General features: G+C 43.3%; 52 protein-coding genes and 1 tRNA gene (1 of these 53 running past the window's edge). 20 read left to right on the top strand and 33 right to left on the bottom strand.

Features of this window, described 5'->3' with window-relative positions:
- Positions 1–14 precede the first annotated feature (14 nt).
- From GO620_RS06450 to GO620_RS06400, 11 genes are all read right to left on the bottom strand, one after another.
- A complete protein-coding gene (locus GO620_RS06450) occupies positions 15–539 on the bottom strand; it encodes a lysozyme (protein ID WP_157523659.1) in 525 nt (174 codons plus the stop codon).
- Positions 540–652: 113 nt separating this feature from the next.
- Entirely contained in the window at positions 653–1006 is a 354-nt protein-coding gene (locus GO620_RS06445; protein ID WP_157523658.1) for a hypothetical protein, read from the bottom strand.
- 228 nt (positions 1007–1234) lie between these two features.
- Entirely contained in the window at positions 1235–1438 is a 204-nt protein-coding gene (locus tag GO620_RS06440; RefSeq protein ID WP_157523657.1) for a hypothetical protein, read from the bottom strand.
- A 477-nt stretch (positions 1439–1915) separates the two neighbouring features.
- The gene (locus GO620_RS06435; protein ID WP_157523656.1) at positions 1916–3166 is read right to left on the bottom strand and encodes a tetratricopeptide repeat protein; all 1251 of its coding nucleotides are present in this window, start codon (positions 3164–3166) and stop codon (positions 1916–1918) included.
- 4 nt (positions 3167–3170) lie between these two features.
- Entirely contained in the window at positions 3171–4283 is a 1113-nt protein-coding gene (locus GO620_RS06430) for a tetratricopeptide repeat protein (RefSeq protein ID WP_157523655.1), read from the bottom strand.
- A 7-nt stretch (positions 4284–4290) separates the two neighbouring features.
- Positions 4291–6924, bottom strand: coding sequence for a DNA gyrase subunit A (gene gyrA / locus GO620_RS06425; protein WP_157523654.1), 2634 nt, complete (start codon positions 6922–6924; stop codon positions 4291–4293).
- A 229-nt stretch (positions 6925–7153) separates the two neighbouring features.
- On the bottom strand, positions 7154–8455 hold the full coding sequence (locus GO620_RS06420) for a serine hydrolase domain-containing protein (protein ID WP_157523653.1): 1302 nt from the start codon (positions 8453–8455) through the stop codon (positions 7154–7156).
- 54 nt (positions 8456–8509) lie between these two features.
- A complete protein-coding gene (locus GO620_RS06415) occupies positions 8510–8908 on the bottom strand; it encodes a hypothetical protein (protein WP_157523652.1) in 399 nt (132 codons plus the stop codon).
- A gap of 10 nt (positions 8909–8918) precedes the next feature.
- Positions 8919–9827, bottom strand: a complete 909-nt coding sequence (gene hemF, locus GO620_RS06410; protein WP_157523651.1) for an oxygen-dependent coproporphyrinogen oxidase — start codon at positions 9825–9827, stop codon at positions 8919–8921.
- A gap of 43 nt (positions 9828–9870) precedes the next feature.
- On the bottom strand, positions 9871–11133 hold the full coding sequence (locus GO620_RS06405) for an MFS transporter (protein ID WP_157523650.1): 1263 nt from the start codon (positions 11131–11133) through the stop codon (positions 9871–9873).
- A gap of 113 nt (positions 11134–11246) precedes the next feature.
- Positions 11247–11444 (bottom strand): cold-shock protein, encoded by a 198-nt coding sequence (locus GO620_RS06400; protein WP_157523649.1) that lies wholly within the window; start codon positions 11442–11444, stop codon positions 11247–11249.
- Positions 11445–11756: 312 nt separating this feature from the next.
- On the opposite strand from GO620_RS06400, the gene GO620_RS06395 reads away from it, so the two are divergent.
- Positions 11757–13541, top strand: coding sequence for a glycoside hydrolase family 15 protein (locus tag GO620_RS06395; protein WP_157523648.1), 1785 nt, complete (start codon positions 11757–11759; stop codon positions 13539–13541).
- Positions 13542–13543: 2 nt separating this feature from the next.
- Here GO620_RS06395 and GO620_RS06390 read toward each other — a convergent pair whose 3' ends face one another.
- Positions 13544–13903: an iron chaperone gene (locus GO620_RS06390; protein ID WP_157523647.1), complete on the bottom strand. Its 360-nt coding sequence runs from the start codon at positions 13901–13903 to the stop codon at positions 13544–13546.
- A gap of 63 nt (positions 13904–13966) precedes the next feature.
- Here GO620_RS06390 and GO620_RS06385 point away from each other — a divergent pair, with 63 nt between their 5' ends.
- A complete protein-coding gene (locus GO620_RS06385; RefSeq protein WP_157523646.1) occupies positions 13967–14479 on the top strand; it encodes an SHOCT domain-containing protein in 513 nt (170 codons plus the stop codon).
- Here the strand turns inward: GO620_RS06385 and GO620_RS06380 are convergent, their stop codons facing one another.
- Both GO620_RS06380 and GO620_RS06375 read right to left on the bottom strand, forming a co-directional pair.
- Positions 14480–14923, bottom strand: coding sequence for a hypothetical protein (locus GO620_RS06380; RefSeq protein WP_157523645.1), 444 nt, complete (start codon positions 14921–14923; stop codon positions 14480–14482).
- A gap of 57 nt (positions 14924–14980) precedes the next feature.
- Positions 14981–16420, bottom strand: coding sequence for a TonB-dependent receptor (locus tag GO620_RS06375; protein ID WP_157523644.1), 1440 nt, complete (start codon positions 16418–16420; stop codon positions 14981–14983).
- 292 nt (positions 16421–16712) lie between these two features.
- Here GO620_RS06375 and GO620_RS06370 point away from each other — a divergent pair, with 292 nt between their 5' ends.
- Positions 16713–17852, top strand: a complete 1140-nt coding sequence (locus GO620_RS06370) for a GAF domain-containing protein (protein WP_157523643.1) — start codon at positions 16713–16715, stop codon at positions 17850–17852.
- A gap of 38 nt (positions 17853–17890) precedes the next feature.
- Here the strand turns inward: GO620_RS06370 and GO620_RS06365 are convergent, their stop codons facing one another.
- Together GO620_RS06365 and GO620_RS06360 are read right to left on the bottom strand one after the other, a co-directional pair.
- Positions 17891–18259 (bottom strand): VOC family protein, encoded by a 369-nt coding sequence (locus GO620_RS06365; RefSeq protein WP_157523642.1) that lies wholly within the window; start codon positions 18257–18259, stop codon positions 17891–17893.
- 6 nt (positions 18260–18265) lie between these two features.
- The gene (locus GO620_RS06360) at positions 18266–18538 is read right to left on the bottom strand and encodes a phosphoribosylpyrophosphate synthetase (protein WP_244139471.1); all 273 of its coding nucleotides are present in this window, start codon (positions 18536–18538) and stop codon (positions 18266–18268) included.
- Positions 18539–18731: 193 nt separating this feature from the next.
- Here GO620_RS06360 and hscB point away from each other — a divergent pair, with 193 nt between their 5' ends.
- From hscB to rseP, 9 genes are all read left to right on the top strand, one after another.
- Positions 18732–19259, top strand: coding sequence for a Fe-S protein assembly co-chaperone HscB (gene hscB / locus GO620_RS06355; RefSeq protein ID WP_157523640.1), 528 nt, complete (start codon positions 18732–18734; stop codon positions 19257–19259).
- A gap of 67 nt (positions 19260–19326) precedes the next feature.
- Positions 19327–19406, top strand: a tRNA-Leu gene (locus GO620_RS06350).
- A gap of 240 nt (positions 19407–19646) precedes the next feature.
- The gene (locus tag GO620_RS06345; protein ID WP_157523639.1) at positions 19647–20597 is read left to right on the top strand and encodes a glycosyltransferase family 2 protein; all 951 of its coding nucleotides are present in this window, start codon (positions 19647–19649) and stop codon (positions 20595–20597) included.
- 41 nt (positions 20598–20638) lie between these two features.
- The gene (locus GO620_RS06340; protein WP_198173513.1) at positions 20639–20938 is read left to right on the top strand and encodes a four helix bundle protein; all 300 of its coding nucleotides are present in this window, start codon (positions 20639–20641) and stop codon (positions 20936–20938) included.
- A 102-nt stretch (positions 20939–21040) separates the two neighbouring features.
- Positions 21041–22012, top strand: a complete 972-nt coding sequence (locus tag GO620_RS06335; RefSeq protein WP_157524318.1) for a glycosyltransferase — start codon at positions 21041–21043, stop codon at positions 22010–22012.
- Between the two features lie 6 nt (positions 22013–22018).
- The gene (locus GO620_RS06330) at positions 22019–22798 is read left to right on the top strand and encodes a glycerophosphoryl diester phosphodiesterase membrane domain-containing protein (protein WP_157523638.1); all 780 of its coding nucleotides are present in this window, start codon (positions 22019–22021) and stop codon (positions 22796–22798) included.
- A gap of 2 nt (positions 22799–22800) precedes the next feature.
- A complete protein-coding gene (locus tag GO620_RS06325; protein WP_157523637.1) occupies positions 22801–24303 on the top strand; it encodes a GH3 auxin-responsive promoter family protein in 1503 nt (500 codons plus the stop codon).
- Between the two features lie 54 nt (positions 24304–24357).
- On the top strand, positions 24358–25542 hold the full coding sequence (locus GO620_RS06320; protein WP_200230757.1) for a 1-deoxy-D-xylulose-5-phosphate reductoisomerase: 1185 nt from the start codon (positions 24358–24360) through the stop codon (positions 25540–25542).
- 11 nt (positions 25543–25553) lie between these two features.
- Complete coding sequence (gene rseP, locus GO620_RS06315; RefSeq protein ID WP_157523636.1) at positions 25554–26903, top strand: RIP metalloprotease RseP; 1350 nt, start codon at positions 25554–25556, stop codon at positions 26901–26903.
- A gap of 57 nt (positions 26904–26960) precedes the next feature.
- Here the strand turns inward: rseP and GO620_RS06310 are convergent, their stop codons facing one another.
- On the bottom strand, positions 26961–27704 hold the full coding sequence (locus GO620_RS06310) for a DUF5020 family protein (protein WP_157523635.1): 744 nt from the start codon (positions 27702–27704) through the stop codon (positions 26961–26963).
- Positions 27705–27885: 181 nt separating this feature from the next.
- Here GO620_RS06310 and GO620_RS06305 point away from each other — a divergent pair, with 181 nt between their 5' ends.
- On the top strand, positions 27886–28980 hold the full coding sequence (locus tag GO620_RS06305) for a hypothetical protein (protein ID WP_157523634.1): 1095 nt from the start codon (positions 27886–27888) through the stop codon (positions 28978–28980).
- Positions 28981–28990: 10 nt separating this feature from the next.
- On the opposite strand, the gene GO620_RS06300 is transcribed toward GO620_RS06305, so the two are convergent.
- From GO620_RS06300 to GO620_RS06270, 7 genes are all read right to left on the bottom strand, one after another.
- The gene (locus tag GO620_RS06300) at positions 28991–29584 is read right to left on the bottom strand and encodes a DUF4199 family protein (protein WP_157523633.1); all 594 of its coding nucleotides are present in this window, start codon (positions 29582–29584) and stop codon (positions 28991–28993) included.
- A complete protein-coding gene (locus tag GO620_RS06295) occupies positions 29584–30246 on the bottom strand; it encodes a hypothetical protein (RefSeq protein WP_394368556.1) in 663 nt (220 codons plus the stop codon). Before GO620_RS06295 ends, GO620_RS06300 begins: the two co-directional genes overlap by 1 nt.
- Positions 30246–31508, bottom strand: a complete 1263-nt coding sequence (locus GO620_RS06290) for a dihydroorotase (RefSeq protein ID WP_157523631.1) — start codon at positions 31506–31508, stop codon at positions 30246–30248. Before GO620_RS06290 ends, GO620_RS06295 begins: the two co-directional genes overlap by 1 nt.
- 26 nt (positions 31509–31534) lie before the next feature.
- Positions 31535–33556, bottom strand: a complete 2022-nt coding sequence (locus tag GO620_RS06285; protein WP_157523630.1) for a BatA domain-containing protein — start codon at positions 33554–33556, stop codon at positions 31535–31537.
- Positions 33557–33623: 67 nt separating this feature from the next.
- The gene (locus tag GO620_RS06280) at positions 33624–35567 is read right to left on the bottom strand and encodes a tetratricopeptide repeat-containing sensor histidine kinase (protein ID WP_157523629.1); all 1944 of its coding nucleotides are present in this window, start codon (positions 35565–35567) and stop codon (positions 33624–33626) included.
- A gap of 173 nt (positions 35568–35740) precedes the next feature.
- Entirely contained in the window at positions 35741–36496 is a 756-nt protein-coding gene (locus GO620_RS06275) for a hypothetical protein (protein WP_157523628.1), read from the bottom strand.
- Between the two features lie 5 nt (positions 36497–36501).
- The gene (locus GO620_RS06270) at positions 36502–38832 is read right to left on the bottom strand and encodes a family 20 glycosylhydrolase (RefSeq protein ID WP_157523627.1); all 2331 of its coding nucleotides are present in this window, start codon (positions 38830–38832) and stop codon (positions 36502–36504) included.
- A 109-nt stretch (positions 38833–38941) separates the two neighbouring features.
- Here GO620_RS06270 and GO620_RS06265 point away from each other — a divergent pair, with 109 nt between their 5' ends.
- On the top strand, positions 38942–39409 hold the full coding sequence (locus GO620_RS06265; RefSeq protein WP_157523626.1) for a VOC family protein: 468 nt from the start codon (positions 38942–38944) through the stop codon (positions 39407–39409).
- On the opposite strand, the gene trxB is transcribed toward GO620_RS06265, so the two are convergent.
- From trxB to GO620_RS06240, 5 genes are all read right to left on the bottom strand, one after another.
- The gene (gene trxB, locus GO620_RS06260; RefSeq protein WP_157523625.1) at positions 39327–40283 is read right to left on the bottom strand and encodes a thioredoxin-disulfide reductase; all 957 of its coding nucleotides are present in this window, start codon (positions 40281–40283) and stop codon (positions 39327–39329) included. The two genes, GO620_RS06265 and trxB, sit on opposite strands and share 83 nt — an antisense overlap.
- Positions 40284–40678: 395 nt before the next feature.
- Complete coding sequence (locus tag GO620_RS06255) at positions 40679–41206, bottom strand: hypothetical protein (RefSeq protein ID WP_157523624.1); 528 nt, start codon at positions 41204–41206, stop codon at positions 40679–40681.
- Between the two features lie 209 nt (positions 41207–41415).
- Positions 41416–42000, bottom strand: a complete 585-nt coding sequence (locus GO620_RS06250) for an LOG family protein (RefSeq protein ID WP_157523623.1) — start codon at positions 41998–42000, stop codon at positions 41416–41418.
- Positions 42001–42435: 435 nt separating this feature from the next.
- Positions 42436–44184: a glycoside hydrolase family 13 protein gene (locus tag GO620_RS06245; RefSeq protein WP_157523622.1), complete on the bottom strand. Its 1749-nt coding sequence runs from the start codon at positions 44182–44184 to the stop codon at positions 42436–42438.
- Between the two features lie 158 nt (positions 44185–44342).
- Entirely contained in the window at positions 44343–45212 is an 870-nt protein-coding gene (locus GO620_RS06240) for a creatininase family protein (protein WP_157523621.1), read from the bottom strand.
- Positions 45213–45327: 115 nt separating this feature from the next.
- Here GO620_RS06240 and GO620_RS06235 point away from each other — a divergent pair, with 115 nt between their 5' ends.
- Positions 45328–46221: an MBL fold metallo-hydrolase gene (locus GO620_RS06235; RefSeq protein ID WP_157523620.1), complete on the top strand. Its 894-nt coding sequence runs from the start codon at positions 45328–45330 to the stop codon at positions 46219–46221.
- Positions 46222–46291: 70 nt separating this feature from the next.
- Here GO620_RS06235 and GO620_RS06230 read toward each other — a convergent pair whose 3' ends face one another.
- Both GO620_RS06230 and GO620_RS06225 read right to left on the bottom strand, forming a co-directional pair.
- Positions 46292–47140, bottom strand: coding sequence for an aldo/keto reductase (locus GO620_RS06230; RefSeq protein WP_157523619.1), 849 nt, complete (start codon positions 47138–47140; stop codon positions 46292–46294).
- 73 nt (positions 47141–47213) lie between these two features.
- Positions 47214–47510 carry a YciI family protein gene (locus GO620_RS06225; RefSeq protein WP_157523618.1) on the bottom strand — a complete coding sequence of 99 codons (297 nt, stop codon included), beginning with the start codon at positions 47508–47510 and terminating at the stop codon, positions 47214–47216.
- 93 nt (positions 47511–47603) lie between these two features.
- Here GO620_RS06225 and GO620_RS06220 point away from each other — a divergent pair, with 93 nt between their 5' ends.
- From GO620_RS06220 to GO620_RS06210, 3 genes are read left to right on the top strand one after another with little or no spacing between them, the layout of a single operon-like run.
- Positions 47604–48761 carry a galactokinase gene (locus GO620_RS06220; protein ID WP_157523617.1) on the top strand — a complete coding sequence of 386 codons (1158 nt, stop codon included), beginning with the start codon at positions 47604–47606 and terminating at the stop codon, positions 48759–48761.
- Positions 48761–49294: an RNA methyltransferase gene (locus tag GO620_RS06215; protein WP_157523616.1), complete on the top strand. Its 534-nt coding sequence runs from the start codon at positions 48761–48763 to the stop codon at positions 49292–49294. Before GO620_RS06220 ends, GO620_RS06215 begins: the two co-directional genes overlap by 1 nt.
- Before the next feature lies 1 nt (position 49295).
- Positions 49296–49958 (top strand): YdeI/OmpD-associated family protein, encoded by a 663-nt coding sequence (locus GO620_RS06210; protein WP_157523615.1) that lies wholly within the window; start codon positions 49296–49298, stop codon positions 49956–49958.
- A gap of 104 nt (positions 49959–50062) precedes the next feature.
- Here the strand turns inward: GO620_RS06210 and GO620_RS06205 are convergent, their stop codons facing one another.
- The gene (locus GO620_RS06205; RefSeq protein ID WP_157523614.1) at positions 50063–51541 is read right to left on the bottom strand and encodes a glutamate synthase subunit beta; all 1479 of its coding nucleotides are present in this window, start codon (positions 51539–51541) and stop codon (positions 50063–50065) included.
- 2 nt (positions 51542–51543) lie between these two features.
- Complete coding sequence (gene gltB / locus GO620_RS06200) at positions 51544–56070, bottom strand: glutamate synthase large subunit (protein ID WP_157523613.1); 4527 nt, start codon at positions 56068–56070, stop codon at positions 51544–51546.
- Positions 56071–56258: 188 nt separating this feature from the next.
- On the opposite strand from gltB, the gene GO620_RS06195 reads away from it, so the two are divergent.
- Both GO620_RS06195 and GO620_RS06190 read left to right on the top strand, forming a co-directional pair.
- On the top strand, positions 56259–56792 hold the full coding sequence (locus GO620_RS06195) for a D-glycero-alpha-D-manno-heptose-1,7-bisphosphate 7-phosphatase (protein ID WP_244139470.1): 534 nt from the start codon (positions 56259–56261) through the stop codon (positions 56790–56792).
- 2 nt (positions 56793–56794) lie between these two features.
- Positions 56795–57671: the 5' portion of a hypothetical protein gene (locus tag GO620_RS06190; RefSeq protein WP_157523612.1), read on the top strand. It continues 635 nt past the right edge of the window; only the first 877 of its 1512 coding nucleotides appear in the window; it begins with the start codon at positions 56795–56797; its stop codon lies beyond the right edge, outside the window.

The raw sequence follows: 57671 nt of genomic DNA, 5'->3' as shown, positions 1-57671 counted from the left end.
GTGATTGTTAAATTTTAGCTGAATAAATACAGCGAAGTTGCAAACGCAATAGCAGCTATCGCAATAACAGGTACAGACGGGTTATTGAACAAAGTAACTTCTGCAGCCCTTCTTTTTTCAAGAGCAGAAGAAGCGACAAGTTCGCCCGTTTTGTTGTCATGCGTTTTAGTGTATAATGCCATTTGCGCCGTAACCTTAGAAGTGGAATGCGTGGTGTTCCAAGTGTCAATAACTTTCGCGAGTGAACCGCTACCTGTATTATAACCGAAAGACACCAACGCATCAAACTGATTTTGATTAAACGGATATTTAGCCTTATTTAGCTGACCTTCGAGCGGCGCAAGATCATTGCGCATCAATGTTTCAGCTTGTGAGGTTGTAATAGTGGCCGTTTTAAGGTTTTGTTCATTAAGGCCGATTTGGTGGCCGTAACCAATAGAATAGTTTTGAACGCCACCAGTATATCCATCCTTATATGCAGTAGCACGGAATTGTTCCGTGGCTTTAAGCTTATTAATGGCCGACTGGCTTGTTTTCATACGTTTTTGTTAAGGATAGTTGCGAGTAGGCTTGCAAGTCTGCAAGCGGTAGAAATATTTCGCTTTGTTTAGCCGTATGCACAACACCGTCAGCCCTTAACGGGTAAGTGTATTCAACTTGCCCGTTTTGATTTTGCTTTACGCATATGACGAGTAATCGTTTCCCGACTTTGAAAAACCCGATTGTCCCGGGCTGCAATTTCAAAGGTTCGTCTAATACTTGGAGGTTTGACATTTGACATAAAATCAGAACCAAGCATATAAAGTAACATCTCAATGGGTTTTATGCGAAGGCGAAACCGCCGATCATGCAAGGCTTTTTTAGTCTTTTTAACGCCCGCAAGATATGCCTCATGAGATAGATAATTTCTTTGCTCAGTAACATAAAATTTTTCAAGTTTTTCAAGCAAAATGCGTCTGTCAGTTTTGCCGAAAGAAAAGTCATTAGGTCTTAATTTAGTAGACATTGACATAAGTTTATTTAGGTTAAAAATTTGTAAGAGACTAAACGTCAGTTATAGGAACTGGTTTTAGTTTGAAGACATTACAGCCAGTACGATGGCATATGTTTGCGGCCATATCAAAATTGCCTGTCATCATCGCATGGGAAATGTTTTTTGTTCGCTGGTCATTAGACACACTACGATAACAGTAGAATTGCCCATCAGGCCAGCATAATACGTATACATCATCCATTAGCAATCAATTACATTGGTGATCAAAGCTTGTCTAATGATTTTAACCTTTTCACGTAAGAGATAAAGGTCTATTTCACATGCGTCGGTGATTAATTGGTCATGACTTGAACGACCAATAACTCCACGAATGTTTGTTTCGTCATCGGCACATTGTTGAAGTACATCCAACAACGCCTCTCTGTGGTTAGGAGATAATTCCATAAGGTTTGTTTATAAGTTAAGCTTGAATTACTAAAAGTATTAGCATATTTTGGCGAGATGCCAAAGTTTCGTTTTAGGAGAGTTTATATTTTCTGCGAGAATAAAAAAGTCATGAGCAAGGAAGTCCAGAGTACCGTAATCTATCAGTACAAGGATTACGCTGAGAAAATCTTTAAAAACGTAGATAAAATAACGTCCTATATTTGGATGGATCAGACAAAACCGCAACGCAAAAGCATTGAATGTTTTTATCTAGTCCATGAAGATTTTTTAGAAGAATTGCTAAGCGAACTTAGCAAGCGAGAAAACCCTCAATAAAAATTTTAATAAAATTTTTGCAGGGTTTCTCTATTTAATTGTTTTTGTAAGAACCTGTATGTCAAAGAACTGTGCACCCATAAATCACAGTCCTATAATTAATATTATGTTAAGTACAACATTTCAAAGAAAGCCTCCATTTATTTGGAGGCTCCTTGATTATTTTAATGCGTCTATTTGTTTTTGAATAGCAGTTGCATTAGCGTTGTCCTTTTTTCCTAAATAGTAAGTTTTAAGATTACGCAATGCATCTTCAGATTTTGGATTTAGTTCTACTGCTTTTAACAAATATGGTTTCGCCAAATCAAATTGTGCACCGGCTTTGGCTACGGCTGCATCATATTCTTTTTGCTTGTTAGCGGGCAATTTGTTAGCGGCGTTATACATTTCAATAGCCGGGTTGATAGTTACATACCCCATATTCAAGTTAGCCTCAAAATAGTTTGGATCTAACTCTAAGGCTTTCTTGTACATTTCTGCAGCTTTAGCCAAATCATCGGCTTTGCTTTTTTCCAGGGCTGGTTTATTGGCAGCGGTTGCTGTTTTAATTTGTTTCGTAGTATTATCAGCCATTGTTGAATAAACCAAACCGCTGTAATAGTACAAAGATTTGTTTTTTGGATCGTTGGTGATCGCAGTGTTGATTTTATCTAAAACCTCTTTAGTTTTACCGCTTTGCAAGTTGATTTCGATCTCTCTTTTGCGGTAATCCGGGTTGGTTGGATATTTGGCAATGGCATCGTTTAACACCTTCAAGGCATTAGCGGTATCCTTTTGCATTAAATAAATTGTAGGCAAATCTTTGTAAACGCCGGCTTTATTTGAATAATTGGTGGTAAGCAATTTATTGTAATTGCTTATAGCCGCAGGGTAATTTTCTGAAAGCGTTGCAGCTAAACCACTATAGTAGATAGCGTTAGTATCTTCGGGCAAAATGGTACGGTATGCATCAAAAGATTTGTATGCGTTTGCATAGTCTTTAGATTGGTACAGCTTTACGCCCCTGCTTAAGTTATACTGGGCCAGGTTAAGGTTAGCGTGGTCAATCAGTTTTTTATTTTCACCTTTCGTATCCAGTTCTTTTGCTTTCTTGATCGCGTCTGCTGCAGCGCTGTAAAGTGGTGCCGATGTAGCATCTACAGAATCTTGAACAGCTAACGACGAATAGATCGCACCTTTTAAAGCCCATGTTTGCGGCATTACAGATGTTTTTTCGTTGGCAGCCGCCTTGTCTATAGAAGTTTTTGCATTAGCGATACTTGTAGCCGCAAGTGTTGCTGTTACTTTCTGGCCCCGTGCGGTCTCATATTTATCATACTCAGTTTGGGCATTGCTTAACTCCCCTTTCTGGGCAAAAGCTGCCGTAACAGCAAAAGCAAAAATGCCCGTCATTAAGGTCTTCATTTTCATGGCGTTAGTTTGTTAGTTGTTTTAATTTAAAGTTTATTTTGTCTAATTGATCTACGTTTCGGTCTTTAAGATAAGCCCACTGCAACATTTGCAAACACTGCAAATTGTTTGGCAATATAGTGTTTGCTTTTTCAAACCATTGAATGGCCCGTTCTATATTTTTCTGCGCCTCACCCTGATTTAAAGTGTATAATTTAAAGTATAGCAGTGCAAGATTAAACGCTGCATCATAACTTTTTGCGTTTAAATTTAATGATTGCAGATACATAGATTCCGCCTGGTCGAATTTGTTAAGATGGTCATAGCAGTTGGCAGCCATAAATGCCACAAAGGCACTCCCACTGTTGTAATTTACCAGCTGCTCTAAAAGCGGCTGCAAAGATCTGTAGTCGCCACGATTGTGATATATGTTGGCTTCCGCGAAAAGCAGGGCACGGTCATTAACCAATACTTTTCGGCCCCGCTGCACAATTTGTAAAGCTTTTGTAGTGTCATGCAAGGCTAAATGGCTTTGGGCAGCGGCAAGCACGTCTTCTGCTTGCAAAGTATCTGTTTCTAAAAGTTTGTCATAAGTTTGCGCAGCGGCATCATATTTACTCAGCTGTGTGTTTGTATATCCAATGTAGCGATATATGGGCTTATAGGCAGGTGCGTAAAACGAGGCCTTTTCAAAAGCCTTCAATGCATCTTCGTAACTTTTTGCCTGCATGGCCTTCGCCCCAGTGCGTAGATACACATTTGATATACAGCGCTTTGCAAAGTCCATCTCAACTTTATACCTAAAGATCTTTTGACGGGCAGAAAGCTTGTCAATAAGGTCTGTGGTTTGCTGCAACGTGTTAGCAGGCTGATTTAGTTTATTTAACGAGTCTGTGTATAAAATGCTGCTGTAAACTACCGCTTTAAAAACGTTCTTCTCAACGTTGTTCGAGTCGCGCTTTGTGCGAATAAGACTGTCTACCTGCCGTTTTGCGTTACTTAAATACTTTAAGTCTTTTTGCTGGCGGTAAAAAGCAAGGTTGTTCACAACACCCTTTAACGCTTCGGACTGGCCAAAGGCAAATTGTGTTATGAACAACCCTATAAAAAGCAGTAAAATGGATTTACGCTTCTGCATAATTTACTTATTCGTTGTCGTCGTCAGGCGATGCGGCATCTTCTTCGTCAATATCTGCTACATCTTCCGGCGCTTCGGTATCATCAGGTACACCCAAGGTTTCAGCTTCAGTTGGTAACAGTGTACCTTCTGTACCTTCTAATTGCGTTAATGTATCTTCGATTTCCTCTTCTTCGCTGTGTTCAATTTTCGCGATAGAAGCAATTTCGTCATTACCCTTGAACGTGATTAACCTCACTCCTTGCGTTGCCCTGCCCATTACCCGCATTTCGCTAACAGCTATACGGATTATAATGCCCGACTTGTTTATGATCATCAGATCGTCTTGATCTGTAACATCTTTAATGGCAACAAGTTTGCCTGTTTTCTCAGTTATGCTAATGGTTTTAACGCCCTTACCACCACGGTTTGTTACCCGGTAGTCGTCGATGTCTGTTCGTTTGCCATAGCCTTTTTCAGATACAACCAAAACAGATGTGCCTGCGTCATTGATAGAGATCATGCCCACCACTTCGTCCTGCTCATTCTCTAATGAAATACCGCGAACACCAGTCGCGTTGCGGCCCATCGGACGAACGGTTGATTCATTAAAGCGGATAGCCCTACCCGACCGTAATGCCATAACAATTTCGCTGGTGCCGGTAGTAAGGTTTGCAGCGAGTAAGGTATCACCTTCGTTAATGTTGATAGCATTGATACCATTAGACCGCGGGCGAGAATAAGCCTCCAGCGAAGTCTTTTTAATGGTACCCTTAGCGGTACACATTATGATAAAGTTGTTCTGCAGATACTCCTGATCTTTTAAGTTGATCAGCTTGATAAACGCCTTTATCTTTTCTTCTTTAGGAATATTGATGATGTTCTGTATGGCGCGGCCTTTAGAGGTACGTGTACCTTCAGGTATCTCAAACACGCGTAACCAGAAACAACGGCCCGCTTCTGTAAAGAACAACATGTAATTGTGGTTCGATGCAATAAGCAGGTGCTCAATGAAGTCTTCATCGCGGCTGTTGCTGCCTATGGCGCCTTTGCCACCCCTCGCCTGTCTGCGATATTCGGTAAGCGCGGTACGTTTGATGTAGCCCTCGTGCGAGATGGTAATAACCACCGCTTCGTCTTCTATAAAGTCTTCGGTTTGCATCTCTGCAGCCGAATGAACGATCTCTGTTTTACGCTCATCGCCGTATTTTTCTTTTATTTCCAGCAACTCATCTTTGATGATCTGCATACGCAAACCTTCGTCGTCCAGTATCTTTTTCAAATAAGCGATGGTTTCCATCAAGGCGGCGTACTCATCTTTTATCTTGTCACGCTCAAGTCCGGTTAAGCGGCGAAGCGTCATGTCCAGGATGGCACGTGCCTGTATGTCTGATAAGCCGAAGCGCTCCATCAAGCCTTCGCGGGCTTCGTCAGGTGTATTTGAACTGCGAATTAGTTGTATAACTTCATCCAGATGGTCCAACGCGATCAATAAACCTTCCAGAATGTGCGCGCGTTTTTCTGCTTCAGCCAGATCATATTTAGTACGGCGTACAACAACCTCGTGCCTATGTTCCACAAAATGGTGGATCAGGTCTTTAAGATTGAGCAACATTGGACGCCCTTTAACAAGCGCGATGTTATTTACGCTGAAAGAGGTTTGCAGCGAGGTGTATTTGTAAAGATTGTTTAATACGATAGATGCGTTCGCCTCCCGTTTGATCTCATAAACTATGCGGATACCTTCGCGGTTAGACTCATCGCGGATAGCAGTAATGCCTTCGATCTTCTTTTCGTTGATCAACTCGGCGGTACGCTCTATCATTGTAGCCTTATTAACCTGATAAGGAATTTCGCTCACTACAATGCGCTCGCGCTCGCCACCATAAGTTTCAATTTCGGCACGGGCACGGATAACTACACGTCCACGGCCGGTCTCAAACGCCTCGCGGGCACCTTCAACACCATAAATGATACCACCTGTCGGAAAGTCAGGACCTTTGATGTGTTTCATCAAATCGCCAACTTCAGAATTTCTGTCGTCTATATAAGCTACAGTAGCGTTGATTACCTCGGTAAGGTTGTGTGGCGCCATGTTGGTAGCCATACCCACAGCAATACCGCTGGCACCATTCACCAATAAGTTAGGGATTTTTGCAGGCAGCACCGTTGGCTCCTCTAATGAGTCGTCAAAATTTAGCTGATAATCTATAGTATCTTTATTGATATCTGCCAGCATTTCTTCTGCAATACGCTCGAGCTTTGCTTCTGTGTAACGCATTGCCGCAGGTTGGTCGCCGTCAATTGAACCGTAGTTACCCTGGCCGTTAACAAACGGATAACGTAAGCTCCAGTCTTGCGCCATACGTACCATAGCATCATATACAGAAGTATCGCCATGCGGGTGATATTTACCCAGCACCTCGCCTACTATACGGGCCGATTTCTTATGTGGTTTATTATTATTAAGGCCCAGGTCAAGCATACCGTAAAGTACACGGCGGTGAACAGGTTTCAAGCCGTCGCGAACGTCAGGCAGGGCGCGGGAAACGATAACAGACATCGAGTAATCGATGTACGCTGATCGCATCTCTTCATCGATATTAATGGGGATTATCCGGTCTTCGTTGTGATTGTTTTGGTTCTCAGTATCTTCGGCCATTTTTTAAATAATTCTTAGCAGACATGTGCCTTTAAAGGCATTCAACAATCGGTTTTACACCGACCTGCGAAGATACGAAAATTAGCTGCCCGTAAACGGTTTTTTACTAACATTCCGGCGTTTTCCACATGCTTATCACCACCCTGGATAAAGCTAAAAATGATATCCTTCCACCGACCAAAAAAGCCATCCGTTTTTGGATGCCTTTCAGAGAATATGGTTAAACACCTTATCTTCTCACTACCAATTCTTTGATCTTATCGGATATAAAATGGCCGAATGGCGGCTCTGTATTTGAAAGGATAACAACGGTGTAACCTGCATTTTGATACATATTCAGTTCGGTACATATGCCAGGAAAGCCGCCACTATGACCGGTGATCACTTCATTACCTAACTGTTGATATTCCTGCCCTAAGCCCCAATTGGCATTATTGAAAGTTAAAAACTGCTTTGTTGTTGCAGGAGACAACAATTTATTATCACTGATCGCTTTGGAGAAACTGTAAATGTCGTTAACAGTCGACATGCCGCCACCAGCGCCGTTGGCCGGCTCGCTATACATCATTTGTGCAGGTTTAAAAATATGCTCTCGCACATAAGTTTTGAAATCCTGCCCTGACTGCTTTTCTACTATCAAGCCCAATAGTAAAAAGCCGGTGTTGCTGTAGCGGAATTCTTTACCCGGTGGAAAATGCAATTGATCTTTCTCGATAGCAGGAATAACATCCGCTTCGGTAAATTTCTTACCGTTCATAGGATCAAAAGCCGGGTCTTCGAAAAAGTCGCCCATGCCGGAAGTATGTGTTAACAGTTGCTCGACGGTTATGCCGCGCAGAGATTTGTTTTTCAGTTGTGGTATTAACTTTCCAACACTGTCAGTGAGTGATAATTTGTGTTGATCTGCTAGTTGCAAAACGCTGATAGTTGTGAACAACTTGCCCATTGATGCCAAGTCGAATTGTTGAGCCGAGGTGTTCGGCGCCCCTGCCGGATTGGTACCGAAAGATTTGTTGTATAATATCTTGCCATCTTTAGCGATCAGTAAATTGCCTGCAAATACTTTTTGGTCTGCGAGGCCTTTGATGTATGCGTCAGCTTCTGTAAGTACTTGTTGTTGCGAGAGCAGGCCTGTTTGCAGAAAATCTGAGCTTAGGCGAATCGGGCGCATGTGATGCTCTTTATAATGTTGGTTAGCATCGGTTATCCAGTAGATCTCGAACCAGCAGCCAAAGCTTTCATTACGTGCAACAATGGTAGTTTCCGTCGGTGAGGTCGGCTTCACTTTCATAAGTTTCAGCTTTCCCGAAAATGAATATTCGCTTAGCGTTTGCTTAACGCTTTTTTCTATCAGTTTGTCATTTGGGGTTTCTGACGCATAAAATCCGCAAAACTTAAGCGTATCGCCGGTATTATACGCGTTTATGAACTGCTGAAACTTATTATTTAGCGCGGGTGATGTTGGGACTGCCTGACCGTAGCATATTATGGATAAGGCAAGAATTGTGAGTGTAAGGTTTAAACGTTTCATTAGATGTTAATTTCATCTAAGACTTCGTTCAAAAAGGTAACGTTACACAGGCTGCTATTTTCCTGTTCTTACCCAATGCTCTTCAGCAGCGTTACCATTAGGTAATATCCCTTTCAAGATCAAGGTGTCCTGGTGGAAAGTGAAGCTATATTTTAACGTTTTGCCTGTTAAAACAGCCGACTGTGCGTTGAAGGTTTCCGTTTCAAAACAGGAATCATTTTTCAGTTTGTATTTGCCCGACTGGTATTTAAACGGCTGTTTACCATCCTCGAGCACAAAGGCATCAAACTTTCCATTGTCATAACGGCGTTCCATGTTAAACTCTTCAGAGTTTGGCTCATATTTACCGTTAATTGCGCTGCCCGCATATTTGTAAGTGCCCTTAAGTGTGCTGACTTTGAAGCCGTATGCTGCAGCAGTGGCTAATGTTAGCAGAGAAAATATTCTTTTCATGATTATTCAATTACGCCCAGCTGATGCCTTTTTTTAATAGAGATAATGTCTTTTCTTCGTCGCTGCCCGGTATCGGCTTAAAATCATATATCCATTTTGCCATAGGCGGCAAACTCATCAGTATAGACTCAATCCGCCCATTAGTTTCCAAGCCAAATTTCGTACCCGCATCGTAAACCAGATTAAATTCGGCATAACGGCTGCGGCGCATGTATTGCCATTCCTGGTTTTCTGTGCTGTAGGCTTTATTGCGATTTCGGTTTACCAGTTCGGGATAGATATCTATGAAGGATCGCCCTAATGACTTAGAAAATTCAAAAATATTATCCCAACTTATATTTTCATCAGCCTTTAACCGGTCATAAAATATGCCACCTACACCACGGGTCTCATCGCGATGTTTGATAAAAAAGTAATCATCTGCCCAAGTCTTGAAGCGCGGGTAAAAACCGTCATCATATTTATCACAAACAGATTTTAGTTTACTGTGGAAAAATTGCGCATCCTGTTCAATTACATAGTGAGGGGTAAGGTCTATCCCACCGCCGAACCAGCGTATAGGCTCTGCTCCTGTGTCATCAGGCATTTCAAAATACCTGATGTTCATGTGGATAATGGGCACCATCGGATGATTGGGATGCATTACGATAGAAACGCCCGTGGCAAAGAAATCGTCGTTTTCTGTCCCGAATGCTTTTTTTATTGCCGCCGGTAATTTGCCATGAACTGCAGAAAAATTCACGCCGCCTTTTTCGATGCTATCACCGTTTTGAATTATACGGGTAAGCCCCCCACCCCCGCCTTCCCGATTCCATTCTTCGCTCGCAAATTTGGCTTTTCCATCCATTGCCTCAAGCGCGGCACAGATATCGGCCTGGATTTGTTTGTAATCTTCAGCGATTTGTTCCTTATAGATCATCGCAACAAAAGTGCAGAAATTAGCGGTACCAGCAGAATATACTTCAAGATCCTACATTAAATTGACCAACAGGATCTTCGTCACTCTCCACGTAATCCAGGTCTTTGCTAAAGCTTTCTTTTAACTGGCTAAGAGCAAATAAAGAGATGATAGTTAACGCGCCCATCATGATATAACCGCTGGTGATCATACCATAATGCACAACTAATAAGTCAAATATCGCGCTGATCGGTATCAGGGCACCTCTTACAAAATTCGGTACTGTAGTAGTCACAGTAGAGCGTATGTTAGTGCCAAACTGTTCTGAAGCAATGGTGACGAACGTAGCCCAATAACCCACAGTAAAGCCCATGAAGAAACAAATGGTTATAAACTGTGAAACGGTGATATTTTTAGTGCCGAGGTAGGTGGCCACACTGACCACAGTTAGCAACAAAAATATCATCATGGTTAGCTTACGGGATTTTGTCAACTGAGCTAACAGACCTGCGGCAATATCGCCTATAGCGATACCAATGTAAGTATACATAATTCCTGTACCAGCATCTAACAACTCTTTAGCACCGAGTGCTTTGCCAAACTCAGGCGACTGTGTAACCAATATTCCTACCACGTACCAAAGAGGTGCACCTATCAAGATACAGCACAGGTATTTATAAAACCTGCTCCAATTATTGAAAAGCATTAGCATATTACCCTTTGCCACTTTGATCTTTGCCACATTCTTATACATGCCCGATTCAAAGGTGCCTAACCTTAATGCTAATAACACGATACCTAATCCCCCACCAACAAAATAAGCTGTGCGCCAATCATGCTTGCCAACCTGTGCAGCCGCGACCGCTCCAAACAGCCCTATTACCGCAACTACCATGGTGCCGTAGCCGCGTTTTTCTTTGCTAAGCGTTTCACTTACTAATGTTATCCCTGCACCCAGCTCCCCGGCCAGGCCTATACCTGCAATAACACGAATAATAGCATACCTCGTGATATCGTGAACTAAACCATTTGCAAAATTCGCTAAGGAATAAAGCAATATTGAGCCGAACAATACTTTTACTCTGCCGAATTTATCGCCGATAATTCCCCAAACAATGCCGCCAACCAGTAATCCGGCCATCTGCATGTTTAAAACAAAGGCCCCGGTTGTACGCATTTCGGCAGCCGGCACGCCTATGTCCGCAAGGCTTTTCAATCTTATCACCGAGAAAACGACCAAGTCATAAATATCTACGAAATAGCCAAGGGCTGCTACCAGTACAAGAAAGACTACATTCTTAGTTAGCTGTTGATCGTTTTGGGGCATTAGTTAATTAATTGGTGGCCTAATGTAGTAAATCTGCCGTATGATGAAAACCCGTCGCACAAAAAAACCCTCGCTATTGCGAAGGTTCAATTTCTTTATGTGCAAGTGTTAATTTAAACTTTTTTAACGTTTACCGCTTGAAGGCCTTTTCTGCCTTCTTCAACGTCATACTCAACATTGTCATTGTCTTTAATTGCGTTAACACCACCTTGTACATCTTTAAAGTGCACAAAAAGGTCTTTGCCCTCTTCTGTAATAATAAAGCCGAAGCCTTTTTGTGTGTTAAACCATTTTACTTTTCCGGTTGCCATAATTTTAAATACGTGTTAAAAATTTAGATTTAGTATAGAGTAATTTCTTAGCCAAACTGAAAAACAATGGTAACCATTATCAGAAAGCAGATGATATTAAGCCCCTTTTTCAAATATATAAAATTGTAATTGATAAAATCAAAATTTATTAAGGCTTGAAATAAAAAAACATGTTGCCTGCCAACGAGTTAGGAAACCTAACCCGCCTAACAAATATTATAAATATCAAAAGTTTAAACACAGATAATAACTACCTGCCAAGCCTAAAAAAACTTTTGCCGAACAAATAGTGATAAGGCTTGTTCGGCATTTATGCCAAGACACGTATACCAGACGGGCATTATAGGTAATTGCAGCTACTTAGCCCACGTTAATAAAAACACCAATATCGACTGGCTTTGCTGGCCACGGTTCGACAGCACTTTCATCTTCGGCACCATGCTGGATAAGGTTAAAGGCGGCGAATTTTCTATCCGCCCTACCGGCGACTTCCAATCTGAGCAATATTACCTGGACAATACCAATATACTTATTACTGATGTTACGCTGGCAAATGGTGGCGGAAAGTATCGTATAACCGATTTCGCTCCACGCTTTCACGAGCATCAACGCTACTACAAGCCGTTGATGCTGGTACGAAAAATTGAAGCCATTGAAGGGTCGCCTAGGGTTACTGTAAAATGCCGGCCGATGTCTGACTATGGTGAAACCGAACTAACGGTCAATCGTGGCAGCAACCATATCCAATATTTAGGTGGTGATGAACGCATACGCTTAACTACAAACATTCCCATAAGTTATGTATTTGATGAGCACGCGTTTGTCCTTAACGAATGTAAATACCTGGTACTAACTTATGGTGAACCATTGGAAGCACCGCTCACCAGCACAATGGAACGTTTCCTTAGCGAAACTACCCGCTACTGGCGCACCTGGATCAAGCACTCTAACATAGCAGGGTTTTACCAACCCTATGTTATTCGTAGCGCGCTGGCTTTAAAGATCCATCAATATGAAGACACTGGGGCTATAATAGCAGCGAGTACTACCAGTTTACCGGAATTTCCGGGCAGTACACGTAATTGGGATTACCGCTATTGCTGGCTGCGAGATACCTATTATGTGATTACCTCTTTAAACCACATAGGCCATTTCGAGGAGATGGAGAAGTATTTCTCTTACATCACAGACATTTCTTTTTCTGATGACGAACGTTATCAACCGCTTTATGGCATAACCGGTAAAAAAGATCTGGAAGAGAAAATTGTGCCGCTCGAGGGTTATGAAGGTGAAATGCCGGTGCGTATCGGTAATCAGGCATCAGAACACGTACAGAACGATATCTACGGACAGGTGTTGGTGTCAGTCCTCCCGCTTTATACAGACCACCGCTTCATATTTGCTGAGCGAAAAGATTCTGATAAATGGATTTCTTACCTGTTAGACAAGATCGAGCATACCATAGATGAGAAAGATGCGGGGATTTGGGAATTTAGAAACATGGCGCACGTGCATGCCTATAGTAACCTATTTCAATGGGCTGGTGCCAACGCGGCAGAAAAAATGGCGCGTACAATAAACAACCAACCATTGGTTGAACGGGCAATTTCTTTGAAAGAACGCGCGGCGGCACATATAGAAAGTTGCTACGATCCCGAACGTAAATGCTATACTGCTGCCGCGGGCGGAACTTATTTAGACGCCAGTACCTTGCAGTTGATCATGATGAATTATCTTGACCCTTCGAGCCAGCGGGCTAAGGATCATTTAATTGCATTAGAGAATGAGCTTAAGACTCCTAAAGGATTATTTTACAGGTATTTACATGCAGATGATTTTGGTAAACCGCACACAACCTTTCTTATCTGCGCATTTTGGTATGTAGAGGCTTTAGCTTGTGTAGGCCGCCTGGATGATGCCATAAAAGAGTTTGAAAATTTACTGCCGTATTGTAACGATCTGAAATTATTTAGCGAGGACGTTGACGAAGCAGACGGTAGTATGTGGGGTAACTTCCCGCAAGCGTATAGCCATGTAGGTTTGATGAATGCTGCCTATCGTATAGCTATGAAACTGGATAGGCCAATATTTTTATAAGGTTACTCCTGCTTAGCGTTAAACAGCAATTTGGCTTTGACCAATTGCTTTACTAATTCATCCGGTATGGGTTTATCAGGCGTAAAATGTACGCCGCTTTTAGTTTGGCTATAACCAGCAAGTTCTGTTTTAAAATTGGCCAACAAGCTGCCGCTAAAAGGAAAATATGTGCAATGCTTAGAAAAAAACCCAAAACCACCAACAGCTTTGCCATCTACTTTGAAGGTTGGAATCTGGTAAGTAATTGATTCATCTGCGCCCGGCACGGTTTCTCTTATCACCTGGCAAATATTCTTAAGCGCGTCCTGAAATTGCAATGGCGCATTAGCGGTATATTGATCTATAACTGTTTGCTGTGACATAAAGGTGTCGTTTAGTGTGGTTCGAAAATATAGATTTATATTAGTGCGTTAATATATGCGCGAATGAAACTATTGCTAACCTTGTTCTTCTTATCCCCATTATGGTTAAAGGCCGAAGACCTGCCACTTTATAAAGCTACAAATGGTGTCACTTACCACGTGGGCGATACATTGAAGTTAGGCCGTGGCTCTGCAGATGATGGCACATTTCATTATATTAACGCAGGCGGCATTGTGGCCTGGCAATTCATTGATCCCCGCCGAAACAGGAAGCAATTAAACGCGCCGCGTACTTACGCCAGCAACAATGCAATCATTAAAAAGATAAAAGTATCGCACGGCGGACCCGATGCTAACCGCGTAACTTTTGTTGTTGATCTGCAGGCGCCAACAAACTTTAACGTTTACATAGAAGACGCCATAGGTACCTGCGAGGTTGTTCCCTGTTCTAAAACAGCCGCCCTAACTTCTGAAAGCGACAAGCTCGATCAAATTAAAAAGCTTAAAGCATTACTTGACTCCGGCGCGATAACTAAAGAGGAATACGAAGCAGAAAAGAAAAAGCTGCTTAATTAACTATTTTAGCCTCACGTATTTTTCAATTATGCTTCTGTCAGCAGCTTCCTGGCCTTGCTGAATAAGCGTGTCGCCTTTTAAGCTTACGGTAAAATTATAAGTAGTATGCTCGTACTTTTTGTCGCCGTAAAAATCGAGATGCTCAGTATACTTGTCCCCTTTTAACTCGTATTTGCCGCCGCCGGCATCAAACTTGTTGGTAGAATCTGGAGTAGCTGTAGTTGGGTGTTTCAAAAATGCGAAATGATCGTCGTTAAGGATCTTGATCATTTCCTGGTTTTTAGTGTAATCAGTTACAACAGGCACGCCTTTGGTTATTACACTGCCGGTAATTAAGCGCCAAGACCCTGTAAGGTCGAGGCCTTTTTCTGGCGTTTCTTTGGTGTTGTTTTGGCAAGACGCAAGCGCAGCCGCAGCCGCAAATAATAAAGCAATTGATTTCATTATAATTTTAGGTTTGCCTAAAGCTACAATAAATCTGTGATTACTAATAACTTAAAACTAAACGCTTTCTTTTTCGGCATTGTAACCAAATAGCTCGTGGTCCTTAATCCGCGCTGCAACTTCGGGCGGCACATAATCTTCCCAACCAGGCTGGTTCTTTTTTATCATCTCAAGAACACGGTCCGTTTGTACTTGCAGGTTGTTTTTATTATAAGTAGTGATGTCTTCTATCTTATTATTTGCAATTAAATATTGATACAGGTCGATCAATTCAGGCGATAATGCCAACTTTTCAGAATTCAATATTACCCCTTTGCGCAAGGTCGGATATATAAATAGTTTCACCTTACGGCTGAAGAGTGTAGCAAATGATTCTAAAATACCGCCCGGCAGATCGCGGTAATGATCTTCAGAGAAAATGTACTCCAAGTTAGGATAGCCCAGTACCACACCCATTTTAAGTTTGGTGATCTTTGACAGGTAGGAAACCAGCTTATAATACTCATGAAAATTAGAGATCATAACCGTTTGCCCTAAAGAGCAAAGAATGTCTACCCTATCCAGAAAATCCTTTTCATCTATCTCGGCGCTGGAGTCGGCATCACGCTCTTTTAGTGATTGCAAAGTCAACTCTGTAAGTACAACGACTTTAGCGGGATCAACATCAGGCTCTTCTAAAAACTGCTGCAAACCAGTATTCAGCATTTCCATGTGAACGTTGATCAAGGGGCGAAAACGGCCGCGAACAACAACGATATGCTTTTTATAAAGTACTTCTGACGGCTGCAGATTTTTACCATCAGGACCAAAAACGGCCGCGTCAGAGAAACCATATTTCACCAGGTGAAGGCTCATCAAACGGTTATCTACTTTTGCAAATCCAGGGCCTTCAAAACGCACCATATCTATCTGGATACGGTCTTTAGTAAGATTATCCATCAGCGACAGCAAAAATACCGGCGGGATCTGATTGTAGTAAAAACACGCGTACAACAAGTTTACACCCAAGATACCCACGGCCTGCTGCTGCAACACGTTATCATTGTCCAGAAGTTTAACGTGCAGAACCACATCGTGAAAAGGACCGTTTGGTTCCATTTGGAAACGTACCCCCATCCAACCATGGCCCTCATTGGTTTTATAGTAATTAAGGGCTGAGAATGTTCCCGAAAAAGCGAAAAAAGTGGTATTCTCTCCTCTTTGGGTGGACAAACGCTCTATCAATAAACTATACTCGTGGTCAAGCATAGACATCAGCCTATGCTCGCTTACATAACGTTTTACTTGTTGGGTGCCGTAAATGGCATCAGAGAAAGTCATGTCATAAGCAGACATGGTTTTGGCTATAGTGCCTGCAGCGGCGCCGGCTTTAAAGAAATTAGCAGCCACATCCTGTCCTGCACCTATCTCTGCAAAAGACCCATATATCTTTGGATCGAGATTAATGGCAAGTGCCTTTTGTTTAGTAGCAATTTCTTTGTTGTGAATGCCTTCCATAAAAATTAGTTAGCGCATGTACGGGTAGATACTGCAAAGATACAAAAAACAGCCTCTTGCGCTATTTCTACGCACGTTAAAATGGCAACATTTACAAATGCTGTCTGTTTGTTTTTGGATAATCATTAATAGCACTTGGTTCAAAAAGGTGTAACATTAATGTTGCAACATCTTTTTCTTAAAAGGCAATCCAGTATTTGGACATCCACGTATATCTGATATAAAAAGCACAGTTTTTTATTATAAATTGTGCCTTAGTATTGATTGGCCTTTTCCCTAACTAATGTAAACTATGAAGGAAGATCTACGTTTGCTTGCTGTACAACAATTTGCAGCATACGATCTTCAGGACGACCCCGAATTGCAGCAGCTAGTTTTCATGGCTGCTGAGATCTGCAAAGTACCCATTGCAGCGGTAAACCTTATTGAAGGCGATAACCAATTGGTTAAGGTTAAAATAGGGCTTAACATTGATATCCTCCCCCGCAAGATTTCGTTCTCTACTCACGCTATGGACCAGAATGGTATCATGATAGTGCCTGATCTTCTTAAAGACGGACGCTTTGCAGATAATCCGCTCGTAAAAAATGGCCCGAAGATACGGTTCTACGCAGGCGTGCCACTTATTTCGCGCGAGGGGTTTCGCCTGGGCACTTTTTGTGTTGGCGACCGTAAGCCCAATACGCTTAATGAGCATCAGCAAATGATGCTTACCATGCTGGCCAAGCAAGCCGTAAACGTGATGGAGTTGAAGTTTAGCAATGATCAGTTAAAACGTAACGCGCGTGAATTGCATGAGCAAAAACTGAAAAACGCGGAGGCGGAAATACGATTAAGATCTTTCTTTGAGAATTCGGCCAACTTTCATGTACTGCTTGGCAAAAAGGGCGAAGTAATTGATTACAACAAAACGGCGTATAACTTTATCCGTAACACTCATAGCGTTAAGTTGGAGCGCGGCCATCTGTTGTTGCAATATCTGGCCGAAGACTTTAAAGAGGTTTTCCTGAGAAATTATGAACTGGCATTATTGGGTGTACGATCTGTTGAAGAAGGCAGCACCAATTATGGCGATAAAGGAGGTTTGATTTATTGGGAGGCTGTATTTGAGCCCGCGCGCGACAACGACGATAAAATTGTGGGCATATCTTACCTCATAACTAACACAACCAAGCGTAAGCTTTACGAAGAGAAGATTTTGCAGCAGAACCAGTCTCTGTTAAAGATCGCCCACATACAGTCGCATGAGATACGTGGCCCGCTTACCTCGATCATCGGGATGATGAACGTAATTAAAATGGAGGCCCACACCTTACCTCAAGAGTATATCACGTTGCTGGATGATGCAGTAAACCGTCTTGACCAAAAGATCCATGAAATTTTGGATAAGGTGAGTAAGATCGGCGTAGAGGAAGACATTTTAAATGTGTAGGTTTTAAGGTGAAACAATAATTGGTTAAATAAACCTGTTTATACAGCGGCCTCCATCTCCTGCTGAATAATGATGCAAGACATAGTTTCATCCATCAAGGCAAATTCACGCAAGCCCCAAGGTTGGTCTTTGATAATATTCAGATTGGGATGTAAGATCTCGGGGTGATTGGTTATGATTTCGTCATAATAGCTGTCGATATCATCTGTAGCAATGCGTATTTCTGGGCGGTTGCCACGAGCAAGGTCATTATTTTCAACTAGATGGATGGTGGTCTCATCCCTTTTTACTACACAAAAATTGTCTTCAAGATACATTATCTTAAAACCCAAGCCAAGGGTAAAGAAGCGTATAGCAACATTCAGATCTTTATAAAAGATAGTAGGAATAACTGATAGTAAACTCATGACGATTTACAGCCCTTCGCGATCTAGCAGAGATTTCACGATGTTGTCATTTGCAGGATCGCTCGACGGGCCGTAACCATTAACAAGAATGCCTTTTGTTTTTCCGTCGAGTGCCGATATAGCATATACTACGGCCTCGTCTTCGGGATCAGATTCACCTTCAAAACGATAGTGCTTATCAATTATGTATTCTGTGGGAGACAGCTGCGCGCCTTTATTGAAGTCTTCGGTATACCCTTCGGCGCGTAACTTGTTTATAATTTCAGATAATGTGGTCATCGATTCCATAATGTTCGGCCGGGGTCAGTTACTTCGTAAATCAAATATACTCAGGTTTTCAAAAATCACGCCATCAAAATGCTTTTAGCAGACACAAAAGCATTTAAAACTTTTAAGAATGGCGTTTTAACAAATAAGAATTAGAATTGCAATTACTTTTGCAACGATTGCGTGTTTTAAAGCAAATGCACATATGATGATCAATTATTTTGAGTTTTATAATATTCCGGAGTCTTTTAACCCCGATGAAGTTGCTTTAAAAAAGCAATTTTATGGCCTAAGCAAAGAATATCATCCCGATTTTTTTGCGAATGAAGGCGATGAAAAGCAGCAAGAGATCTTAGAGCTATCTACCATTAATAACAAGGCTTACCAAACATTATCTGACCCAACAAAACGGCTGGCTTACATTTTAACATCACATGGGTTGCTTGATGAAGGTTCAAAACCGCAATTGCCCGGCGACTTTCTAATGGAGATGATGGACATTAATGAGCGACTTATGGAAGCAGACGATGAGGATGAAATTGGAAGGATAGGTGCCGAGGTTGCCGAAATTGGAGAAGGCCTGCAACAGCAATTAAATTGCTACACAGGAGATTACGAAACACTTGATGATACAGCCCGCGAAGACCGTTTAAATAAGATTGCTGATATTTATTACCGCCAAAAATATTTGTTGCGGATTAAGGAGACTTTAAATACATTTGCAGCCCGGTAATTATTACCGTAAGCCCAGCTGGCGGTCCCGATAACTATCGGGATGGCAGACGCTGAGGAAAACAAATGCCCAGCTGGCGGAATTGGTAGACGCGCTGGTCTCAAACACCTGTGGGAAACCGTGCCGGTTCGACTCCGGCGCTGGGTACAGCTAAAGCCTTGATAGAAATATCAGGGCTTTTTTATTTTTGAGTTATGGCAAAGCCTAGTTTATCTAAAGCCATTTGGGAAACCGTGCCGGTTCGTCCCGATTTAAATTGGGACCAGCGCTGGGTACAGCGAAAACCTTGACAGAAATAATAGGGCTTTTTTATTGCAGAATGTTTGCGATCTGTCAGTTTCAATCGACATTAAAACCTCACTCTTTTTTATATTTTTGTGCTGATAAATGGATATATCTGTTGTAGTACCGCTGCTTAACGAAGCCGAATCTTTGCCTGAACTTACAGAATGGATTGCAAGAGTTATGGCTCAGCATAGTTTTTCTTACGAGGTGCTTTTAATCGACGATGGCAGCACCGATGAATCATGGAACGTTATCAATCAGCTTAATCAGGGTAATCCCGCGATACATGGCATCAAGTTCCGTCGTAATTATGGTAAGTCGGCTGCCCTGAATACAGGTTTCGAAGCTGCTCAAGGCAATGTAATAATTACTATGGACGCCGACCTGCAGGATAGCCCCGATGAAATACCCGAATTGTACCGCCGAATAACAGTTGAGAAATTCGACCTGGTATCCGGCTGGAAGGCTAAACGTTATGATCCGCTTAGCAAGACTATTCCTACAAAGTTGTTTAATGCCGCCACGCGTAAAATGTCGGGGATAAATAACCTGCATGATTTTAATTGCGGTCTAAAAGCTTACCGCAAAGCGGTTGTGAAGAACATCGAGGTTTACGGCGAAATGCACCGCTACATACCTGTACTGGCTAAATGGGCGGGTTTTAGCAAGATTGATGAGCAAATTGTTGAACATCGTGCACGTAAGTACGGTTCTACAAAGTTTGGCATGAGCCGTTTCGTCAATGGTTTCCTTGATCTCCTTTCCATATTTTTTGTTGGCAAATTCGGTAAACGGCCGATGCATTTTTTTGGTTCCCTGGGCGTACTAAGCTTTCTTACGGGTATCATTATGGCTATATGGATCATCGTAGAAAAACAAGTTGACATAGCCAACCACCAGAAATACCGCGATGCTACAGACCATCCCCTATTTTACATCGGCCTGGTAGCAATATTGTTGGGCGCACAATTATTTCTAAGCGGCTTCATTGCAGAATTAGTTTCCCGCAGCGCTGTAGACCGAAATAAATACCAAATTGAGGAGACTATCTAGATTTCGGATTTCGAATTTTCAATTTCGGATTTTGCTTTAAAATGGACAAGGTCGAATTAAAAAGAAGAACTCAACTATTTGCCGTGCATGCGATAAGGTTTATTGAAAGCTTACCGCAAACAACAACTATTAGAAGATTAGCAAATCAGCTTTTGAGAAGTTCGTCTTCAGTTGGTGCAAATTATAGGTCTGCTTGCCGGGGCAAATCGACAGCTGATTTTATTAATAAGATCGTAATCGTCGAAGAAGAAGCGGATGAGTCGGTTTACTGGTTGGAATTAATGGAAGAGGCCGGCTTAGTAGACAAACCAGAATTGCTGATTCAAAAAAAAAGAGGCTAACGAACTAACTGCTATATTTACCGCAATAGGAAAAACTGCTAAGCAAAATCGAAATTCAAAATAATTCCGAAATTGAAAGTTCGAAATCCGAAATCCAATAAATTGTTCTACTCCATCATCATTCCGCTTTACAACCGCCCGCAAGAGATCAAAGAATTGCTGGAGACTTTGGTGCTCCAGACGTACCGGAATTTCGAGGTATTGGTTATAGAAGATGGGTCTGTTAATGATGCTGCTGATGTTGTTGCCTTGTTTCAGGACAAACTAAACCTGCGATATTTTACCAAACCAAATACAGGTCAGGGTTTTTCGCGAAATTTTGGGTTTGAACAAGCAAAAGGTGATTACTTCATCATTTTCGATTCAGATTGCCTGATACCGGCCGATTATTTAGAAATAGTTAATAACCGTTTGCAAACAGATTGGCTGGATGCTTACGGCGGCCCTGATGATTCGCACCCCTCCTTCACCCCTACCCAAAAAGCCATTAGCTATGCCATGACGTCGCCTTTCACCACAGGCGGCATCAGGGGGAACAAAAAAGGAATCGGTCAGTTTCATCCGCGTAGCTTTAACATGGGCTTGTCGCGGCAGGTTTGGGAAAAGGCCGGCGGCTTTATCATTACCCGCTTGGGTGAGGACATCGAATTAAGTATCCGCATCCACTCGATAGGATTCAAAATAGGTTTGATACCCGAGGCAAAAGTATTTCATAAACGCCGTACCAGCTTTTACCAATTTTACAAACAGTTACATTTTTTTGGACGGGCACGAATCAACATTTTTAAATTCTTCCCAACCGGCGGATTAAAGGCAGTACACTTTTTCCCCGCAGCGTTTACGCTGTTCATGCTTTTCTGGCTGATAAGCAACGCGTTCACCTCGCCTATAGCTTTCCTGTGCAATATATTGTTAGTAACCTTTTTATTGTTGATATTTTTTGATGCATGGGTTAAAAACAAATCGTTTAAAGTTGCAATTTTGAGTGTACCGGCTGCCCTTATCCAGCTTGTTGCCTACGGGCTTGGCTTTATGCAGGATTTCTGGAAACGCGTAATTTTAAAAAACTCATAGTCAAGCATGTATCACCCTTTTTCCATAGCAGAGACCATTAAATCGGCTTGGAATGTTTTCAAGAAAAATTATATCTCTCTAATTATTTACTCGGTGCTATCTGTAGCTATCGGTACAGCGGTAAAGTTTGCAGTGACATTATTTTTTGTATCAGACAACTTTTACAGTCAGATCATTTTTGGCTTACTGATGCTGCTTTTTCAATCCTTTCTGGTATTGAGTTTTTATAAACTCATATTAACACTTATAGACCGGGAGTTTTATGAATTCAGCTTCAGCGATATTCTGCCATCTTTAAGGATGGTAGGCAACCTTGTATTGATCGCCATTGGCTATGGATTTTTAATCGGGACGTTATCATTCATAAACTTCAGGCTTGCAGACCATGACCAAATCTTTTACGTCTTAGATAAGATCGAAATGGTTGGCATAGGTTATCTATTGGTAAGGTCTATATTCTGTCTGTGCTTTATAGTAGATGATGACTCGGGCGCAAGCGAATCCTTAAAACAAAGCTTTAGGGTTACGCGCGGCAATTTTTTTAAGATAGTTGCATTGATCATCATTGTTATTGCAACTGTTTTTTTATTACTGCTAATAATTGCCGGGATTATTACGCTACTCGTGGACGAGGATAGTTCTATGCGCAGTTTTGCTATATATGCTGCCGTAATTTGCTGGTTCGCTATCTCCTTCCCCATTGTTCAGGTGATGATAATGGTTACTTACCGCAAACTGGTTTACAGTCACCTTGATGTAGACGACGACGTTTCCGAAACTGTTTAGTTATGGGTTTTAAAGCCTTCGCAGCCAAGATATTTGCCGGTATTGTACAAAAGCAAATAAACAAAAATCGCTTTAACGCCCTCAAACTTCAAGACACCACGCTAAAACACCTGGTCAAAAATGCGGCTGAAACAAGGTTCGGTAAAGAGCATAATTTTGCGCTGATAAAATCTTACGAAGATTTTAAGATCAACGTCCCTGTAAGTGATTACGAGGATCTGCGGCCGTACATAGACAAGATCACTGCCGGAGAGGAGGACGTTCTTTGGCCCGGGAAGCCCGCTTACCTGGCGAAAACATCGGGTACAACATCTGGTGTGAAATATATCCCAATATCTAAAGAAAGCATGCCGCAGCATATACGGGCAGCCCGTAACGCCTTGCTCAATTATGCTTATGAAACCGGGAAGACAGATGTATTTGACGGGAAAATGATCTTCTTACAAGGCAGCCCCGAAATGTATGAAACGGCAGGTATCCCTACAGGGCGCCTTTCCGGAATTGTAGCCCATCATGTTCCGGCGTACTTGCAAGCCAACCGCCTCCCCTCTTTTGAAACCAATTGCATCGACGATTGGGAACAGAAGGTTGATGCTATTGTTGATGAAACCATTAACGCCGATATGCGCCTCATATCCGGGATCCCGCCATGGTGTCAAATGTATTTCGACAGGTTATCTGCCAAAACCAGTGGAAAAAAAATAAAAGACATCTTCCCTAACTTCAAACTATTCGTTTATGGCGGCGTCAATTACGAACCGTATCGCGCGCGGATAGAAGAAAGCATTGGCTTCGCGATAGACAGTATAGAAACTTATCCGACTTCTGAAGGGTTCATCGCTTATCAGAATTCTCAAAAAGATAGAGGGTTGCTTCTGCTTTGTGACGCAGGAATATTTTATGAGTTTATCCCGAGCGAAGAATTCTTTAATGACAACCCAACGCGGATAAGTCTAAAAGACATCGAACTAAATAAAAACTACGCTGTGATCCTGAATACAACTGCCGGGTTATGGGGCTATAGTTTAGGCGACACCATTAAGTTTCTGTCCAAAGATCCATATCTCATCCAGGTAACAGGCCGCATAAAGCATTATATATCAGCCTTTGGTGAGCATGTAATTGGAGAAGAAGTTGAACAATCTTTAATGGCCGTAGCCAATAAGTACAATATTGATATAGTTGAATTTACGGTTGCCCCGCAAGTAAATCCCACAGCAGGCGAACTGCCTTATCACGAGTGGTTTATAGAATTTGGCAACCAACTAATGGACCTGAAGCAATTTGCTGCTGAAGTTGACGTTATCCTTCAGCAAAAAAATATTTACTACAAGGACTTGATTACCGGTAACATTTTGCAGCCTTTGATAGTCAAACCACTGAAGAAAAACGCATTTGTAGACTATATGCGCTCTGCCGGTAAACTTGGCGGGCAAAACAAGGTCGCGCGTCTATCAAACGACAGAAAGATAGCCGACGAGCTAACCAAGTTTGTAATAAATTAATAACTTTAAACCCTTAAGGCCGATAAGATTTGTGTTGCGGTCTGGTACAGATAAGTGATAAATACCTCCAAGCATATTGCCATTTTAGGCTCCACCGGCAGCATCGGTACTCAGGCCCTGCAGGTAATTAGCCAAAACAGCCAACTCTTTAAGGTACATACCCTAACAGCGCAAAACAACGCGGAGCTGCTTATAAAACAATGCCTGGAATTTCAACCTAAGTATGCTGTCATCTGCAATGAAAGTAAGTATGGTGAAGTCCAAACAGCATTGGCGGGCACCGTAACTAAGGTGTTAAGCGGCTATGAAAGTGTAAAGCAAGTAGTTACCGACGCGGATATTGATATTGTTATTACTGCAATGGTGGGCTTTGCCGGGCTTGAGCCTACCATAGATGCCATTAAAGCCGGTAAAGACATTGCCCTTGCCAATAAAGAGACCCTGGTAGTTGCAGGAGAATTAATCACCGCATTAGCTGCGAAACATAAGGTACGTTTGCTGCCCGTTGATTCCGAGCATTCGGCAATTTTTCAATGCCTTGTTGGTGAAGAAAATAATGAGATAGAGAAGCTGATCATTACCGCCTCCGGGGGGCCATTCTACGGCAAAACCGCAGAATTTTTATTGGACGTAACCCCCGAGTCAGCCTTGAAGCATCCTAACTGGGTGATGGGTGCTAAAATAACCATCGACTCTGCTTCGTTAATGAACAAAGGTTTAGAGGTGATAGAGGCCAAATGGCTGTTTGATTTAGATCTGTCGCAGATCGATGTAGTGGTACATCCACAATCTATCATACATTCAATGGTTCAATTTAGAGACGGATCCATAAAAGCACAAATGGGTCTACCGGATATGAAATTGCCGATCCAGTACGCGTTAACTTATCCAAACCGGGTAAAAAACGCTTTTAAGCGATTTGACTTTACCGAGTACCCCACTTTAACTTTCGATAAGCCCGATACAGCAACATTTAGAAATCTTGATATCGCTTATAAAGCATTAGGTAAAGGCGGCAACGCGCCTTGTGTCATAAATGCCGCTAATGAGATAGCAGTAGAGGGGTTCTTGAAACATAAAACAGGATTTTTGGCTATGAGCGATATCATCGAAACCTGCATGGAAAGGATAGAATTTATAGCCGATCCTAATCTGGACGACTATTTGAATACTGATAAACAAACACGCATCTTTGCGCGCGAACTACTGCAAAAAATGCCCAAGGCATTAACACATTGAACAATTAAAGAATGAGTATAGTGATTATGGTGGGCCAGTTGATACTGGGCCTTTCAATTTTGGTGATCCTGCATGAGCTTGGGCACTTTTTAGCGGCCCGTGCATTCGGGATCAAAGTAGAGAAGTTTTATTTATTCTTTGATGCCTGGAATTTCAGGCTTTTTAAATTTAATTATAAAGGTGTGGAATATGGAATTGGCTGGCTGCCCCTTGGTGGTTATGTAAAAATTGCCGGTATGATAGACGAGTCTATGGATACCGAACAAATGGCCGGCGAACCGCAACCCTGGGAATTTCGCTCTAAACCAGCCTGGCAACGCTTGATAGTAATGTTGGGCGGTGTTACTGTCAACATCATTTTAGGCGTGCTTATCTTCTGGATGCTGACTCTAAAATATGGCGAAACTTATATTCCGAATAATAGCCTTAAATACGGTATTGTTCCGGGTAAGATCGGTCGTGAGATAGGATTGAAAGCCGGAGACAAGGTTACTGCCATAAATGGTAAACCTGTGAGGCGCTTTGAGGATCTGATGAGTTCTAAAGTGCTGATGGGCAATACAACACTTTCTGTTCAAAGAGGTGCTAAGGACACTACTGTGGTTGTACCGGCGAATATATTAAACGAGGTTTCTGATCTTGGGCTTGCCGAATTTATTGCACCTGTGCCGCGTAGCAAATTTGCTATCGATTCTGTTGTTGCCAAAAGCTATGCAGCTACCGCCGGCCTTCAAAAAGGTGATAGCATAAAGTTAGTTGGCACTGTGCCTGTAACATTTGCTGACGAGCTGAAGGAACAAATGCTTAGGTACGCTAACAAGACGGTTAAACTGACCGTTAAGCGTAATGGCAGCCTTTTGCCGATTACTTCCCAGGTTAATAAGGAAGGATCCCTTGGCTTCGCAGATGGCAGCTGGGGTATTAAACTTACTCAGGACGAACCCGGCCTACAGACGGTAAAATATGGCTTCCTTGGCTCTCTTCCGGTTGGCGCGTCAAAAGCATGGGGGTCATTTGCAGATAATGCTAAAGGTTTAGGCAAAGTATTCAAAGGTGAGGTTAAAGCAAATAAAGCATTCACCGGCCCTGTGGGCATTGCTACGTTATTCGGCAGTCATATAGACTGGACACGCTTTTGGAGCATTGTTGGCTTGCTATCGATGGCTTTAGCATTGATGAATCTACTGCCGATACCGGCACTTGACGGTGGCCATGCGTTATTTTTATTAATTGAAATGATCAAAGGCAAACCATTAAGTGATAAGTTTTTGGAACGAGCCCAAATAGTTGGTTTTGTAGTATTGATCACGTTAATGGTCTTTGTTTTCGGAAATGATATCATTAAACACATAGGTAAGTAAAACCACTAAGTCGACACTTATAAAAGGCCATCCATTTACCGGATGGCCTTTTTCATATCATAATTTTACACGTAATGCCGCAGTTGGGTAAATCTGTACGCTGTTTGCGGCTACGTTTACATGATAATAAACGTTAATTTTTGAGCCGATGCTTAGATGCTTGGAAACATTCAACCATATCTGCGGCTCAGCAAAAAAATAAAAGCGTTTTCCTGTTAATTCAATGGTAGCCTCATCGCCATGATTGTTATTTTCGGTCCATAGAGAAAAATCGCCGGAGACTTCTGCCCTATAATTAAACAGGCCGCGATAAAAATACATTGTATACAATAAATCCTTACTGGGCAATACGTATGACACGTACCTGAAGTTTAATACACTTGTCAAAAAGGCCTGCCCTATTTTATAATGGTAACTAGCCCCCGCCAAATAAGTGTTTGATATGAAGTAGCTGTACTGTTTTGGCGTTGTTACGCCTAAACCGCCACTGTATTGCAGATTTAAATATAAATCGGAGGGGCGCTGCCAAAATCGCACCTCTTGCGATATCTGTGTATAATACTTCCCGAGATTTGTCTGGTCTCCACTTAGATCAGCTTGAGCTTTAAACAGAAACGGTCCTCGTTTAATGAAAAGGTTTCCCGTATCGGGGGTCTGATAATATTCGAAATATATCGACGGAAAATTCTTGGGATTGTTACTTGGGTCGAGCGTATGTCTCACATCATAGTAAAATTGGAGGGACTGTGAGCGGGCGGAAAGTTTAATGGCAATGAGCAAAACTGCAAACAAATATTTCATGGTTCCAAAGTTGCAGTATGCGTCAAATCTAAAGCGGAATAGCGCCGGAAACGTTTAGAATTGTAGCGGAAATTTGGCTGACAATACACATAAGTTTATATTAGTATTAATGCCAGCAACGGACGATTCCGCTTTTGTAGCACTTTATAGAGCTGCATACCAAAAGTGTTTTAAAAACCTCTTGACGCACTCTATTACCGAGGCAGAAGCCAGGCATTTTAGCTCTAAGATATTTGCTGCCACCGGACTTACCATTGGCGCCAAAAGCTTAAAAAATTATTCGATATATATAACAAGCGATTTTGAATCGAAAGCAGAGCGGCCTTCAACGGCCACACTAGACACTTTAGCCCGTTATGTTTTAAATGCGCCTTATACAAATGAGGTGTTTCGAAAAGATAACGAAGGGCATTTCCCTTATTGGTTTCAATACCGCAATGAACATGCAACACACGCTTCTGAGGCCGAGGTTGTACGCAGACCCGGAAGAAGCAAGCCAGTTTTCTATCTATGCCTTGCGGTGTGTGTTATTACGGCAGTTTACCTGGTAGTTTTCCGGCACGCATCATTGTCTGTTAAAGAAAATTTTGCAAACGTTAGTAACAATTACTTGAAAAGGCATGGTTGGGTTTTACACAATGAAGATAAAGCAGAATGGCAAGAACGTGATATTAATCCCGGCTTGTTAACCCTGTACACATTAACAGGAGACAATTGGGCTGATTCGACACACCAGCCAGGTATAAAAAATTTGTTGATCAGAGAAGTGAAGAACGATTGTTTCGAAACGGAAATTCAATTGCAGGACTTTATTCCCCAAGCACGATGGCAACAAGCAGGACTTCTCCTAATGGAAGATAGTGTTATAACCACTAAGACATTACGCTTGTCTTTAGCGTATAATAATTTTTTTGGCGGCTATGTGCATCCTGCTGAAATTATTGTGCAAGCTATTGTGTCAAACCCTAATGATGTTACTAAGCCCGAGGAAATTGCACACGTCGCCATAGCTAATTTTGAAAATATCGACATAAACATCATTAAAAAGAATCTCAGCAACTCGGCTTTGAAAATAATTAAAAAAGGAAACCGATATCGGTTTCTATTCGCGTCAGGTAGGTATCAAAATTTCGCATACAGAGAAGTGCTGAGCAAAGAATTGGATATTCACCCTAAATTCATTGCGTTATTTGCTTTACAAGGTTTTGGGCAAGGGTCGAACATAGTGCCGGTCAAAGTAAAATCCTTTAGGCTTAACCCTATCCCCTGCAACTAATATTTCCGACTTACGCAGTTCGGTCGCGCTCAATTTTTACGTATTGTGGAGGGTCTTTCTTAAACATAGCCGCGAAAATTATAGCTGCTACAAATAACATGATCAGAATAATTGGCAAACCCGCGGCGTCTTGAAACGCCGTTGTGGTATCAGTAGCGGCTATCTTTTTGTTAATGATCACAGTGCTTTTCTGAATAGAATCTTGAGAGATATGCTCTGCTTGCAGGCGTTTCACGTTAGCATTTACAATCGCGTCTTTAGTTTTGGTCGCCATGTTTTTTTCGATCAAACGTGCGAATACCAAATCGCGACCAACATAATTGATCGCGTAAGCAACAACAGCTAAAAAGAAGATAGCAGTAGCCGCTTGTTTAAATGACCAATAGCCACCAATCTTTGTTCGCAAACTTACAATGAAAGACGCTGTGGTGGCGATGTAAAGGATAAATAGCAATACATTTAACCCCACCGTTATAAACCAAAACGGCAGGGACATCGCCGTTATCACATAGTAAGATAAAACGTTGATGAAAAGTATAATTGCGCCGACAAAGACACCCTGATAAGCGCCCTGTTTGCGTAATTCAGCGTCTGTAAGCGCCATTATTTAAATGCTGTTAAAATGCTGTACACCGATGAATCGAATGCAGGCTCCGCAGACGAATCGATAAACGCTTGTTTTGATTCCGTGCCGCCCTGCAGATTTTTGAAAAAGTACATTACAGGGTAAAACAGTTCTGCTAGTTCGGAGTCTTTAGGTAAAGTCTGCGCTATGCGCTGAATTTCTGATTCAGAACTTTCTATCAGGATCTGATTAGCGATAATTGGTTCATAAATATTGTATTCATCCTGAAACTCATCTTCGTCAACCAATAAAAATTCTTTAAGGAAGTCTTCAAGCGAAGGTTCAATATCTTCGTCGCGGCATTCGTTAAGGTATAAAAGGACGTTTAAAAGCTCCGTACCACGATCGATAGTTTGCTCTTCAATACTTTCCCATTCAGCTGTTTCAAGGTAGTCTTCTTCAAGTTTCTTTACGTCTTCGCTAAAGAAATTAATCATCAGCAAGTCGAAAAACACTTCACGAAGCGGCTCTAATTGCGGCATGTCATCAAACACTGCGTCTAATGCATCTACCTTACTTAGAAAGTCGGCATCACTGCCAAAAACTTCATCGAAACGCGGATGGGCAGTAGCCTCTACAGGTTCATATTCATTAAAGCCTTTTAGCGCGGCCACTATAGCGGCATGAACTTTTGGATCGATCATTTGCTTGTGTTTTTAAATTGTTGATTGTTATTTATAGTTAACAACACTTTACCGTTTAACGTTTGCCCGATATATGGCGAATTTTCCGATTTCGAAAAATTAGTGGTTTTAGCATAGTCCCAGGAAATATTGGGATCAACAAGTACGAAATTCGCCTTCGCTCCTACCTCTAATTTAACCGGCCCTAATCCTAAAATTTTGCGAGGGTTAACAGATAGCTTCTCTGCAATCAGTTCCGGCGTTAGTCCGGCCTTTAAAGCCAGCGAGAACGCGGTTTGCAATCCAATGATACCAAAACTAGCTATCTCGAATTCAACATCTTTATATTCAACTTCGTGCGGCGTGTGCTGGGACACAATAGCGTCTATTGTGCCGTCATTTAATCCGTCTATCAAAGCATCAACATCTTGCCTGGTACGTAACGGCGGTTTAACTTTATAGAGGCTATCGAATGAGTTTAGCTCATTATCGGTGACCACTAAATGATGCGCGGCCACATCGCAGGTTACTTTGATGCCATTCTTCTTCGCTTCGCGGATAAGTTGCACAGACCGCTTGGTAGATATTGTTGAAAAATGCACCGGCGAGTTCGTATACTCTGCAAGGTACAGATCACGCGCAACCATTAGTTCTTCTGCTAAGGCGGGTATACCCTTCATCCCTAATTGTGTGCTTACTTCTCCTTCATTTACCTGCGCTTTACCGGCAATGGCTGTATCTTCGGGATACGAAAATATCAAAGCGTTAAAGCCTTTGGTATATAGCATGGCGCGTTCCATAAGGCCCGCATCCTGCACCGGTCTGTTACCGTCTGTAAACGCAATAGCGCCACTGCGATACATATCATAAAGCTCTGCCATATCCTTGCCCTCTCTTTTATTAGAAATGGTTCCTAATGGCAACACATCAACCAGATTACCCTTCGATTTATTGACCAGGTACTCCACCTCTGCTTTAGAATGTACGGGCGACTGTGTGTTTGGCATCAGGGCTAAGCCGGTGAAACCTCCTGCAGCAGCTGCCGATGTACCGGTTTGAAGATCTTCTTTGGTTTCATTGCCTAGCTCGCCAATGTTACAATTGAGGTCAAAAAAGCCAGGCATCAGCATAGAACCTGCAGCATCGAAACTTTCATAATCAGCAGAAATATCCTTTTCAATACTAGTGATTATGCCGTCTTCGATTAAAATATCGGAAACCTGATTATGGTAAGGTGAATTTGGATAGATGATTTTAGCAGATCTGATAAGCAAATTCATGTATGCCTGATAACTGTTTGAGTAGTTTAAGCCGTTGCGGTTTTAGGTACTTTATAAAATCTAATGAGCAATATCTCTATTGCTAAGAAGATCAAGGTCAAAATTAGGCAAAGTTTCCATAATTGAAAGCCTAAACCCGCGTTGCCTGTCTGGCTTTTTACAGCTGACCGGTCAGCCTCTATTACTTTTCCGGCTTTACCTGCAATTTCTTTTAAAGCAGCCGACGAATAGTAGTGCAAATTGGATTCGCGGCGGTTGCTATTAAAAGACAAAACTGCAACAAGGCTATCCTTCTTTGAAAGATTATATATTCCGGGACGCGTTATTTGATCTGAAACGTACAAAGTTGTAGCGCCGTCGATATTTCTAAGATCAGGTATGATCTGTTGTTTACCATTCACAAGCCTCAACACATCATCTGCATTGGTAGTTAAGTTATTAAGGGCGATTGGCTTTGTTTGACCGATGGTACTATATAAGGCTTGCTCACTACCGCTTGAAAGCGCTATCCGCAGCAATGTGGTTATAAAAAGCGAATGCCGGGGTAAATTGCTAAAGGCTTCATCTACCGGTACGGCACAAATGTAAACCCTGCCACTTTTATATTTCGACGTTTGCCAAAACGCCCGGTTATTTTGCAAGGTCATTAACTGCTCACTTGATGCACCATTGGTCAACGGATAATATGCGGTTACTTTGGGTAGGTCGGGATTTTGTGGTACATTTTCGAAGGTGTTTTTATACAACGCTGCGCTGAGGTTTAATCGGCTAACCTTTAAAGTGTCATTAACCTTTTTCTCCAGATAGCCTCCGTTAATACTTTCAAGGAAATTTTTATAGGAGGTTATATCGGCGTCTTTAGACGGGAATATCGCAAGGTTGCCGCCTTTTTGAACGTATGCCTTCAACTGTTGCGATAGTCCGGCGGATAATTCCCGCACGTCGCTAATAACGATGAGCGGATAGTTTTGCAAACTACTATAGTTGATACCGCCGAATGGCGTGGCAGTGATATTGAAAAAAGGCTCGCTCCCGAACGCAGATTTGATGTAGAAATTGGGTGTATTGTCACCAATAAGCAGCACCGGCATTTGCGCCGACACATTAAAACCGAAATAAAAGTTGTTATCAAAAATTACCGGATTATCCTGTAAGCGCAGCTCGGCCCGTTGCCAACCCGATTGCAACCCCGAAAAGCTGATGGTGTCTGTAACTACCGCCCCGGCAGCCACGTTATAGCTGCCCAAACCCTTTTGTTGCCCGTTTATATAAAGTTTAAGGAGCACTTGTACAGCTTTTTCATCGGCATAATTATGCAGTTTGAAAACTAGTTTCTCAATCTCACCCGGACGGTGCACCGCGCGCTGAAGCCAGACGCTGTCGATTGCTAAATTGGGAAGGCTGTTAGCTTTCAATTGGATGAGGTTTAAGGCGTTAGATAACTTTGACGTTTTGCCATCATTCATACCAAGTTGAAAATCTGAAACGATATAACTTGTCCCCTTGCCTAGTAATAAGCTTTGTTGCCTGGTGATAATATCGGCAATGTTGCGACTTTGCGAACTTAATGCTACACCGTCAACTTCATTATCAAATTCCGCACGGTCTATAAAGCGCTGGTCTTTACCAAAAAAATCCTGAGTAAGTAGCTGGAAACGCGTATTTAAATCATAGCCTGCTGCGATTTGTTTTGCCCGGCTTTTAGCTTCATCCAGCAAACTGCCCTCGCTACCCAGCGCCTGCATGGAGTTAGAATTGTCAATAAAGATTGAGACAGTTTGCCGGCTATTCAGTGCAGCGTTCCCTTGTTTGCTTAGATATGGCTTAGCAAAAGCCAATATCAGAAATAACAAAGCAAGCAAACGGTTAAGTAAGATGAGTCGTTCTTTAATATTGCGCCCCGATGCCTGTTGTTCTTCTACCTGTTTTAAAAATTGTACGTTGCTAAAATAAAGTTTTTTATACCGGCGAAAATTAAACAGATGGATGATGATGGGAATAAGCAATGCGAATAACGCAAACAGAAAAGCAGGATATTCAAAATGCATGCTTGTGTAGAGGTATCACACAAAAGTGCGAAATATAAACTGTAACCGTAAAAATCGGTGGCTTATTTTAGGCAGGTAGTTGATCTGCAAATACCTCTTCTTCGGCCAGTACAAAATTTACGGTAAAAGTGCTGCCCGTGCCGTATATGCTTTCAATCTGCAGATTACCGCCAACTTTCTTAATGAGGTCTTTAATCAGCATCAAGCCCAGGCCACTGCCCTGTTCATTAGCAGTTCCCCGCACAGTGTAGTGCTGACTTTCCAGGCAAAGCTTTTGTACAATCTCTTCTTTCATGCCCACACCGTTATCCTTAACAGAAATGCACATGTTACCATTTTTTATTTCTGACAGAAATTGGATGTTACCATTTAGATGGGTGAACTTAATCGCGTTTGTAAGCAGGTTTCTAAAAATGATGCGTAACAATTCGCGCTCGGCGTGCCATTCCAATTCCTTGTCCAAATTATTGTCTACGCTGATGTTTTTCTTTTGTAGCGTTAGTTTTTGCTCTTCTATAAGATTATCAACCAGTTCCCGTAAATTATTATCTGATTTCTCAATGGTGCCACCATGTACCTGGCTTTTTATCCAATATAATAAGTTGTCGAGCAGAGAAACTGCCCGCGCATATTGCGATTCGAGCTGGGAAAATAATGCTTCCGCTTCCTCATGAGAAACTAACTTCAAATGAATCAGATCAAGGATACTTTTAGTATTGGTCAGCGGATGGCGCAAATCGTGCGAGATAACCGATAGCAGCTTACTTTTAAGCTGATTATCTTCTTCCAATATATCATTTTGCCCAATTATCTTTTGATTGAGCATAGCAACAGAATGCGCATGTTCCTGTATCAGGTTATTCTTATTGCTTAACTCGGCTGCATAATGACGCGCCCTACGATAATTATAGCTGATAGAAAACGCCAGCATAATAAAGATGACCATCACTACCAATACACATATGAGAATGATGGTCTTGGTTTCTGACAGTTTCTTCATCCCCGAAAATTCGCTTTGGATGGTTAACTGTCTTTCTTGCTGTTGCCGCAATACTTCAAAAAACTGAGCTGCATCTGTACGGTCAATTTTATTTGTTTCGCGTACTATTTGTAGTAACCGTTGCTGCAAATGGGTTATTGCCGCCAGGTCGTTCTGCTTTGTCGCTATGTTCAATAATACTTCTATCGCCTCTTCTACCATTGGCTGCATACCCAGGCTGTCGGCGGTTAGCTGTGCCGCGTTAGCGTACTGGCTGCTCTTTTTTAACTGATTAGTTTGCAGGTAAATTTTCCCCAAACCTAAATAAGATAGCGTTTTGCCATACCTGTCATTTATCGCCGTATCTATTTTAAGAGATTTGTGGTAATAAGCAATGGCCGAATCCTGATGGTTCTGTTTGGCAAATATCTCTGCGCGTTCATAGAAATAGCGCTGCTGAACATTTTTTAAATTTAATTTTTGGCTTAAACTATAGCTGCTTTGCAGGTTGGTAATGGCGTTCTTAAAATCTTTCTGTTCTGTCTGGATCTTTGCTAAATGTAATTTTGCTGCCGCGATGTCGCGGTCTTTATTTAACTTAACAAAAACATTTATACTGCCCTTCAATAAATCTTCGGCATTTTTGTAGTGCCCGTTTTTACGTTCAAGGGAACTGATAAATTCCGTTGCGCGCGCCTGGTTATAGCTGTCATTGGTTAGCTTACTTATTTGTAAAACCTTATTGAAATAGGTAAGCGCACGTTTAAGGTAGCCTCGTTGATTATAGATCTCGCCCTGATATAAATAATTTTCGGCTAATCCTTTCTGATACTTTGCCTGCGCACAAAGCTTTTCGGCTTCTACCAGTTTACTTAGCGCAAGCGACATGTTTCGATGCACACCTTCAAACGCATTGCGGTTTAAAGCATCAAGTTCTGTTGGGGATAATTGCTGATCCTGACTTTTAGAAAAAACGAAGGGCGTACAAAGCAATAATATAGCTATGTAAATACATAATACTTTACCCTTCATCTGGAAACAGCGGTCATTTAGGAAGCGTAAGTTACTGTAATCGTATATATTATCCTAAAAAAATTATTAAGTTTTAGGAACTGGAAGACGGCGACATACTACTGCCATATCATTATAAAAAATTATAATGGCTTATGACTTGAATGCCGCAAGCCTCCGTGACAAAAGAATAACTAGCGCCTGTGCCTTCTTGCTTTCTTAACGACTTTGTGTTTTTTGCTTATTGTTGCCCTTTTCTTAGACTTGGATGAAGTCGAAGAATGCTTAACCACTGCGGGTTCAGGCCGCTTTTCGGCGACTTGACTTGTAGAAGTAGAATCCTTACTGATCTGTTTACCGTATAAAGAATTGCTTTGCAGGCTATATTGAATCACACGTTTAGCCCCCGATGGCAAAGCTTCCTTTCCCCTGCCATTATAGATCGGGAATTCGCGCATGAGCTTACTTTCTTTAATGTAGAAGTCGTCGCCGCCGCGATATCCTTTGCGTTGAGAATCTGTGAGACGGGGAAAGTCTATTTTGCGCGCGTTGTCATTATTATACTCATACACAAATACATTTGTGTAGCGGTTAGTGTCGATAGAGTTGGCATAAATGATAATCTCCGGGTTACCGTCAACATCCATATCGGCGTTCAAAACCTCCTTTATAGGCCCCTCTAAGTCGCCGTTGATGGTGTTGTACTGCTGGTCTGATGAATCTGAACGAAGGATCATATACTGCCCGCCGCCATCTGCACCCCTGCCCCAGCTAAATACATCATAAAAGTTTCCCGGCGAAACTTCAATTGCTTTATGATACTTGAACGGTTGCATCAGCACCGGTTTTGTTTCTTTCTGAATTACTGGTGTGGTCATCTTGGCCGACTGATCTGTACAACCACTCAGCGATAATAACAGCAGCGGATAAAGTAAATATTTTGAGTTCATTTCAATTAATAATAGAGATAATCGGGCGTTAGGTCCATTTTGATTTTACCGGGAGCGGTCCAGAATATCTGCAATGCACCGGAAGCGCCGAAATCAAAGTACTTGACTACAAAACGATGGTAACCCTTTTGCAGCATCACTTCGCCACCGCGCTCAAAAGTGCTGTGACGGCCATCATTCACCACCACCGGCTGGTCGTCTATTGTTAACGTAGAACCATCATAAGATTTTGTCGAGAAGGTATATTTCCCGTCTGCATCTACGCGGATGTAGCCATCATATACCACACCAAAACCGCCTTTATTTGCCTTTTTAAAATCGGTGGTATAAAACCCTTTCACTATGCCGGTGTCTAAAACGTTAGCGGTATTGATCTGGTCTGTGTTTGTGAAACGTCCGCCGAGAAGTTTATATTTTAAGCCCCCTTGGTTTGCCGGAGTGAAATTTAACGCTGCCAATGCTGCCCGGTTATAAATGGTGCCTTTAGTGATCACACTGCGATGCCCCGCCGGAGTGACTACAACAGTTTGCAACTGGCGGTATTGATCTTGCGGAACCGGCAGCGCAAACGGATTCTGATAAATAAGGTCAGTTTCACCCGGCTGGTAATTGTCGATCGAGTAGTAAATTTTTGCGCCTTCTACAGGGCTTTTAAGCAAAACTTTGAGCTCGGGGCCGACCATGATGCTATCCGGCGCGCCTATGGCGGAGGGCACGCGATAATTATAGCCAGCCATGTCTAACCTGGCCAGGTGGCGCGGCAACCTTGCCTGCGAGAAATCTGTAAAATCTTTATTAGCCATTGGCGACCACGCCACTTCTGCTAAAGCCAGCATCCGGGGTAGCAGCATATATTCCAGTTTGGCATCCGTGGCAATGTATTCTGTCCAGATGTTGGCCTGTACACCAACAATATGCTTTTTCTGATCATCAGTTAAAACAGTAGGTGTCGGGTTGTAGGCGTATGTTTTGTTCAATGGTGCATAGCTGCCAATTCCATAAGGTTCCAGATCTGATTTTCCCTGGGCAGCATCCAGGTACATGCCACCGCTGCCGGGCGTCATAATAACGTCGTGGTTTTGCTTTGCCGCCTCAATACCACCGGCCTCGCCACGCCAGCTCATTACTGTAGCGTTTGGCGCTAGTCCGCCCTCCAGTATTTCATCCCAGCCAATAATGCTGCGGCCTTCGCTATTTACAAACTTTTCTATCCGCTGGATGAAGTAGCTCTGCAAGCCGTGCTCATTCTTCAGCTTAAGGCGTTTGATCATGTCCTGGCAAAATGCAGATTTGACCCAGGCATCTTTCGGCACCTCGTCGCCACCAATGTGTATGTATTTCGACGGAAAGAGTTCCATCACCTCTGTCAGCACATCTTCCAGGAAGGCAAAAGTCTTGTCAGACGGGCAGTAGATGTCTTTAAATACGCCCCATGTTTGCGCTACTTGCACCTGCTTTTCCGGCTCGCAGCCAAGCTCAGGGTAGGCAGCCAACGCAGCGGTCGCATGGCCGGGCATCTCTATTTCTGGAACGACATTGATGTATCTGTCAGCAGCATATTTTACAACTTCGCGGATCTGATCTTGGGTATAAAAGCCGCCGTAAGGTATGGCATCATATTGCTGAGGTGTACGGTCGTGGTAATTGCCGATGACCGTTTGCGCGCGCTGACTTGCAACAGTAGTGAGTTTTGGATATTTCTTGATCTCTATGCGCCAGCCCTGGTCGTCTGTTAGGTGCCAGTGAAAAGTATTCAGTTTGTAGGCAGCCATCAGATCGATATACCGCTTAACCATTTGAACAGAGAAGAAATGACGGCAAACATCCAGATGTAAGCCGCGGTAACCGAAACGCGGGTAGTCTTCCGCGGTTAAACATGGTATTTCGACACTGCCCGACCGTTCCAGCGGGAACAGTTGCATTAGGGTTTGTATCCCGTAAAACAAGCCTGCACCTTTGCCCGCAATCACTATTTGCGATGGCGTTATAGTTAGGCGGTAACCCTCGGATGCTAAACCTTCTGTACCCACCGCTGTGAGTACAATACTATTTTGTGTGGTGTTACCCGTATTTGGAAGCAACTGATTGCTAAAAGCCCATTTGTCTTTCAGGTAGGCAGCAAAAAACCGAACAGCTTTGTTATCAACTGAATCCGCGATTATGCGGGTTTGCCGGCTCAGTATAAAATTGCCTGCAGATGGGCTTAGTTTTACCGGCGCCGGAATAATGCCGGCATATTTACCACCGTTTTGGGCACTGGCATCGAAAATATTTAAGGTGATGATAGCAAGGAGAGTAACTAAAAAGGGGATTTTTTTGGTAAAAGAAAAGCTCATCAATAATGGTCAATTAGTGGAGCCGTGAATTTAAAAGATTTTTTAGAAAATCGATAGCCCGGCACCTGTAAATACGTAAATTACGATGTATGTCTAAAACGCGAATGCTATGACTAAAACACATTTCTCTCCAATGCTGGTCATCAAAAGCGGAGTAACCGATCTCGATTTCTACAAACGCGCCCTTGGTGCCGAAGAATTGCGATTGATCTTAAATGATGATGGCACTATCCATGTTGGCGAATTCAGCATTAATGGGGCTATGTTCCACTTTCATGAAGCAGGCAAAGGCACCGCTGACCCGGTTAGCGCAGGGGCGATAACTACGATCATTGGCTTATTTGTTGATGACGTGGATGCCTACACGGAAAGGGCTATAAAAGCGGGCGGCAGACTCGTGTCACCTGTGCAGAGTTACGACTACGGTTATAGGCAAAGCCAGTTCACAGATCCGCATGGCCACAGGTGGCAGTTGCAACAAAAATATAAATCGGTTAAGCCTCCACAACATCTTCTTTGGCAGCAAGATAACGTTCGGCATCTAAAGCAGCCATACAACCTGTGCCTGCAGCAGTAACGGCTTGGCGGTAAACATGATCCTGCGCGTCGCCGCAGCAGAATACACCTTCAATATTGGTTTGCGTGGTACCGGGCTTGGTTTTGATATAGCCGGTTTCGTCCATGTCAATAATACCTTTAAAAATGTCAGTATTAGGGTGGTGGCCTATAGCTACAAAGAACCCTGTAACAGGAATAGTAGACTCCTGGTTGGTTTTATTATTGTAGATATGTATACCATTTACACCCTTGTCATCACCCACTATCTCTTTGGTTTCTGTGTTGTATAGCACCTCGATGTTAGGCGTATTCTTTACACGGTTTACCATCGCTTTTGATGCACGGAACTCGTCGCGGCGTACAAGCATGGTAACCTTATTACAAAGCTTAGCTAAGTAAGTAGCTTCTTCTGCCGCGGTATCACCCGCGCCTACCAAAGCCACATCCTGGCCTTTGAAGAAGAAACCATCGCATACGGCACACGCAGAAACGCCAAAGCCATTGAACTTTTGTTCAGACTCCAACCCTAACCATTTTGCCGATGCGCCTGTAGATATGATCACGGTATCAGCAGTAATGGTAACCGCTTCATCTACTACAACTTTATGCGGCAGGCTGCTAAAATCGACAGAGCTGATATAACCGAAGCGGATGTCGGTACCAAAACGCTCAGCTTGTTTGCGGAGGTCGTCCATCATCTCGGGGCCCATTACACCATCCGGATATCCCGGGAAATTTTCCACGTCGGTAGTTTGCGTTAACTGGCCGCCTGCCAACATACCTGTATATAAAACGGGCTTAAGATCTGCCCTTGCGGCGTAGATAGCGGCAGTATAGCCGGCAGGACCGGAACCTATGATCAAACATTTTACGTGTTCTGTTTCTTGCGACATGGGATTTGTAATAATTGAGCAAAGCTAAGGTTTTGCGCAGCCTTTACCAATGCATAACCGTCAGTAATTTGCCATGATCGGGACTTTGATAATCCTTACTTACCCAAAAAACGATGATATAATTTCGCGGGTGTAACATGTGACACTTTCTCCCGTAAAACTGACTTATTAGTATCTGACAGCGTTTTGTCAGCGTTGCAACTTGTTGTTTATCAAGCATGCACGATCCTGTCAGTGTAACACCATCACCATTTTTAACTGAAAAGGTGTTTCATATTGTCACACGTGTGACAATGGTAAAGGGTTGTCAGTAGGTTTTCAAACCATGTCTAAATTCATTAGCGCTAAAGGTTTTATAACGTCTAGCAACTTCTTGAGAGGCTACTGATTTAGGGCTAAAACCGGTTGTTACATTCAGGTCCAGAAACAGCATTGTCATGCAAATTTATAGCCATTCTCCATATCCCACATCCACCATCGAACGTAAATCTATAATCTTGAAACCACTCATCTTTAGATGGTCCTATGTCCTCTCGTTTATCGTAACGGAAACAATTAATAAATATAACCTTTTGTCCTTTGTTGTTGATATATCCAAAATATTGCCTTCTTGTAATATTCAAAAATTTGTATATTGCTTGAAGGTTCAACGATTTATTTTTTTCGTCATTGAGGAAGTGTTGTAGTATGTGTTCCGTGTGTAAAATTTCTAAATCACTTGGTGTGAATCTTTTTTTAGCATTTCGCTTCAACTGTTGAGACAAATACTTTGACGAAAAGGCTTTATCAAAAACTGCACCTTTAAAATTATCACCTATAATAACCTTTGAATACCTCGATGCATTATAAGTTGTGACAATGTGTTGACTGTAGGATGAAACAGTATTTAGCAAAAGAAAAGTTAATATCAATGCAATTCTCATCTCTGAATACTATTAAGAGGTTTGATGTTAATAAATTTTTGTTACAAAAATGTTACAGAGTTAAATTTCTTTCTTTACATTTATAAAAATTTAAACGACGACGAAAGATGTTGATCATGACCGCTCTTTACCTCTGCAAACGTTTCAAAGTAATTGAACGCTTAAACCAATTCGCGTTGTTTAGGAAACTTAATCTCGTTAAAGTATAATCAGGTTAAATTCCTGTCCTTAAACCACACCTCGTCAGGTTCGGTTTTAAAGTTCTCCATCATGTCCACCAGTTCAATTGCATCTGTTGATGTGATCACCAATTGCCTGTTTATAGGTTTCAGGAAGCGTTGCTCTACCATCACATCCATTTGCATCAGCAGATGATCGTAAAAACCATTAACGTTTAAAACGCCTACCGGATTTTTATGTAAACCTAATTGCAGCCAGGTAAGCACTTCAAAAAATTCTTCGAGCGTACCGAAGCCGCCGGGCAGCATTATGATTCCGTCGCAAAGGTCATTCATTAATTGCTTGCGCTGGTGCATATTGTCAACTATATGCAATTCGGTTAGTCCGGTGTGGCCAACTTCTTTATCCATTAAGAATTGCGGAATAACCCCGATAGTTTTTCCGCCGCGTTTGATGATGGCATCTGCCAGCAAACCCATTACACCTACCCTGCCACCGCCGAAAACAAGGCTTATTTCTTTATTTGCCATTATGTCGGCGAGCGATTCAACAGCCTTGCCTAATAAAAGGTCACCGTTGTAATTAGCGCCACAGAATACACAGATAGATTTCATATGGATATTTCAAATGTTCTTGTCATCCTGAGTCGTCGGTAAACGGAGAAGAATCTTATGCGCAGGATGCATTAACGCATAAGATTCTTCACTGTGTTCAGAATGACAATTTTTTAATTACTTCAATTCACAAACTACCGCTTTGTAAGGCCTTAGTTTAATATGTCAGGCGTAGAAGCCCCTTCCAACCCTCCCCCGGAGGGAGGGCTATAATAATCATTTTTTTGCCGCTGTTGGTGTTGTCACCAACAGCTTTATACCCTCTTAACTTGTCGGTAACAACACCGACAAGGGCGTAATTTACAAATTATGTTATTGCGAGGCAGGACGCTCCCGATTTTGTCGCGCAAGCAATCTTAAACGACATTCCATCGAGTATGCGAACATTGCCGCGTTGCTTCGCTCCTCGCAATGACATGCGGTTTAATTATTCTTCTATTTTAATTCGCAAACCACCGCCTCATAAGGTTTCAGCTTGATATGGCCATTAGCATCCGCGACGGACGAGCCGGCAGCATAATTATCCATTAATACTTTCGCGTTTGCTATGTTCAACTCAAGATTTGTTTCTGCTGAATCTTTAGAAAAGTTCAGCACAATCAGCATTTTCTTCCCTTCGCCTTCGCGCAGGTAAGCGTAAACTTTATCGTTGCCTTTATCCAGCAGCGTGTATTTGCCGTAGACCAGCGTAAGATTATCCTTGCGCAACTGCACTATCTTTTTAAAGTAGCTCAACGGACTATTTGCATCTTTTTCTTCTACAGCGGCATTGATGCTCGTGTAATTCGGATTTATCTTAATCCACGGCGTACCAGTTGTGAAACCTGCATTCGCGGAAGCGTCCCACTGAAACGGCGTGCGGCCATTATCGCGGCTGCTAAAGGCTATCTGTTTCATAAAGGCGTTCATATCGGCACCTTTATTTTTCTGGTTCTGGTATTCATTTAAGGTTTGCACATCGCGGTAGTCTTTCACATCCGTGAAGCGAATGTTAGTCATGCCCAACTCATCGCCGTTATACCAATATGGCGTGCCGCGCATGGTCATAATAAATGTTGCCAGCATTTTAGCTGATGGCTCACGAAACTGAGGGCTATCATTTCCAAAACGGGTGACCAATCTTGCCTGGTCATGGTTCGCTAGGAAGATAGACAACCAGCCTTTGTCGGCAAAGGCGCTATCCCAATGCGTAAATACCTGTTTCAGTTTCACCAGGCTGTAGCCGTTTGGTTTTGCCAGATCTACAGCGTCAAACGCGTAAGCCATATTCAACTCATGGCGGTCTGCATCTACCATATCATGGGCATCCTGCAGGTTGCGGCCGGCACCTTCTGCCACGCTCATAACGTTGTATTTGCTAAACACCTGATCATTCATCTCGCGCAGGTATTTGTGCAAGCCAGGTTGCACAGCATAATACTGCGTAAAATTCTTTTCATAGCCTTTAGGCAAAGGTTTAAAGGTAGTGTCCTTCGCCGCGAATTGGAAAGCGTCTAAGCGGAAACCGTCTATCCCTTTGTCGGCCCAGAATTTCATCATGTTGTACACCTCCTGCCGCAGTTTTGGATTTTCCCAGTTCAGGTCGGGCTGTTTGCGCGAAAAATAATGCAGGTAATAGGCATTCGTTGTCGCGTCATACCGCCAGGCATCGTGGTTCAAGTCAAACAAACTGTAGCGGTACGGCGGTTTGCCGCGCTCGGCATTCCACCAATGGTAATAATCGCGATATGGGCTGGTCCGCGAACTGCGGCCTTGTTTAAACCACTCGTGCTCATCGCTGCTGTGGTTAACCACCAAGTCCATCACCAGTTTTATCTTACGGTCGTGCAATCCTTTAAGCAACTCATCAAAGTCTTTCATGGTGCCAAAATCCTTCATGATGTTACGGTAGTCGCTCACGTCATAACCATTGTCATCATTTGGCGAACTGTAGATAGGATTTAACCACACTGCTGTAATACCAAGGCTCTGAATATAATCGAGTTTCGAAATAATGCCCCGAAGATCGCCCACACCATCGCCGTTGCTATCCTTAAAACTGCGAGGATATATCTGGTAAACTATAGCTTCTTTCCACCATTGTTTTTCAGCAGATGAATTTGATTCTTGCTGAACTTCTTTGTTTTTACAAGCGATCAGGGATGGTATAATGGTTAAAATTATAAGCGCTCTTTTGATATTCATTTGGCAGTTAGTATTGAGATCGTTTAAAAAATGTTTGGGCGTTGCCCCAACGTTCGTTGGTGCCGCGCTATCCGCTCCAAGTCCTCATCTCGTCCCGATTTTATCGAGACGAGATTCCGGGCTATACGCTTCTATCGCTAACGCATTAAAAGAAGCTATCAGTTTTTGCCAAGGTTATCCACCTTATCATAAAATTCATTTTGAAGTTTCAACGTCTGCGTGTCGGCTTTAACATCTTTTAAAGCTTTTGTGAATGAGGCTATCTCATGGTCTACGATCACTCTGCCCAACTCCAGGCTTGCTTTGCCACCAACGCCAGCGTAATGATTAGGGAAACCTGCGTACCACCAGATGGGTGTATACAGGTTGGTAAGTTTTAGTCGTTTTTGGTCTTCGCCCGACTGCTCTCCCGCCCGCTCAACATGGATCAGGTCGGGGCGTAAGGCCATAATTGTAGATGTTTCGCGCTCACCCGCGTGCATGTCATAAGACGGATCGCTTTTGTGTAACGCGGCCATCTGCTTATTGTATTCCGGGTCGTTTGATGGCTCGTACAAATACACTGCATAATTATGGCGCTTGTTGAGCAGGTTCTGCATAAAGAAATGCAGAAACTCGGGGTTACCGCCATGCCCGTTAATGATCACTATCTTGGTAAAACCGTTTCGGCCAATTTCATCGCAGGTTGCTTCCAGCATTTTAAAGATCAGGTCGGCAGGTAAGGCAAACGTCCCGGGTTGCTGGCGTGCTTCGTTGATCTGGCCGTAAAAATAATCGGGAAAAACTACCGCGTATTCATTTTTCACTACCCTTGCTGCAATTTCGCGCACATGAATCAAATCGTTACCCAAGGGCGCATGCGGGCCATGCTTTTCTAAAATACCGATTGGTAAAACGCAGGTTTTGTTTGATTTAGCCAGCGCGGCGGGCCAGTCAACAGCGCTTAATTCGTCCCAGCGGGTGGGCAGTTGCTGTGCAAAAACAGGGGCGCAAAAAAGCAATGCGATAAATAGCAATAGATTTTTCATGATGGAATTTTACTTAGGTTATGCGGTAAAGCTAATCAATGTAATGGATTAATTACATGATGCTTACACGTGCTGTTGATTTTTTGCTGCTGTCCGTTGTATCTTAGCCAGTACTATGGAACGTCGTAAATTTTTAACATCTACCGCGGTGGCGCTGGCCGCTATTGGCGTAGCCCCTAAACGCAGTTTTGCAGCAATGGCAGATCCTGCTTACCAGTTTAAGTTATTACGTGGCAGCGTAGGCATGTTTGCAGAACAAGGCGGTACCATCGCCTGGTTATCTAATAAGGACGGTATTTTGGTTGTGGATGCAGAGTTTCCCGCGCAGGCACAACACCTAATCGCGGAGTTGAAAAAACAGTCGGACAAGCCATTTACCTACTTAATGAACACGCACCACCATGGCGACCATACATCCGGCAATATTGCCTTCAAAGGATTGGTGAAGCACGTAGTGGCACATGAAAATTCGCTAACGAACCAAAAGGCTGCCGCTGTAGCCGCCAAGAACGAGGATAAACAATTGTACCCCGATGTTACTTACACTAACCATTGGAAAACAAAACTGGGCGATGAGCACATCAAGACTCATTATTGGGGACCGGGCCATACTAATGGCGACGCCATGATCCATTTTGAGAACGCCAACATTGTACACACCGGCGACCTGGTGTTTAACCGCCGCTACCCCTTTGTAGATAACAAGGCGGGCGCATCAGTTACAAATTGGTCTGTGGTTTTAGAAAAGGCGCAGAAAGAATTCGATAAGGATACGATGTTTGTTTTTGGCCACGCCTTCGACCCCGAAAAAGTTGTTGGCACACGCGACGATCTTAAAGCGATGCAAAATTATATGGAACGCCTGGTTGATTTTGTACAAAGCGGTATAAAGGCCGGCAAAACAAAAGATGATATACTGGCCGCTAAATCTATCCCCGGAGTAACTGACTGGCAGGGTGACGGCATAGGCAGAAGCCTTACCGCGGCATACGAAGAACTGACTTTGTGATAAATAAGTATCGGTATAAATAAAGGGCACCTCAAATGGGTGCCCTTCTTGTGAAAGCCGTTTTCAGCATTTAAATTTTATCCAGTTCGGCTACGTCATCTGCTGAGAGTTCCAGATCTGCTGCCTTCATGTTTTCTTCCAGGTGATCCACGCTTGACGTACCCGGGATGAGCAGGATGTTATCTGCATGCTGCAGTAACCACGCTAGCGCCACCTGGTGAACAGTTGCCCCGTGCTTATCAGCAATCTTTTGAATAACCTCTACCGCTTTTACATTGCCGGCATTAAGCGGGAACCAAGGGATAAACGCGATGTTCTGCTCTTTACAGTAATCCAGCACCGCCTCCCACTTGCGGTTATCTACGCTGTACATGTTTTGGACCGACACCACTTCAAAATATTGCTGTGCTTTCTTTATGTCATCCACGCTCACTTCTGACAGACCGATATGTTTGATTTTTCCGTCTTGCTGCGCCTGTTTCAAAAACTCAAATGTTTTCTCTGCCGGAACCTTTTCGTCTATGCGGTGCAATTGATACAGGTCTATCCGGTCGACTTTTAAACGTTTCAGGCTGCCTTCCAAGGCTTCTTTCAAATGCTCGGGGCTGGCGTCCACAGGCCATTGGTCGGGGCCCGTGCGCAGCAAACCGCCTTTAGTTGCTATCAATAATCCGTCCGCGTAGGGATGCAATGCCTCTGCGATCAACTCTTCTGACACATACGGGCCATAACTATCAGCCGTATCGATAAAGTTTACGCCTAATTCGACTGCACGTTTCAACACGCGGACAGACTCGTCATGGTCTGCCGGCGGCCCCCAGATGCCCTTACCGGTAATGCGCATTGCGCCATATCCAAGGCGGTTTATAGTCAGGTCGCCCCCAATGGTGAAAGTCTCTTTAAATTTTGCTTCGCTCATGATTTCAATTATTTAGTAGGGCAACATTCCCTGCAAGGTTATGTTCGCGGCAAAAGGTAAGAGAAATGTAATATCAGGAATTTACCGTTGCCGTCTTGAAGGGCTTAATGTCTACTGTTTCCCAGATCTTCTGCGTGATATAAGGTTCGCTTTGTTTCCAGTTTTCCAGTTGCTCCTCATCTTCAAATTGCACAACCATAACAGAGCCTATCATTTTGTCCTCGTCGTTAAGCATTGCGCCGCCAAAAACGTAATTACCGTTCTTCTTTAACTCTGCGGCACCATCCAAATGGTGCGGGCGTACAGCCATGCGGCGGTCAAAGGCTTCGGCGTCTGTGTAATCGTATGCTGTTATCAAGTATTGATTCATGGTTTTGATATTTTATTGCACAAAGTAGCAACTGTGAGCAAATGTTCGGCGTCTTGCCCGCAAATTTTACAATATTTGTTTCTACAACTTTAAATGGAACTCTACCAACTGCAGGAGCAATTCAAGAAAATATATGGTCGCGAGACCGAGCACGTCTACTTTTCGCCCGGGCGTGTAAACCTGATAGGTGAACACATCGACTACAATGGCGGCCTGGTAATGCCCTGCGCCGTAACTTTCGGTACATATCTTTTACTTAATGTTAACGATGATAATCTACTTAGCTTTAATAGTTTAAACTTTGAGGAGAAAGCGGAAGTTAAAATTCATTCATCCTACACCAAAGATCAGGATCACTGGTATAATTATCCTATCGGCGTAGTAAATGAGCTGATGAAAAACGGCTGCCGGGTACAGGGTGTAGACATGTTATTCTATGGCAACTTACCTATCGGTGCCGGATTGTCGTCATCGGCGTCCATAGAGATCGTTACCGCATACGCGCTAAACGAGATATTCAACTGCGGGTTGACTAAACTTGATTTGGTAAAGCTGTGCAAAATTGTCGAAAACAACTTTATCGGTGTAAGCAGCGGTATTATGGATCAGTTTGCAGTTGCTTTTGGCGAAACCAACAAAGCGTTGAAACTTGATTGCGCTACACTTGATTATGAAGCAGTAGATTGTGACCTGGGCGACTATGTTTTGGCGATCATCAACACTAATAAGCCCCGACGCCTGGCCGAATCTAAATACAATGAACGGGTAGCGGAATGCCACACGGCATTGGCCGCGCTTCAAGCAGAGTTAGACTTAATAAACCTTTGCGATATTGATGGTGATTCACTTAAAACATGCGAACATCTTATAACAGATGACATTATAAAAAAACGCGCTCAACACATAGTGCAGGAAAACGACCGGGTTAAGCAGGCGGCACAAGAATTATCGGTCGGAAATCTTAAGGCATTTGGCAAGTTGATGTATGCTTCGCACTATTCATTGCAGCACTTATACGAAGTTAGCGGTGTTGAGTTGGATACTATTGTCGACTATTGCAAAACTGATGGCAGTGTGATAGGCGCCCGAATGACGGGTGCCGGCTTTGGTGGCTGCGCGATAGCGTTGGTGCAGAAGGATGCATTTGAAAGTTTCAGAGAAAACATTACGAAATATTATTCAGAAAAGATCGGCTATGCGCCATCGGTTTATAATTCTGTTATTGGGGATGGCGTAAGGCGTTTGGCGTAATGCAAAAATTAAAATTAGACGAACTGAACCGCGCCACGGTTTCAGAATTTAAAGCGCAGCAAAAGTTACCTGTTGTAGTAGTAATGGACAATGTGCGCAGCATGCACAACGTGGGCTCCATTTTCCGCACTTCTGATGGGTTTGCGGTTTCACAAATCGTACTTTGCGGAATCACGGCGCAACCACCACATCGCGAAATAGAGAAAACAGCTTTAGGTGCCACGCAATCCATCGAATGGGTTTATGAGACAGACACACTATCGGCAGTAAATAAATTGCGAGAGGACGGTTATGTCATTATCGCGATTGAACAGGCACAGAGAAGCATTATGCTGAATGATTTTCACCCCGAAACCAATAAAAAATACGCGCTGATCTTTGGTAACGAAGTAAATGGTGTTGCTGATGATGTTATGCAAAATATCGACGCTTGCATTGAAATTCCGCAATTTGGTACTAAGCATTCGTTTAATATTGTGGTTTCTGCCGGGATAGTGCTGTGGGATTTCTTTGCCAAATTAAATCTAAAATAACATGAACGCACTCGCCAAAAAATTACAAATAAAACCCGGAACAACCTGGTTACTGATCAATGCGCCTGAAGGATACCAGTCATTGCTTGATCCACTGCCCGACGGCGTTAATTTGAGTGACGCTCTCACGGCGCAACCAAACGGTGTACAACTGTTTGTGAAAAACAGCGCCGAGCTTGTCGAAGAATTAAAAACAGCACATCTTCTGCTTAAACCCGACACCATCTTCTGGATAACTTATCCTAAAAAAAGCTCGGGCGTTAAAACCGACCTGGAGATGATGGGGCCTTGGGAAGAGTTGGGTAAATATGGGTTGGATGGTGTATCGGCTGTATCTGTAAATGAAACATGGACGGCGTTACGTTTCAAACCAAAGTTGCAAGTAAAAGCATCTGAATCATGTAACGAAGAAATAAGAGGTAAGAATAAATTCTCTGAATATATCGACGTCGACACAAAAACAGTGCGCCTGCCCGAAGATGCTTTAGAAATGCTCAAAGACGATCCCGCAGCATTATCTTATTTCGAGGGACTCGCCTATTCGCATAAAAAGGAATATGTTGTTTGGATATTAGAGGCGAAGCAAGAAAAAACGCGTTTGGCAAGACTGGAAAAGATGTTCACCATGCTGCAGAATAAAAAGAAAAATCCTAACGACAAGTAACTATCATTCTAAAGAATGTCATTCTGAACGAAGTGAAGAATCTTATTCAGCAATGCATTTACGCATAAGATTCCTCCCAGGCTCGGAATGACATAAGAGTAATCTTAAAAAGCCTGCTCGTAAAAATTAACGGCTTCTTTACTTTCTAAAAGCGTGTGCCCCATCAGAAACTCGTCAACCTTGCGGGCAGCCTCACGACCTTCTGAAATAGCCCAAACCACCAGCGATTGCCCTCTGCGCATATCACCGCAAGCAAAAACCTTATCTACGCTGGTGCTGTAAATGCCTTCTTTGGCTTTTACGTTTTTGCGCTCATCTAACTCTACGCTCAACTGCTGCAGCATACCATCATATTGCGGATTTAGGAAACCCATTGCCAGGAAAACACGCTGGCAAGGTATCTCGCGGTCAGAGCCCTCAACCTCGCTAAACTTGGTTGGGCGGCCTAAAAAGTCCGTCTCCCAACTCACATCTGTCACTTTCAATGCACGCAGGTTCCCGACTTCATCGCCTAAAAATTCTTTAGTGTTGATACCAAAGTGGCGTGTGCAGCCTTCTTCATGCGAACTGGTTGTTTTCAGTAACATAGGGTAGCTTGGCCATGGCATAGCACCTGTGCGTTGTTGTGGCGGCTGCGGCATAAACTCAAACTGCAGAATAGACTTTGCACCCTGGCGGTTTGATGTACCCACGCAGTCAGAACCGGTATCGCCGCCACCTATCACTACTACATCTTTATCTTTTGCCGTAATATCTTCGCCTGCGACAGCAATGTTACTCACGCGTTTGTTTTGCTGTTTCAGAAAATCCATGGCGAAATGGATACCTTTCAGTTCCCGCCCGGGGATATTAAGGTCACGTGGAATGGTTGACCCGCCGGCTAAGACGATGGCGTCGAAATCTTCAACCAATTGCTGCGCGTCGATGTCTTCACCTACCTCTGTATTGCAAATGAATTGAATGCCCTCGGCCTCCATCACTTTTAAACGGCGGTCGACAACGTCCTTCTGTAGCTTAAAATCTGGAATGCCATAACGCAGCAAGCCTCCGGGGCGGTCATCACGTTCATAAACCGTAATCTCATGCCCTGCTTTACTCAACTGAGCGGCCGCAGCCAATCCTGCCGGCCCCGACCCTACCACAGCTACTCTCTTTCCGCTTTTGATAAGCGGGGCCATTGGTTTCACTAAGTTTTTTTGATAAGCTATTTCGATAATGTGCTTCTCAATTTCTTCAATAGTGATCGCGGGTTTATTGATTCCTAAAACACAGGCAGATTCGCATGGTGCCGGGCAAATGCGGCCAGTAAATTCAGGAAAGTTGTTTGTAGATGATAGGATCTCATATGCTTCTTCCCATTGTTTATTGTATACCGCATCGTTAAACTCGGGTATGATATTGCCTAACGGGCAGCCCGAATGGCAAAACGGGATACCGCAGTCCATACATCTTGCAGACTGCTGGTTCAGCTTTTCGGGCGAATACATACCTACAAATTCTTTATAGTCTTTCACCCTTTCAGCAGGCGGTCTTTTAGCGGGCAGTTCTCTGTTAAATTCCTGAAATCCGGTTGGCTTTCCCATAATTATTCGCTTATGCTGTGATATTTCTTTTCTAACAAAACCTTCTTGTATTCTTTAGGGAATACTTTTACAAAACTATTAGTAGCGATTGTCCAGTTGGCTAAAAGATGCTTAGCCACTTCACTACCTGTAAGGCTATGGTGCTTTTTTAATAACGTGATGATACGGTCTTCATCTTTAGGCGTGAGTTTATCCAGATCAACCATCTCCTGATTGCAATTTGCTGCAAACCGGTGCTGCGGGTCATATATCCAGGCAATGCCGCCACTCATGCCGGCAGCAAAGTTGCGGCCTGCGTCGCCTAAAATAAGCGCGAAACCACCCGTCATGTATTCACATCCGTGGTCGCCTACGCCTTCTACAACAGCTGTGGCGCCAGAATTACGTACGGCGAAACGCTCTCCTGCGCAACCGCGCACAAATAGCTCGCCGCTGGTAGCACCATACATGGCTACGTTACCGATGATAATATTATTTTCGGGCTGATACGTTGCAGATGCCGGCGGATAGATTGCCAGTTGCGCCCCCGACAGGCCTTTGCCTACGTAATCATTTGCCTCGCCCTCCAGTTCAAAGGAAATGCCTTTGGCTGCAAATGCGCCGAAACTCTGCCCCGCGGATCCTTTGAATTTGTAATTGATGGTATTGTCCGGTAATCCGGCGGAGCCATATTTTTTAGATATTTCGTTTGATAGTAGCGTACCTAAAGTACGGTCGGTATTTTTTAATTCGAACGTATGGAAAACAGGCGTTTTATCTTCCAAAGCGTGTTGCGCTTTGTCTAATAACTGCCAGTCAATGATCGCATCCATTCCGTGGTCTTGCTGTTCACTGTTATAAAGCGTATTGCCTTTTACGTTTTGCATAGGGTGCAAAATCGCCGAAAGGTCCACTGTCTTCGCTTTCCAGTTATGAATATCGTCCTTTGCACGGAGAAACTGCACGCGGCCAACCATCTCATTTATTGTACGGAAACCAAGGCTTGCCATGATCTCGCGCATATCCTCGGCCAAAAACTTAAACAGGTTTACAATATGCTCCGGCTTACCGCTGAATAGCTTCCTCAATTCGGGGTCTTGCGTGGCCACACCTACAGGGCAGGTATTTAAATGGCATTTACGCATCATGATGCAGCCACCTACCACAAGTGCAGCAGTGGCCACACCCCATTCTTCGGCACCCATTAAGGCAGCAATTACTAAGTCGCGACCTGTCTTCATTTGGCCGTCGGCTTGTAAAACTACGCGGCTGCGAAGTTGATTGCGGACTAAAGTCTGATGCGCTTCTGCCAGGCCGAGTTCCCAGGGCAAACCGGCATGTTTGATAGAGCTTATGGGCGATGCACCTGTACCGCCGTCGTAACCCGCTATCAGGATCACGTCCGCGTGTGCTTTTGCCACACCCGCCGCAATAGTACCTACACCTGCTTTAGAAACCAGCTTAACGTTAATACGTGCGGCTCGGTTAGCATTCTTAAGGTCGAATATCAATTGCGCCAGATCTTCGATCGAATAAATATCGTGGTGTGGCGGGGGCGATATCAAACCAACACCCGGGGTTGAGTGGCGCGTTTTGGCAATCCACTCATCAACCTTATGACCGGGCAATTGGCCGCCCTCGCCAGGCTTGGCACCTTGTGCCATCTTAATTTGCAATTCATCGGCATTGGTCAGGTAATTTGATGTTACACCAAACCTTGCTGATGCTACTTGCTTTATAGCAGAGCGCATAGAATCGCCATTTTCTGACACTTTGTAGCGCATTTCATCCTCGCCCCCTTCGCCGGTATTGCTTTTGCCGCCAATACGATTCATGGCAATGGCCAGGGTGCTATGTGCTTCGTGTGATATCGATCCGAAAGACATGGCGCCCGTCGCAAAACGCTTCATGATGCTTTCGGCAGGTTCCACCTCATCGATGGAAATTGCCTGGCGGTGATAAGTGAAGTCTAACAGCCCTCTGATGGTGAAGTGCTTTTCAGTTTGCTCGTTTACAAGGCGGGCATAGTTTTTATAAACCTCGAAGTCATTGGTACGGGTAGCGTGCTGCAACAAATGCACAGTTTGCGGATTAAACAGGTGCTGTTCGCCGCGGCGTTTCCATTGGTAGATGCCACCCTCCTGCAGTAAGCGTGTTTCGCCTTTTGAGTGGTTAAAGCCCATACGGTGTTTGCCCAATGCTTCTTTGGCGATCTCATCAAGCCCAAGCCCTCCAATACGTGTAACCGCCCCGCAAAAATATTTGCTGACAACTTCCTGGTTAATACCCAGTATCTCAAATACTTGCGAGCCGTGATAAGACTGTAAGGTTGAAATACCCATTTTAGAAAATATTTTTAACAGACCATCACATATAGATTTTACATAATTTTTAAATAAGGCATCTGTTTTTAGATCCGTTTCTAAATTGCCGCTTATCTTCAAGTTCTCGATGGTCGATAGCGCCAGGTACGGATTGATAGCGCTTGCGCCGAATGCCAGCAAAGCAGCGAAATGATGGACTTCCCAGGCATCACCAGCTTCAACAACCAAACCTACCGCGCCACGGTTACCCAGTTTGATGAGATGGTGATGCACGGCAGATGTTGCAAGCAAGGTTGGTATTGGCGCATGCTCGGAATCTATTGCACGGTCTGACAAAATCAGTACTTCAAAACCGTCAGCAACAGCATCTTCTGCGTAGCGGCAAAGCCTTTCCAAAGCTTTTTCTATCGAACCGGGTTTGCCGTCTGCCTTAAAATAAGTTTGCAGGGTTTTGGCATGAAACACTCCTGTATCTATACTGCGCAGTTTCTCCAACTCATAATTGGTCAAAATGGGCTGCTTTAATTTTACACTGTGACAGTGCATCTTGTCCTCGTCGAGCAGGTTGCCATTGTTACCAATAAAGGTAGCCAGGCTCATTACCAACCGCTCACGAATAGGATCTATCGGCGGATTAGTTACCTGAGCAAAAAATTGTTTGAAATAACTTGACAGGTGCTGCGGCTTGTCTGACAATACTGCCAGCGGCACATCTGTGCCCATAGAGCCGATAGGTTCTTTAGCATCGAGCGCCATTGGTTTAATGATCACGTCGATATCTTCGCGGCTATAACCAAATACCTGCTGATAACGGAAAACAGAATCGGGCGAGAGGCTGGCGAAAGCTAAACGCGGCTCGGCAAGTTCTTCCAACCTTATCTGGTAATTCTCCAGCCAGCGATCATAAGGCTGCTGTGATGCAACCTGCATCTTGATCTCTTCGTCGGTAATAATGCGGCCTTGTTCTGTATCAACCAAAAGCATTTTACCCGGCTGTAAGCGGCCTTTGCTGATCACCGTACTTTCGTCTATCTCTAAAACCCCGGCCTCTGACGCAGCAATGATGCGCTGGTCGTTTGTGACCGCGTAACGTAAAGGCCTAAGTCCGTTACGATCAAGTAGCGCCCCTATCAGTTTACCATCTGTAAATGTAATGGCGGCCGGGCCGTCCCAAGGCTCCATCAGCGTAGCATGATATTCATAAAACGCCTTTTTGATGGGGTCCATCTGCTCGTTGCCATCCCACGCTTCGGGTATGAGCATCATCATTACATGAGGTAACGAGCGGCCGGAATGCAGCAGGATTTCGATGATATTATCAAGGCATGCAGAGTCCGACTGGTTATTGTCTATCAGCGGCAGCAGCATTTCCATTTCCTCTGGCGAAAAGTAGGCCGATGTTAGCGACTTAACGCCCGCGTAAAACCAGTTTAAGTTACCTGTGAGCGTATTGATCTCGCCATTGTGAGCTATTAACCTGAATGGCTGCGCTAGTTTCCAAGATGGAAATGTGTTGGTTGAGAACCGTGAATGTATCATTGCAAAGCCCGATACCACCCGCGGGTCGTTCAGGTCGCTGTAATATTTACGCAGCTGGTAAGTGGTAAGCTGACCTTTATAAATAATTGTTTTGCTCGACAGCGACGTAAAATAGAATTGGTCTGCAGATGTACCAATTGTTTCGCTTGCTGTCTTATTAATATAGCGGCGCAGTACGAAAAGCTTACGCTCAAATTCTTCAGGAGTGGTTATTGACTTAGGCTTCGATATAAATAGCTGTTCCACATCAGGCTCTGCCTGGCGGGCTGTTTCGCCCACACTGCTGTTATCTACCGGCAGCGGGCGGTAACCTAAAACCGGCATACCAAGTTTCTTTGCGGCTTGTGCAATTATTTCGCGGCAAGCTGCTTTGTCAGCATTATCCCTGGGGAAAAATACCATACCTACTCCATAGTTGCCCGCTTGTGGCAAACTCATCTCCAGGTTGAAACATTCTTCCATCAGAAACTCGTGCGGAAGCTGGATAAGGATGCCAGCCCCATCGCCTGTTTCAGGGTCGCAACCGCAGGCGCCACGGTGCTCCATATTTTCAAGCATCGTTAGCGCATCACGGACTATCTCGTTTGACCTTATACCATTGATATTGGCGATAAAGCCAGTGCCGCAAGAGTCGTGCTCAAATTCGGGGCGGTATAATCCCTGCTGATGTTCGTCAGTTAATGCCATGAGTCAAAAAACCGTTTTTGAATAGGTCTGTAATCCGAAGTTAGTGAATTGATATTTTAATAAAAATTACCTACTTATTTTTAAAATATCCTTAAAAATTAAAAGAACGAATACTTGGATTGTAAGGATATGGAAATTTAATGACTTGATAATTACAAATCTTACAATCGTATTCAATCTTTTTAATGATGCAATTGTTAAAATGTAATTTTGCAGAAACTTCAAACTACATGCCCGGCACAAACAAAGCAGTATTTTTAGACAGAGATGGCGTTCTGAACCGCGAAATGGGCGATTACGTTTGCCGTGTGGAAGATTTTCACATCCTCGACAATTTTGAAGTATTGAAAGATTTTCAGGATCGCGGTTACATGCTTATCGTAGCAACCAATCAGGGTGGGCTGGCTAAAGGTTGGTACAACGAAGATCAGCTGGCCGAAATGCATGCTCATTTAAGACAGAGCTATCAAGAAAAAGGTATTGAGTTCACGGATATATTTTATTGCCCGCACCACCCGGATTTTACCGGCGATTGTGACTGCCGTAAACCAAAGCCCGGAATGCTGTTAAAGGCGATAGATAAGTACGACATAGACCCTGCCATATCCTACTTTATCGGCGACCGCGAACGCGATGTGGAAGCAGGCACCAAAGCTGGTGTTAAGGGTATTTTGATAGATAGCGATCAGCCAATCAGTTCAATAGCGGATCAAATCTTATAGCGATGTTGGCACCCAGCTTCGTAAAACATATCGACTCTTCTATTGCTGCGATCATAGGTTTTGTTGTTGTCTACCTGTTTACACGCCATAGCGGTGTGGGCGTATCGCCCGATGCGATTATGTATATCAGTACGGCGCGAAACATCCATGACCACGGTACGCTCAACTTTTTTAACAACCAGCCTATAGTAGATTTCCCGCTGGGTTACCCGATATTTTTAGGGATTATCTACCTCATTACCGGCGTCGACCCTATAATGACCGGTACAGCGCTGGATGGTATCTTATTCGGCACGCTGATACTTTTAAGCGGCATCATCATTCAGGCATACGCGCCAAAGGCGATCATTTACAAATGGCTTATGCTGGCTGCAATATTGTTAAGCCAGGCGCTGCTGCAGGTTTATACCTATTTATGGTCAGAAACGCTTTTTACGGTTTGGATATTGGTGTTCTTTTTTGCCTTTAACAATTACCTTGACAAGCGTACAGTTAGCGCTTTAATACTGGCCGCTTTCGTTGCGGCAATAAGCGCGGTGATCAGATATGCCGGAGTAACGGTGATCGCCACGGGTGGATTGATACTTTTATTTGACGACGCGATACCGCTTAGAAAGCGCTGGAAAGCCATCATCATTTACTCAATAATTTCCTGCAGTTTACTTATTGCGAATCTAGTGCGCAACCGCATTTTAAGCGGTAACAGTACCGGCCCGCGCGAAAAATCAATAACCGGTTTCGCAGATAACCTCTCCTATTTCGGAGCGACCATAGCAAACTGGTTAACACTCCCGGAACTATTGAAACCGGCAAATATCATTACTGCAGCCGCCGTTTTCATAATTCTGTTTGCTCTGCTAATTTATCTGCTGATAAAAA

The organism is Mucilaginibacter ginkgonis, assembly GCF_009754905.2.
Taxonomy (GTDB): Bacteria; Bacteroidota; Bacteroidia; order Sphingobacteriales; family Sphingobacteriaceae; genus Mucilaginibacter; species Mucilaginibacter ginkgonis.
Note: the sequence above shows the minus strand (reverse complement) of the source record. Positions and strands in the feature narration are given on the sequence as shown.

What these genes read in the sequence shown, in the direction of transcription:
- GO620_RS06375 (WP_157523644.1), bottom strand. Translation starts at nt 16,420, where the DNA reads ATGGAAGGCATTCACAACAAAGAAATTGCTACTAAACAAAAGGCACTT.
- GO620_RS06405 (WP_157523650.1), bottom strand. Translation starts at nt 11,133, where the DNA reads ATGCCCCAAAACGATCAACAGCTAACTAAGAATGTAGTCTTTCTTGTA.
- GO620_RS06230 (WP_157523619.1), bottom strand. Translation starts at nt 47,140, where the DNA reads ATGAGCGAAGCAAAATTTAAAGAGACTTTCACCATTGGGGGCGACCTG.
- GO620_RS06240 (WP_157523621.1), bottom strand. Translation starts at nt 45,212, where the DNA reads ATGAAAAATCTATTGCTATTTATCGCATTGCTTTTTTGCGCCCCTGTT.
- GO620_RS06345 (WP_157523639.1), top strand. Translation starts at nt 19,647, where the DNA reads ATGGATATATCTGTTGTAGTACCGCTGCTTAACGAAGCCGAATCTTTG.
- GO620_RS06250 (WP_157523623.1), bottom strand. Translation starts at nt 42,000, where the DNA reads ATGAAATCTATCTGTGTATTCTGTGGCGCTAATTACAACGGTGACCTT.
- GO620_RS06300 (WP_157523633.1), bottom strand. Translation starts at nt 29,584, where the DNA reads ATGGCGCTTACAGACGCTGAATTACGCAAACAGGGCGCTTATCAGGGT.
- GO620_RS06445 (WP_157523658.1), bottom strand. Translation starts at nt 1,006, where the DNA reads ATGTCTACTAAATTAAGACCTAATGACTTTTCTTTCGGCAAAACTGAC.
- GO620_RS06265 (WP_157523626.1), top strand. Translation starts at nt 38,942, where the DNA reads ATGACTAAAACACATTTCTCTCCAATGCTGGTCATCAAAAGCGGAGTA.
- hemF (WP_157523651.1), bottom strand. Translation starts at nt 9,827, where the DNA reads ATGATCTATAAGGAACAAATCGCTGAAGATTACAAACAAATCCAGGCC.
- GO620_RS06380 (WP_157523645.1), bottom strand. Translation starts at nt 14,923, where the DNA reads ATGAAATCAATTGCTTTATTATTTGCGGCTGCGGCTGCGCTTGCGTCT.
- GO620_RS06400 (WP_157523649.1), bottom strand. Translation starts at nt 11,444, where the DNA reads ATGGCAACCGGAAAAGTAAAATGGTTTAACACACAAAAAGGCTTCGGC.
- GO620_RS06225 (WP_157523618.1), bottom strand. Translation starts at nt 47,510, where the DNA reads ATGAATCAATACTTGATAACAGCATACGATTACACAGACGCCGAAGCC.
- GO620_RS06440 (WP_157523657.1), bottom strand. Translation starts at nt 1,438, where the DNA reads ATGGAATTATCTCCTAACCACAGAGAGGCGTTGTTGGATGTACTTCAA.
- GO620_RS06330 (WP_157523638.1), top strand. Translation starts at nt 22,019, where the DNA reads ATGTATCACCCTTTTTCCATAGCAGAGACCATTAAATCGGCTTGGAAT.
- GO620_RS06430 (WP_157523655.1), bottom strand. Translation starts at nt 4,283, where the DNA reads ATGCAGAAGCGTAAATCCATTTTACTGCTTTTTATAGGGTTGTTCATA.
- GO620_RS06285 (WP_157523630.1), bottom strand. Translation starts at nt 33,556, where the DNA reads ATGCATTTTGAATATCCTGCTTTTCTGTTTGCGTTATTCGCATTGCTT.
- GO620_RS06220 (WP_157523617.1), top strand. Translation starts at nt 47,604, where the DNA reads ATGGAACTCTACCAACTGCAGGAGCAATTCAAGAAAATATATGGTCGC.
- GO620_RS06390 (WP_157523647.1), bottom strand. Translation starts at nt 13,903, where the DNA reads ATGTCACAGCAAACAGTTATAGATCAATATACCGCTAATGCGCCATTG.
- hscB (WP_157523640.1), top strand. Translation starts at nt 18,732, where the DNA reads ATGATGATCAATTATTTTGAGTTTTATAATATTCCGGAGTCTTTTAAC.
- GO620_RS06435 (WP_157523656.1), bottom strand. Translation starts at nt 3,166, where the DNA reads ATGAAAATGAAGACCTTAATGACGGGCATTTTTGCTTTTGCTGTTACG.
- GO620_RS06210 (WP_157523615.1), top strand. Translation starts at nt 49,296, where the DNA reads ATGAACGCACTCGCCAAAAAATTACAAATAAAACCCGGAACAACCTGG.
- rseP (WP_157523636.1), top strand. Translation starts at nt 25,554, where the DNA reads ATGAGTATAGTGATTATGGTGGGCCAGTTGATACTGGGCCTTTCAATT.
- GO620_RS06415 (WP_157523652.1), bottom strand. Translation starts at nt 8,908, where the DNA reads ATGAAAAGAATATTTTCTCTGCTAACATTAGCCACTGCTGCAGCATAC.
- GO620_RS06275 (WP_157523628.1), bottom strand. Translation starts at nt 36,496, where the DNA reads ATGAACTCAAAATATTTACTTTATCCGCTGCTGTTATTATCGCTGAGT.
- GO620_RS06420 (WP_157523653.1), bottom strand. Translation starts at nt 8,455, where the DNA reads ATGAAACGTTTAAACCTTACACTCACAATTCTTGCCTTATCCATAATA.
- GO620_RS06310 (WP_157523635.1), bottom strand. Translation starts at nt 27,704, where the DNA reads ATGAAATATTTGTTTGCAGTTTTGCTCATTGCCATTAAACTTTCCGCC.
- GO620_RS06340 (WP_198173513.1), top strand. Translation starts at nt 20,639, where the DNA reads ATGGACAAGGTCGAATTAAAAAGAAGAACTCAACTATTTGCCGTGCAT.
- GO620_RS06270 (WP_157523627.1), bottom strand. Translation starts at nt 38,832, where the DNA reads ATGAGCTTTTCTTTTACCAAAAAAATCCCCTTTTTAGTTACTCTCCTT.
- GO620_RS06365 (WP_157523642.1), bottom strand. Translation starts at nt 18,259, where the DNA reads ATGAGTTTACTATCAGTTATTCCTACTATCTTTTATAAAGATCTGAAT.
- GO620_RS06395 (WP_157523648.1), top strand. Translation starts at nt 11,757, where the DNA reads ATGCCAAGACACGTATACCAGACGGGCATTATAGGTAATTGCAGCTAC.
- GO620_RS06255 (WP_157523624.1), bottom strand. Translation starts at nt 41,206, where the DNA reads ATGAGAATTGCATTGATATTAACTTTTCTTTTGCTAAATACTGTTTCA.
- GO620_RS06450 (WP_157523659.1), bottom strand. Translation starts at nt 539, where the DNA reads ATGAAAACAAGCCAGTCGGCCATTAATAAGCTTAAAGCCACGGAACAA.
- GO620_RS06195 (WP_244139470.1), top strand. Translation starts at nt 56,259, where the DNA reads ATGCAATTGTTAAAATGTAATTTTGCAGAAACTTCAAACTACATGCCC.
- GO620_RS06215 (WP_157523616.1), top strand. Translation starts at nt 48,761, where the DNA reads ATGCAAAAATTAAAATTAGACGAACTGAACCGCGCCACGGTTTCAGAA.
- gyrA (WP_157523654.1), bottom strand. Translation starts at nt 6,924, where the DNA reads ATGGCCGAAGATACTGAGAACCAAAACAATCACAACGAAGACCGGATA.
- trxB (WP_157523625.1), bottom strand. Translation starts at nt 40,283, where the DNA reads ATGTCGCAAGAAACAGAACACGTAAAATGTTTGATCATAGGTTCCGGT.
- GO620_RS06370 (WP_157523643.1), top strand. Translation starts at nt 16,713, where the DNA reads ATGAAGGAAGATCTACGTTTGCTTGCTGTACAACAATTTGCAGCATAC.
- GO620_RS06205 (WP_157523614.1), bottom strand. Translation starts at nt 51,541, where the DNA reads ATGGGAAAGCCAACCGGATTTCAGGAATTTAACAGAGAACTGCCCGCT.
- GO620_RS06245 (WP_157523622.1), bottom strand. Translation starts at nt 44,184, where the DNA reads ATGAATATCAAAAGAGCGCTTATAATTTTAACCATTATACCATCCCTG.
- GO620_RS06325 (WP_157523637.1), top strand. Translation starts at nt 22,801, where the DNA reads ATGGGTTTTAAAGCCTTCGCAGCCAAGATATTTGCCGGTATTGTACAA.
- GO620_RS06385 (WP_157523646.1), top strand. Translation starts at nt 13,967, where the DNA reads ATGAAACTATTGCTAACCTTGTTCTTCTTATCCCCATTATGGTTAAAG.
- GO620_RS06290 (WP_157523631.1), bottom strand. Translation starts at nt 31,508, where the DNA reads ATGAATTTGCTTATCAGATCTGCTAAAATCATCTATCCAAATTCACCT.
- GO620_RS06280 (WP_157523629.1), bottom strand. Translation starts at nt 35,567, where the DNA reads ATGAAGGGTAAAGTATTATGTATTTACATAGCTATATTATTGCTTTGT.
- GO620_RS06360 (WP_244139471.1), bottom strand. Translation starts at nt 18,538, where the DNA reads ATGACCACATTATCTGAAATTATAAACAAGTTACGCGCCGAAGGGTAT.
- GO620_RS06235 (WP_157523620.1), top strand. Translation starts at nt 45,328, where the DNA reads ATGGAACGTCGTAAATTTTTAACATCTACCGCGGTGGCGCTGGCCGCT.
- gltB (WP_157523613.1), bottom strand. Translation starts at nt 56,070, where the DNA reads ATGGCATTAACTGACGAACATCAGCAGGGATTATACCGCCCCGAATTT.